At 46.8% G+C, this 57,671-nt stretch carries 49 protein-coding genes, 5 tRNA genes and 2 pseudogenes; 16 read left to right on the forward strand and 40 right to left on the reverse strand.

Translation table 11 applies throughout. The features are described 5' to 3' along the window. Positions 1-441 (forward strand): IS3 family transposase (locus HH682_RS10305; RefSeq protein WP_214237477.1); only part of this gene is annotated, 441 nt, incomplete at its 5' end. A 9-nt stretch (positions 442-450) separates the two neighbouring features. Here HH682_RS10305 and HH682_RS10310 read toward each other — a convergent pair. Beyond that, positions 451-690, reverse strand: a pseudogene (locus tag HH682_RS10310) (recombinase family protein); the annotation flags it as partial. A 146-nt stretch (positions 691-836) separates the two neighbouring features. Here HH682_RS10310 and HH682_RS10315 point away from each other — a divergent pair. Beyond that, a complete protein-coding gene (locus HH682_RS10315; RefSeq protein WP_214237478.1) occupies positions 837-1,007 on the forward strand; it encodes a hypothetical protein in 171 nt (56 codons plus the stop codon). Positions 1,008-1,158: 151 nt separating this feature from the next. Here the strand turns inward: HH682_RS10315 and HH682_RS10320 are convergent. The 16 genes from HH682_RS10320 to trxA form a co-directional block, all read right to left on the reverse strand. Continuing rightward, positions 1,159-1,235, reverse strand: a tRNA-Pro gene (locus HH682_RS10320). Between the two features lie 28 nt (positions 1,236-1,263). Next, positions 1,264-1,350, reverse strand: a tRNA-Leu gene (locus HH682_RS10325). Between the two features lie 15 nt (positions 1,351-1,365). After that, positions 1,366-1,441 (reverse strand) — tRNA-His (locus HH682_RS10330). Between the two features lie 83 nt (positions 1,442-1,524). Beyond that, a tRNA-Arg gene (locus HH682_RS10335) sits at positions 1,525-1,601 on the reverse strand. 132 nt (positions 1,602-1,733) lie between these two features. Then, positions 1,734-2,483 carry a lipopolysaccharide N-acetylmannosaminouronosyltransferase gene (gene wecG, locus HH682_RS10340; protein ID WP_420826204.1) on the reverse strand — a complete coding sequence of 250 codons (750 nt, stop codon included), beginning with the start codon at positions 2,481-2,483 and terminating at the stop codon, positions 1,734-1,736. After that, on the reverse strand, positions 2,470-3,849 hold the full coding sequence (wzyE, locus tag HH682_RS10345; protein WP_214237480.1) for an ECA oligosaccharide polymerase: 1,380 nt from the start codon (positions 3,847-3,849) through the stop codon (positions 2,470-2,472). The genes wecG and wzyE overlap by 14 nt, the downstream gene beginning before the upstream one ends. After that, entirely contained in the window at positions 3,849-4,925 is a 1,077-nt protein-coding gene (gene wecF / locus HH682_RS10350) for a TDP-N-acetylfucosamine:lipid II N-acetylfucosaminyltransferase (protein WP_214237481.1), read from the reverse strand. The genes wzyE and wecF overlap by 1 nt, the downstream gene beginning before the upstream one ends. After that, positions 4,925-6,172: a lipid III flippase WzxE gene (wzxE, locus tag HH682_RS10355; RefSeq protein WP_214237482.1), complete on the reverse strand. Its 1,248-nt coding sequence runs from the start codon at positions 6,170-6,172 to the stop codon at positions 4,925-4,927. The genes wecF and wzxE overlap by 1 nt, the downstream gene beginning before the upstream one ends. Next, positions 6,172-7,302, reverse strand: coding sequence for a dTDP-4-amino-4,6-dideoxygalactose transaminase (gene rffA / locus HH682_RS10360; RefSeq protein WP_214237483.1), 1,131 nt, complete (start codon positions 7,300-7,302; stop codon positions 6,172-6,174). Before rffA ends, wzxE begins: the two co-directional genes overlap by 1 nt. Then, the gene (gene rffC, locus HH682_RS10365) at positions 7,289-7,984 is read right to left on the reverse strand and encodes a dTDP-4-amino-4,6-dideoxy-D-galactose acyltransferase (RefSeq protein WP_214237484.1); all 696 of its coding nucleotides are present in this window, start codon (positions 7,982-7,984) and stop codon (positions 7,289-7,291) included. The genes rffA and rffC overlap by 14 nt, the downstream gene beginning before the upstream one ends. A 1-nt stretch (position 7,985) precedes the next feature. Then, the gene (gene wecC / locus HH682_RS10370) at positions 7,986-9,248 is read right to left on the reverse strand and encodes a UDP-N-acetyl-D-mannosamine dehydrogenase (RefSeq protein ID WP_214237485.1); all 1,263 of its coding nucleotides are present in this window, start codon (positions 9,246-9,248) and stop codon (positions 7,986-7,988) included. Continuing rightward, positions 9,238-10,374 carry a non-hydrolyzing UDP-N-acetylglucosamine 2-epimerase gene (gene wecB, locus HH682_RS10375; RefSeq protein ID WP_214237486.1) on the reverse strand — a complete coding sequence of 379 codons (1,137 nt, stop codon included), beginning with the start codon at positions 10,372-10,374 and terminating at the stop codon, positions 9,238-9,240. Before wecB ends, wecC begins: the two co-directional genes overlap by 11 nt. A 6-nt stretch (positions 10,375-10,380) precedes the next feature. Beyond that, positions 10,381-11,325 carry a Wzz/FepE/Etk N-terminal domain-containing protein gene (locus HH682_RS10380; protein WP_214237487.1) on the reverse strand — a complete coding sequence of 315 codons (945 nt, stop codon included), beginning with the start codon at positions 11,323-11,325 and terminating at the stop codon, positions 10,381-10,383. 3 nt (positions 11,326-11,328) lie between these two features. Further along, positions 11,329-12,420: a UDP-N-acetylglucosamine--undecaprenyl-phosphate N-acetylglucosaminephosphotransferase gene (gene wecA / locus HH682_RS10385; RefSeq protein ID WP_214237558.1), complete on the reverse strand. Its 1,092-nt coding sequence runs from the start codon at positions 12,418-12,420 to the stop codon at positions 11,329-11,331. A 164-nt stretch (positions 12,421-12,584) separates the two neighbouring features. Continuing rightward, positions 12,585-13,844, reverse strand: coding sequence for a transcription termination factor Rho (gene rho / locus HH682_RS10390; protein WP_214237488.1), 1,260 nt, complete (start codon positions 13,842-13,844; stop codon positions 12,585-12,587). 329 nt (positions 13,845-14,173) lie between these two features. Beyond that, entirely contained in the window at positions 14,174-14,506 is a 333-nt protein-coding gene (gene trxA / locus HH682_RS10395; RefSeq protein WP_214237489.1) for a thioredoxin TrxA, read from the reverse strand. Between the two features lie 116 nt (positions 14,507-14,622). Between trxA and rhlB the strand changes: the two genes are divergently transcribed. Both rhlB and gppA read left to right on the forward strand, forming a co-directional pair. After that, positions 14,623-15,918 (forward strand): ATP-dependent RNA helicase RhlB, encoded by a 1,296-nt coding sequence (gene rhlB, locus HH682_RS10400; protein WP_214237490.1) that lies wholly within the window; start codon positions 14,623-14,625, stop codon positions 15,916-15,918. Positions 15,919-15,923: 5 nt separating this feature from the next. Next, a complete protein-coding gene (gene gppA / locus HH682_RS10405; RefSeq protein ID WP_214237491.1) occupies positions 15,924-17,411 on the forward strand; it encodes a guanosine-5'-triphosphate,3'-diphosphate diphosphatase in 1,488 nt (495 codons plus the stop codon). Here gppA and rep read toward each other — a convergent pair. Then, a complete protein-coding gene (gene rep, locus HH682_RS10410) occupies positions 17,405-19,429 on the reverse strand; it encodes a DNA helicase Rep (RefSeq protein WP_214237492.1) in 2,025 nt (674 codons plus the stop codon). The two genes, gppA and rep, sit on opposite strands and share 7 nt — an antisense overlap. Positions 19,430-19,510: 81 nt before the next feature. Here rep and ppiC point away from each other — a divergent pair, with 81 nt between their 5' ends. Continuing rightward, complete coding sequence (gene ppiC / locus HH682_RS10415) at positions 19,511-19,792, forward strand: peptidylprolyl isomerase PpiC (RefSeq protein ID WP_214237493.1); 282 nt, start codon at positions 19,511-19,513, stop codon at positions 19,790-19,792. On the opposite strand, the gene HH682_RS10420 is transcribed toward ppiC, so the two are convergent. From HH682_RS10420 to eptB, 4 genes are all read right to left on the reverse strand, one after another. Beyond that, positions 19,789-21,258 carry a M16 family metallopeptidase gene (locus tag HH682_RS10420; RefSeq protein ID WP_214237494.1) on the reverse strand — a complete coding sequence of 490 codons (1,470 nt, stop codon included), beginning with the start codon at positions 21,256-21,258 and terminating at the stop codon, positions 19,789-19,791. The two genes, ppiC and HH682_RS10420, sit on opposite strands and share 4 nt — an antisense overlap. A 215-nt stretch (positions 21,259-21,473) precedes the next feature. Then, on the reverse strand, positions 21,474-23,450 hold the full coding sequence (locus HH682_RS10425) for an EAL domain-containing protein (RefSeq protein ID WP_214237495.1): 1,977 nt from the start codon (positions 23,448-23,450) through the stop codon (positions 21,474-21,476). A gap of 465 nt (positions 23,451-23,915) precedes the next feature. Then, a tRNA-Pro gene (locus tag HH682_RS10430) sits at positions 23,916-23,992 on the reverse strand. An 87-nt stretch (positions 23,993-24,079) separates the two neighbouring features. Next, positions 24,080-25,789 carry a kdo(2)-lipid A phosphoethanolamine 7''-transferase gene (gene eptB, locus HH682_RS10435; protein WP_214237496.1) on the reverse strand — a complete coding sequence of 570 codons (1,710 nt, stop codon included), beginning with the start codon at positions 25,787-25,789 and terminating at the stop codon, positions 24,080-24,082. Positions 25,790-26,109: 320 nt separating this feature from the next. On the opposite strand from eptB, the gene HH682_RS10440 reads away from it, so the two are divergent. Together HH682_RS10440 and HH682_RS10445 are read left to right on the forward strand one after the other, a co-directional pair. Further along, positions 26,110-26,814, forward strand: coding sequence for a DUF3053 domain-containing protein (locus HH682_RS10440; RefSeq protein ID WP_214237497.1), 705 nt, complete (start codon positions 26,110-26,112; stop codon positions 26,812-26,814). 92 nt (positions 26,815-26,906) lie between these two features. After that, positions 26,907-27,269: a YibL family ribosome-associated protein gene (locus HH682_RS10445; protein ID WP_214237498.1), complete on the forward strand. Its 363-nt coding sequence runs from the start codon at positions 26,907-26,909 to the stop codon at positions 27,267-27,269. 45 nt (positions 27,270-27,314) lie between these two features. Here the strand turns inward: HH682_RS10445 and HH682_RS10450 are convergent, their stop codons facing one another. From HH682_RS10450 to HH682_RS10485, 8 genes and pseudogenes are all read right to left on the reverse strand, one after another. Continuing rightward, on the reverse strand, positions 27,315-28,256 hold the full coding sequence (locus HH682_RS10450) for a VirK/YbjX family protein (protein ID WP_214237499.1): 942 nt from the start codon (positions 28,254-28,256) through the stop codon (positions 27,315-27,317). 147 nt (positions 28,257-28,403) lie between these two features. Then, on the reverse strand, positions 28,404-29,021 hold the full coding sequence (sodA, locus tag HH682_RS10455; RefSeq protein WP_214237500.1) for a superoxide dismutase [Mn]: 618 nt from the start codon (positions 29,019-29,021) through the stop codon (positions 28,404-28,406). A 250-nt stretch (positions 29,022-29,271) separates the two neighbouring features. Continuing rightward, positions 29,272-30,060 (reverse strand): formate dehydrogenase accessory sulfurtransferase FdhD, encoded by a 789-nt coding sequence (gene fdhD / locus HH682_RS10460; RefSeq protein WP_214237501.1) that lies wholly within the window; start codon positions 30,058-30,060, stop codon positions 29,272-29,274. A gap of 66 nt (positions 30,061-30,126) precedes the next feature. Continuing rightward, a complete protein-coding gene (gene glyS, locus HH682_RS10465) occupies positions 30,127-32,196 on the reverse strand; it encodes a glycine--tRNA ligase subunit beta (RefSeq protein ID WP_214237502.1) in 2,070 nt (689 codons plus the stop codon). A gap of 9 nt (positions 32,197-32,205) precedes the next feature. After that, positions 32,206-33,117, reverse strand: coding sequence for a glycine--tRNA ligase subunit alpha (glyQ, locus tag HH682_RS10470; protein WP_214237503.1), 912 nt, complete (start codon positions 33,115-33,117; stop codon positions 32,206-32,208). Positions 33,118-33,245: 128 nt separating this feature from the next. Next, positions 33,246-33,626: a VOC family protein gene (locus HH682_RS10475; RefSeq protein ID WP_214237504.1), complete on the reverse strand. Its 381-nt coding sequence runs from the start codon at positions 33,624-33,626 to the stop codon at positions 33,246-33,248. Between the two features lie 50 nt (positions 33,627-33,676). Continuing rightward, complete coding sequence (fumA, locus tag HH682_RS10480; RefSeq protein WP_214237505.1) at positions 33,677-35,329, reverse strand: class I fumarate hydratase FumA; 1,653 nt, start codon at positions 35,327-35,329, stop codon at positions 33,677-33,679. A gap of 228 nt (positions 35,330-35,557) precedes the next feature. Continuing rightward, positions 35,558-35,701: pseudogene (locus HH682_RS10485) on the reverse strand (winged helix-turn-helix domain-containing protein); the annotation flags it as partial. A gap of 125 nt (positions 35,702-35,826) precedes the next feature. Here HH682_RS10485 and mmuP point away from each other — a divergent pair. Together mmuP and mmuM are read left to right on the forward strand one after the other, a co-directional pair. Beyond that, complete coding sequence (gene mmuP / locus HH682_RS10490) at positions 35,827-37,230, forward strand: S-methylmethionine permease (protein WP_214237560.1); 1,404 nt, start codon at positions 35,827-35,829, stop codon at positions 37,228-37,230. Then, positions 37,217-38,167, forward strand: coding sequence for a homocysteine S-methyltransferase (gene mmuM, locus HH682_RS10495; RefSeq protein WP_214237506.1), 951 nt, complete (start codon positions 37,217-37,219; stop codon positions 38,165-38,167). The genes mmuP and mmuM overlap by 14 nt, the downstream gene beginning before the upstream one ends. Here mmuM and oxlT read toward each other — a convergent pair. Beyond that, a complete protein-coding gene (oxlT, locus tag HH682_RS10500; RefSeq protein WP_214237507.1) occupies positions 38,157-39,413 on the reverse strand; it encodes an oxalate/formate MFS antiporter in 1,257 nt (418 codons plus the stop codon). The genes mmuM and oxlT overlap by 11 nt on opposite strands. 150 nt (positions 39,414-39,563) lie before the next feature. Here oxlT and HH682_RS10505 point away from each other — a divergent pair, with 150 nt between their 5' ends. Then, entirely contained in the window at positions 39,564-40,565 is a 1,002-nt protein-coding gene (locus tag HH682_RS10505) for a LacI family DNA-binding transcriptional regulator (RefSeq protein WP_214237508.1), read from the forward strand. A 252-nt stretch (positions 40,566-40,817) separates the two neighbouring features. After that, positions 40,818-42,131, forward strand: a complete 1,314-nt coding sequence (locus HH682_RS10510) for an MFS transporter (protein WP_214237509.1) — start codon at positions 40,818-40,820, stop codon at positions 42,129-42,131. 65 nt (positions 42,132-42,196) lie between these two features. Here HH682_RS10510 and HH682_RS10515 read toward each other — a convergent pair whose 3' ends face one another. The 4 genes from HH682_RS10515 to HH682_RS10530 form a co-directional block, all read right to left on the reverse strand. Beyond that, positions 42,197-43,027, reverse strand: a complete 831-nt coding sequence (locus HH682_RS10515; protein WP_214237510.1) for a fumarylacetoacetate hydrolase family protein — start codon at positions 43,025-43,027, stop codon at positions 42,197-42,199. Between the two features lie 178 nt (positions 43,028-43,205). Then, positions 43,206-43,379 carry a hypothetical protein gene (locus HH682_RS10520; RefSeq protein WP_214237511.1) on the reverse strand — a complete coding sequence of 58 codons (174 nt, stop codon included), beginning with the start codon at positions 43,377-43,379 and terminating at the stop codon, positions 43,206-43,208. Positions 43,380-43,419: 40 nt separating this feature from the next. Next, entirely contained in the window at positions 43,420-44,595 is a 1,176-nt protein-coding gene (locus HH682_RS10525) for a TDT family transporter (RefSeq protein ID WP_214237512.1), read from the reverse strand. A gap of 143 nt (positions 44,596-44,738) precedes the next feature. Next, positions 44,739-45,626, reverse strand: a complete 888-nt coding sequence (locus tag HH682_RS10530) for a LysR family transcriptional regulator (protein WP_214237513.1) — start codon at positions 45,624-45,626, stop codon at positions 44,739-44,741. 130 nt (positions 45,627-45,756) lie between these two features. On the opposite strand from HH682_RS10530, the gene lldD reads away from it, so the two are divergent. Then, on the forward strand, positions 45,757-46,896 hold the full coding sequence (lldD, locus tag HH682_RS10535; RefSeq protein WP_214237561.1) for an FMN-dependent L-lactate dehydrogenase LldD: 1,140 nt from the start codon (positions 45,757-45,759) through the stop codon (positions 46,894-46,896). Positions 46,897-47,055: 159 nt separating this feature from the next. Here lldD and HH682_RS10540 read toward each other — a convergent pair whose 3' ends face one another. Then, a complete protein-coding gene (locus HH682_RS10540; protein WP_214237514.1) occupies positions 47,056-48,261 on the reverse strand; it encodes a BaiN/RdsA family NAD(P)/FAD-dependent oxidoreductase in 1,206 nt (401 codons plus the stop codon). Between the two features lie 228 nt (positions 48,262-48,489). On the opposite strand from HH682_RS10540, the gene pitA reads away from it, so the two are divergent. Beyond that, complete coding sequence (pitA, locus tag HH682_RS10545; protein WP_214237515.1) at positions 48,490-49,977, forward strand: inorganic phosphate transporter PitA; 1,488 nt, start codon at positions 48,490-48,492, stop codon at positions 49,975-49,977. Positions 49,978-50,186: 209 nt separating this feature from the next. Further along, positions 50,187-50,618, forward strand: a complete 432-nt coding sequence (uspA, locus tag HH682_RS10550; RefSeq protein ID WP_214237516.1) for a universal stress protein UspA — start codon at positions 50,187-50,189, stop codon at positions 50,616-50,618. A 52-nt stretch (positions 50,619-50,670) separates the two neighbouring features. Here the strand turns inward: uspA and rsmJ are convergent, their stop codons facing one another. Then, on the reverse strand, positions 50,671-51,432 hold the full coding sequence (gene rsmJ, locus HH682_RS10555) for a 16S rRNA (guanine(1516)-N(2))-methyltransferase RsmJ (RefSeq protein ID WP_214237517.1): 762 nt from the start codon (positions 51,430-51,432) through the stop codon (positions 50,671-50,673). A gap of 3 nt (positions 51,433-51,435) precedes the next feature. Next, entirely contained in the window at positions 51,436-53,478 is a 2,043-nt protein-coding gene (gene prlC, locus HH682_RS10560) for an oligopeptidase A (RefSeq protein WP_214237518.1), read from the reverse strand. 195 nt (positions 53,479-53,673) lie between these two features. On the opposite strand from prlC, the gene HH682_RS10565 reads away from it, so the two are divergent. After that, positions 53,674-54,516, forward strand: a complete 843-nt coding sequence (locus HH682_RS10565) for a 23S rRNA (adenine(2030)-N(6))-methyltransferase RlmJ (RefSeq protein ID WP_214237519.1) — start codon at positions 53,674-53,676, stop codon at positions 54,514-54,516. A gap of 65 nt (positions 54,517-54,581) precedes the next feature. Here HH682_RS10565 and rnz read toward each other — a convergent pair whose 3' ends face one another. Continuing rightward, on the reverse strand, positions 54,582-55,493 hold the full coding sequence (gene rnz, locus HH682_RS10570) for a ribonuclease Z (RefSeq protein ID WP_214237520.1): 912 nt from the start codon (positions 55,491-55,493) through the stop codon (positions 54,582-54,584). A 141-nt stretch (positions 55,494-55,634) separates the two neighbouring features. Here rnz and gorA point away from each other — a divergent pair, with 141 nt between their 5' ends. Further along, positions 55,635-56,990, forward strand: coding sequence for a glutathione-disulfide reductase (gene gorA, locus HH682_RS10575; protein WP_214237521.1), 1,356 nt, complete (start codon positions 55,635-55,637; stop codon positions 56,988-56,990). 230 nt (positions 56,991-57,220) lie between these two features. Here gorA and HH682_RS10580 read toward each other — a convergent pair whose 3' ends face one another. Beyond that, positions 57,221-57,406: a hypothetical protein gene (locus HH682_RS10580; RefSeq protein WP_214237522.1), complete on the reverse strand. Its 186-nt coding sequence runs from the start codon at positions 57,404-57,406 to the stop codon at positions 57,221-57,223. Positions 57,407-57,671 lie beyond the last annotated feature (265 nt).

Here is a 57,671-nt window from a genome sequence, read left to right on the forward strand (position 1 = left end):
ATGGATCTTTTTGCCCGTAGGGTTATCGGCTGGAGTTTGTCAGCGAATGCCGATACAGCACTAATAAGCAGCGCTCTGCGGATGGCCTACGAGATGCGTGGTCAACCACGTGGTGTTATGTTCCATAGCGACCAAGGAAGCCAGTACACAGGTCTGAAATATCAACAACTTCTCTGGTGCTACAGAATAAAACAAAGCGTGAGTCGGCGGGGAAACTGCTGGGATAACAGTCCCATGGAACGCTTCTTCCGTAGTCTGAAAACAGAATGGGTGCCGACGGAGAGTTATGTAGGTAAGAAAGAGGCCCGGCAAAAAATTAATGATTATATAGTGAATTACTACAACAGTATCAGACCTCACCATTATAACGGTGGCCTGACGCCGGAAGAGTCAGAGAAGAGATATCATTTTTACTGTAAAACCGTGGCCAATATTACTTGACCACTACACTCTGGCGTCCGGAACTGAGCGTGCCAGTCTGTCCAGTTTTGGAACAACCAGGGGATCTCCCTCTCGTACTGCTGCCAGCGTATGGTCCAGACCGGGCCTCTGACGGTTTTAACCGGTGAGACCTTTGTCGGTGTAAATCCGGTTCAGGGAAACGCCCAGGCTGACGAGGGCTCCCTGCTGTGCAGCCAGATCCTGTCGGTCAGTAGAGCAGCGTGCATAGCCAATGCGTATTTCAGTCATAAATGTACGTTTAAGGGACCATCAAAGGTATTAAAACCGTACCATTTATATGAGACAACGTTATCCATGATTTAGCGTGGATGCATAGAACTTTTTTAGTGTTCGCTCAGCGATCTGTAGTGGTCAAGTAATATTGACCACTACAAATGTCCCCCGTAGCCTGGCAGCATATTTTTCTTAATGGCCATTACGCCTTTATCAGTGAAGGGAAAGAACTCGATCTGGACGCCATGATTGAGGGACTGACGTTGTCTATGGGAAGCCCGCAAAATTTTGGCGGCTTCCCGCTTACAACCCCCAACAGGGGGCTTGTGTAGGTGCCGCGGGTGAAATAGAGATAAAAACACTTGGCGGGAAGATCTTTGTTGGCGGGCGCTCAACCACCGTTATCAGTGGAGAAATCACACTCCCGACAGCTTAAGTACGACAAAAACAAAAAACCCCGCCGAAGCGGGGTTTCTTTAAATTTGGTCGGCGAGAGAGGATTCGAACCTCCGACCCACTGGTCCCAAACCAGTTGCGCTACCAAGCTGCGCTACTCGCCGAAATACTGCGGTACTACTTTTTTTTATCTGGTGCGAGGGGGGGGACTTGAACCCCCACGTCCGTTAAGACACTAACACCTGAAGCTAGCGCGTCTACCAATTCCGCCACCGTCGCTCATCAGATAAAAATTGGGGTGGCTAATGGGACTCGAACCCACGACAACTGGAATCACAATCCAGGGCTCTACCAACTGAGCTATAGCCACCACCCCTAACTTCTTACTACCACTGATGTTAACACATCAGCCTAACGCGGTAAAACACCACCGCAGCTCGACACCTAAAAAACTGGTGCGCCCGACAGGATTCGAACCTGAGACCTCTGCCTCCGGAGGGCAGCGCTCTATCCAGCTGAGCTACGGGCGCTTAGCGCCGTTGCGGATGCGGATATTACGGTAGTGTTGCCTAGCTGTCTAGTGGTTTTTTGAATTAAATTATCGTTTGATTACGCTTTGTTCAGTTTGAGTGAAGTTTCAGCACTTTGGTCTCTTTCTGTCCTCAAAGCTCCCCACGCCAGTGGTAACCTTGGTACTTTAACAACTTTAACTGGCGCTTTAATCGTGAAGGTTGCCTAATCAGTCTATACAGCCACTCTAGCCCCAATTTCTGCCAAAGTAGTGGTGCACGCTTCACTTTACCGATAAAGACATCATAGGTACCTCCTACCCCCATATACAGCGCATCAGGGTATACCTCATAACAACGCTGGATAAAAAGCTCCTGTCGCGGAGATCCCATCGCCACAGTAATGACTTTTGCTTGGCTGGCTTTAATGCGTTGGATAACGTGATCGACCTCGGCCTCAGTAAAATAACCCTGTTGTTGACCCACAATCGGTACCTGCCATTGTTGCTGAAGCTTCTCTGTGGTCTGCGCCAATACGTCCGGCTGGCTCCCTACCAAATAAACGGGTATGGATAGTGCGCCAGCACGTTGCATCAACGACTGCCATAAATCAGCCCCCGCTATACGCGTAACCTGGCTCTTGGGATACTTTTTACGTATAGAACGTACGATACTGATCCCATCTGGGTAATTAATGCCCCCGCTGGTCAAAATCTGATGCAATTGTTCATTCTGTTCAGCGGTTAATATCTTTTCGGCATTCAGTGCAATCAGACGCCCAGTATGCACTTGCAGACTTGGGAGTAAGAAATCGGTGAAGGCTTGCATTGAAGGAAAGCCATATACCGGGATCTGACGAATAATAAAACTTGGCAACGTTATCGGACGGTTACTCACAGATATCCTTTTGTTTTGAGTAAAAGGGACTCACGGAAGGCACTGACGTAACCCCTAGCCGTTGTTTGACGAGCCCTACGCGTTGTAGAAACCAAAATATGAGTTTAGTCACCATCAGACACAGCAGAAAAATAATCGCGAAAAAAACCACGCGCGAACCGAAGGCATCGAGTCCTTCACGGGCTAAAACGATCATATTAAACACCGCACCAAAACAAAAACTATTGATCAGCGCTGCGGTATAGCGATTCGGCTCTTGGCGAGCACGGTAGTAGAGACTATCAAAACCTTTAATTATCAAGCCAACTAACAGTGCCCCAGGCACTAAAGCGCCAACGCCTCCCATCACCAGTAACGAACCGATTAAGGTCGGCGATATTGCTAGACCTGAGTGGTTATCCAAAATCTGCCAAGTAAAATAATTGGCGCTATTTAAAATAGCTGATGGCCGGTCTGGCCATAACCAGCTTGGGATAAAAACGTAAAAGTCTCGCCACATCGGTGCTGGGCCTTGAAAATCGAGCTGCGAGTAGTGACTAAAGATCAGCCCTAGATTTTCCCAAGGAGAAAAAGTGTCGCGAGTCAGATAAAGGAAGGTGTACCAAGCCTCGGGGCCTGTAACATTAAGGTTATAGCGCCGCAAAGCTAACCAAAACATCCCCACTATCGACATAGCACCTGCGCCAAGTAACATCGATAGCGTTATCCATCCACGACTAATACCAATAAATAAAAACAGCGCAAAAGCGATGATAATATTGGCACGGGTTCCGCCCACTACCATATAAGTGATCAGACCAAAGACCACGGTGACAAAAAGAAATAAGCACCATTGCCGTAAAGTGGGTTTAAGGAAATAAATCACTAACATGCCCGGTATAAAAAAGTAAAAAAAGCGTTTTAACGCGACGCCAGACACTTGGCTGGAAAAAATCTGACTATAGGAGGTGAGTCGAAAAAGTAGTAGTCCGTTATGCGCAAAAAAGATCCCTAAACTCACCAGCGCTACCAGTACTAACAACCCTGAGAAAATACGCGTCTCTAAGCGGGTCATAGTAAAAAAACCTGTTACCGGAGCCACTGGCTTGCGCGTCAACCGTATTTTATAGGTCACATAGTAGATGGCATAAAACCCTGTTGCAGATAATAAGGCTTGCAATAAATAGAGGGGATCAACCACCGATTCCTGAAAACCAAAGACTAATATTGAGGTAAGAGGAAAGCCAAAATAGAAGGTCAGGACGAAGAGCAAAGAAAAAAACAGATGAAAATTAAAACGCTCGCGACGGAACTCTTTCACCATTACCGTTAAGATAAAGTAAAGAGAAAGCACATATACCAAGGCTAAGCCTGTGAACTGCCCACCCGTCATTATAACTCCATCCCTTCTAATCTCTGTAAAATATCCCGCCACCCCTGTAAATAGGCGGGTGAGAAAAACTCAATAGTCGCTTTATCGTGATGCGTTAATTGTTGGCGCGCACGCTGAATAATCTCTCTATCAATCGGGTCCTCATCAAATAACACCGGTAATTGCTGTGCAGCCAGATCACGCCAAAATGGGTTTTTACGACTTATCACGAAGGGAATATTTTTATCAATTAATAAACTGAGCGTACCAATCCCTTGCTGTCGCGCAAAAATGAAGTATCCCAAATGACAGCGTGCAACAACTGCTAAATACTCATCAAAATTTAACTTTTCCGTTAAAATCTCAACTTGCCCTGAGGGGAAGAGTTGTGAGGCATGTGTATTAACCCTCGCAATATAATCGTGATTATTATCAGGGTAGCCCATAGGGATAACCACCTTAACCTGCTGGCCAAAGCGCTGCGCTATCTGCGTTAATGCCTGACAATGTCTATTGGTCGGATCACCCGAGTTACCCAATAAAATCGTTAATGGCAGAGTCGAGCATTCCTCAGCACTGTTTTGCGGCGTTGTCGCCATTTTTGTCGGGAAATAGAGCTTATGCCCCGGTATCTGAGGGTATTTTTGCTGATAAACACTGAGATCGCCCAAGGTGGCATAGACGGCTGCGATCCGACCTTGTGCTCTGCGTCTTAAGGTATAAAAAAGCCTAAATTTCAGCGATCGCGACGCTTCATATAAATCTGCTCCCCAGATATGCCAATGCAATTGATGCTTTTTTATCTTACCACTGAGCAAAGCTAACCATAAATAGGGATTGAATTGGCCATGACAAAAGAATAGCGTTTGCCGATTTTTTGCTAATTGAGTGACCACATGGGCTAATTGCTTTTTCGACGCAACACACTCAATTGACAGGTTCGGAAATTGCTCAGTGAGTGCGATATCCTGAGTCACCACAATAAACTTCCTCGCTGGTGAACAAGGAACCTCAGTGGTTAAGACATGATTAAAAAAGGCTAACAACGTCTTGTTGTGGTGAGGGATATCCGCCCCTAGTACATGAATAATGGCCATTATTTTCGATACCAATAAAAAAATGCTGCAATAACTAACAGTAAATAACAGCTGTAAGTGGCACAATACGCTTGCACTGCACCCAACACACCATGCTCAGCAATGAGCCAATGACTGGTGGCCAATAATAAACAAAATTGTGTTACTTCTGTCAGGAGGTAAGCACGTAAACTTCCCCGTGCAATCACTAAATAGCCAAATACATAAGCGGCCACTTTGCAGACATCGCCAGAAAGTTGCCAGGCAAATAGATCTCGCATAGCCGTAAATTTACTGGAAAAGAGTATAGCGATAACCTGATCGCGTAATAACCAAACCCCTAGACTTAATATGATAAGTGCTGGGATAACACGCAATAATGTCTGTCGAATCTCTGCGGCAATTTCCCTCTTATCCTGCAAACGACTCAACGCTGGGAGTAACCACACACTAAAGGTTGCAGTAATAAACTGTAAATACGCATCGGAAACACTCGCAACGCCTTGCCATAACCCCACCGCTTGCCAATCATTATGGGTCGCCAGCTGATGGCGCATTACTACCCATGCAAGGGGCAATGTCACGGCTGTGATCCCTGTCATTAGCGTATACTTCAGTAAACGGCGCGCCATCACGGTATTCCAGCCTAGGCGTAGAGGCCCAAGTCGGTCTTGAGTTGACCGTTGATAGAAATATGCAGCAGGAAGTAACGCAATGGCTGGCACCACAGCCAAACCCACCAAGGCTCCGGCATAGCCGCCCAGAGACCAACAAACCAAGTAACCCGGTATAGCAAGAAGACAACCAACAATAATAATCATGGCATTGCTTCGTGCGTCCTTAATCCCCTTTAATTTTGCCTGTAAGAGATTTGCCCAACCAATACCACACTGCAAAAAAGCCAGATAACGGATGACCTGTGCATAGTCATGGTGACCAAATAACCCTCGGCTAATAGGCTCGGCGAACAGTAAAAAAAGCAGCGCAATCAGCATGCCCGCCCCCAATACTAGGGTCGAGGCGGTGGCCGAAAGCAGGCGTAACTGATGGGAGGAGTCTTGGTATTCCGCCACATAACGCGTTACACCGTTAAAAATACCGGCTCCAGCCATCACACTGAGTACGGTGATCAATTGCCGATAATTACTCGCAAGCCCGATACCTTCCGGCCCATAAGTGACCGCCAGTAACTTGATAATAACTAGCCCGATAAGAATCTTGGTTAGGGTTGAACTTGCGGTCCAGAGTGAGGCTCGAGCAAATGACATTAGGAGAAGAAGCTCAACAGTGAACCTATGACAATTTTTTGCTGGTTATTCGTCAAATTGTAATACATCGGTAACCGAACCAAACGTTCACTCTCCGCGGTGGTATAACGATCATCTCCGCTGAACTCACCAAATTGTAAGCCTGCTGGTGAACTGTGCAGAGGTATATAGTGAAAGACACTGAGGATCTCTGCTTCTTTTAACCAAGTAATCAGGCGATCGCGATCATCTTGATCACGTAATTTAAGATAAAACATATGGGCATTATGCTGGCAGTCCGCCGGTAGCGTAGGCAATGTAATCCGCCCCTGATCGGCTAAGGGCCGTAACGCATCATAATAATTCTGCCATAATTCCAAGCGACGCTGATTAATGACCTCTGCATTTTCTAATTGCGCCCAAAGATACGCCGCTTGTAAGTCAGACATGAGATAACTGGATCCCAAATCACGCCAAGTATATTTGTCGACTTGCCCACGGAAAAATTGGCTACGATTAGTCCCTTTCTCACGAATAATCTCAGCCCGATCAATTAATGCAGGATCGTTAATTAATGTCGCCCCGCCTTCGCCCCCTGCCGTGTAGTTTTTCGTTTCATGGAAACTAAAACAACCGATATGACCAATCGATCCCAGCGCTCGACCCTTCCAACAACTCATCACCCCTTGCGCGGCATCCTCAATCACGTACAGCTTATATTTATCCGCCAACGCCATGATTTTGTCCATATCACAGGAGACCCCTGCATAATGAACCGGCACAATGGCCCGCGTTTTCTCGGTAATTGCTGCTTCAATTAATGTTTCATCGATGTTCATGGTGTCAGGCCGAATATCGACGAAAATAATTTTCGCACCCCGTAAGACGAAGGCGTTGGCGGTAGAAACAAAGGTATAGCTCGGCATGATTACTTCATCACCGGGCTGAATATTGATCAGTAAGGCCGCCATTTCCAGAGACGCTGTGCACGAGGGGGTCAATAAGACTTTAGGCACATGGTAACGCTGTTCAAACCATTGCTGTACTCGGCGCGTAAAACCACCGTCGCCACATAATTTGCCGCTCTCCATGGCTGAATGCATGTACTCGGCTTCACTTCCTGTTACCGGAGGAGCATTAAACGGAATCATCTCTTTTCCTATAGAGCCAATAACTCGTAGACGTTAAACGCGCACCCTGACGCAAATAGAGACGCATCGCAGACAGGTTACTCAATTGGGTAGTGATATGCAGTTCAGTCAGACCTTTACTCCGAGCCCAATCTGCAGCAGCAAGCAACAGTTGATGACCTATTCCTGCCCCTCGGTGGGTACTCGCCACCCCTAATAATCCAATACGGGCAACACCTTCAGATTGGCGTAAACTGACAAATCCAGTGACAGTAGCCTGCTCATCAAGGCTGATTAAACATTGGTCATCGAAGGTTCCTTGCACCGCATTGTCAATCCATTGGGCATAAAACTGTTGCGTTAAGTGATGATCAAACCAAGGGGTCCGAAATCGACTTTCTGTAAATAGGTTGGCGGCCAGATGGCGTAATGCTTCGATATGAGTGGGTCGAGCGATACGAATACCCGATTGGCGCGACGTGTCAGCGATGGCGACAACCAGTTCAGCTTCCCCTTCAACTAACGCAAAGCCTTGGGCAGTCAGTTTATCTAATGACTGATAGTCTGTACTGGAAACCTTGGCCTGAACCAAATCCCAGTCAGCACATTCCTCTACGCTGAGGCGATCAAGTTGAGCCAGGTCGACTTTACCCACGCGCTGAGAGAAAAAAGTACTTTCCCATGCTAAAACGTTAATTGCCATTTCAGTTGCCCCAAGCACCACGGGTATCAATCACAAAGTCAGCCGTTAATTGTGACCTGCTTAACGCTTTGAATACCTTGTGGTCCGTGAGGAGAACGAGGATATCTGCGCGCTCAAACGCTTCATCAATACCGACCAAAGAGGCTTTATCTATAAATTTGTTAGGTAACTGATGAATATGCGGTTCCACCAATAAGGTTTCTCCCTGATGCCAGTCACAAATTAACTCGGCAACTTGCATCGCTGGGCTTTCGCGTAAATCATCAATATCCGGTTTGAAGGCCAAACCAAAACAGGCAATTCGAATATCAACCGCTTTCTTACCATTGGCCATTAAGCAGTCAGCTACCGCTTTTTTGACCTGATCAAGTACCCAGAATGGCTTACTATCGTTCACTTCACGTGCAGTGCGGATTAACCGAGCCAGCTCGGGTGACTGCGAAACAATAAACCACGGGTCGACAGCGATACAGTGTCCGCCTACCCCTGGACCGGGTTGTAAGATATTCACTCGTGGATGATGATTCGCTAATCGAATCAGCTCCCAAACATCGATATCGAGCGAGTGGCAGAGTAAAGAGAGCTCATTAGCAAACGCAATATTCACATCACGAAAACTGTTCTCAGTGAGCTTACACATTTCCGCCGTGCGCGCATTGGTCGTCACACATTGACCTTGCAAAAATAACTGATAGAGCTGGCTAGCCTGTACCGAACATTCTGGCGTAATACCCCCTACCACACGATCATTACTGACTAATTCGGCCATTACTTTTCCGGGAAGCACACGCTCAGGGCAGTAGGCAATGGCAATATTCGGCTGGTCGCTGTGTCCAGGGACGTGGAGTTCCGGTCGAAGCTCGGCAATCCATGCTGCGACTTGTTCAGTTGCGCCAACGGGTGAGGTGGATTCTAAGATGACCAAGTCCCCCGCTTTTAACTGTGAAGCGATCGCTAAGGTTGCATTCTTCACATAGCTGAGGTCTGGCTGATGATCCGCTTCAAACGGAGTCGGTACCGTAATCAGAAAAGCCTCTGCTGGTTCTGGTGTTACCGTCGCCCTTAAACGTCCTTCAGCGACATTTCTCGCCACCACGGCGGCCAATTCTGGTTCAACAATATGGATTTCACCACGATTGATGGTGTCTACGGCCACTGGATTGATATCAACACCTATGACTTGGCACCCCGCATCGGCAAGAATCGCGGCGGTGGGTAATCCTATATATCCAAGACCAAAAATGGAGACTGTTTTAGTGTGCATGCTCAACCCATGAGTGTTTAATAAATTCGACAATTTTTTGACAACTTTGACCGGTACCGTAAGGGTTCTTGACTTGACTCATCGCTTGCCACGCCTTCTCATCATCAAGCAACCGTGCCGCTTCCTCAACAATGGTTTCGCTATCTGTTCCCACTAACCGAACACTTCCTGCTTCAACGGCTTCTGGACGCTCGGTTGTTTCACGCATCACTAATACCGGTTTACCGAGTGAGGGCGCTTCTTCTTGAATACCACCAGAATCTGTCAGCACTAAATAAGCGCGATTCATCAACCAAACAAAAGGCAAATACTCTTTTGGCTGAATAAGATGGATGTTTTTTACGCCTTGTAATAGGCGTTCAACCGGCTCGCGAACATTCGGATTCATATGGACAGGATAAACAATATCGACCTGCGGGTAGCGTTTTGCTAAAGCAACGAGCGCCTGACAAATACGTTCAAAGCCGCCGCCGAAACTTTCCCGCCGATGTCCCGTGACGAGGATCATACGACGTCCTTGCATTAAATAAGGAAACTCCGCCGCGAGACGCTGTTCTAACGCTTTATCTCCGACAATTTTGTCGCGTACCCACAGTAGCGCATCAATTACCGTATTGCCGGTAACAGTGATAGCGCTTTCATTAATGTTCTCAGCTAAAAGATTACGTTTTGCATGCTGGGTCGGCGCGAAATGCCAGTGAGCAAGGTGAGTCGTCACTTTACGATTCCCTTCTTCAGGCCAAGGCGAAAAGAGGTTCCCCGTGCGCAGGCCAGCCTCAATATGACCCACTTTTATCTGATGATAATAGGCCGCCAAGCTCACCGCTAAGGTCGTGGTGGTATCGCCATGAACGAGAACTAAGTCGGGTTTATAATGTTGGAAAACATCAGCCATTCCCACGAGGATCCGGCTAGTGATATCACTAAGCGATTGCCCTGGCTGCATAATATTCAAATCAAAATCAGGGACAAGTTGAAATACATGCAGTACTTGGTCAAGCATTTCACGATGTTGTGCGGTAACACAGAGTCGAGACTCGATTTCCGTGGTGTTTTGCAACGCTTGCACCAAAGGCGCCATTTTAATTGCTTCAGGTCGAGTACCAAAGACTGTTAATACCTTCACGCTTTCCTATTCCTTTTTCTTTTCACGCTGGGTGAGGGCAATACCAGCACCAATAATGGCTCCCACTAGCCCCCACATCACCATCAGTAAAGGTAAACGAGGACTTTGGCGGCTAATAGGCGGCTCTGGTGACTGCAAATACGTCCAGCTGGTGAAAGGCTTGAGGGAGGTTGGGCCGCTTTGGAGCGCCGTTAATCGGGCTTGATCATGCAGCAGGCTATCCGAGGCTACTGGCCCCGTTTGCTCGATAATATTAATGGCAGCTTTCGTTTGATTATCACCAGATTGGGTAGCATCGTTTTTCAGTTGTTTCACCTGTTGGTCATAAGCCGCTTGTGCCACTGATTTTTCGAAAGCAATCTGCTGTTCAATCTTCGCAATTTCAGACTGCCAAGCAGCTGATAACTGCTGTTGGACTTGATTCATAACCTGCTGGTCTGTGAAAGCAAGATATTGTTTAAGGAGTTGACTGCTGGTCGCAGCATGCTCGGAGGTGAGCATTAGCGTATCGACGGTACCATGCAACTTATCTCCCGGTGCAAATTGAATACTTGCAACTCTTCGATCAAGCAGAGTTGGCGTCAAGGAGTCAGTATTGCCTTGTTGTAGCCAAAAACGACGGCGATTATCGACGGAGGCAACCTGCTGTAAAAAAGTTTGGTAAACCGCCTCCAACACACTATCTATATCGCCCATATCGCTGGTGGTCGCCGGATCAGAATCGGTACTGAATTGATTTAATTTCGATAATTCTTGGTAGTAGCGCGTGATTTTTGTTAAATCTGGGCGACTGAATTGCGCCACTGAAACCCATTTTTGCGAGGCAAACATCGTGTAAGCCCATGCAAGGATGATGCCCAATAACAGGCCCAAGCCGATCCATTTCTTACCGCGCCAAAGACGCCGCACACAGTTTTCCACATCGAGCTCGTTATCAATAGAAGAATGCATGATTTAATCCTGTGTTTGTCCATCACGTGCTTTACGGCGTAATTGCCATGCGCGTTTATTACGCCGAATACGTCGTGCCACACGCCACGCGTGCTTCAAACAGTACCCATAAACGAAGAAGGCCATGAGGAACAATAACATCATGAACCATTCTGGAATAAAGCTGAAAAACTCGCCCAACATTCCAATACCCGCTAAAATAGCAGCGGCTAAGGTAATTAATACAAAAGCTTGGCGGGATGTGAAGCCAGCACGCATAATCAAGTGATGGATATGCTGACGATCAGCGGTAAAGGGGCTTTGCCCCTTACGTAAGCGACGATACATAATGGCAACCATATCCATTAGCGGAATGGCTATAAGCCATAGCGCTGTCACTGGGCGTAGGGGATGATATTCACCTTGGCTAGCATCCAATAATACCCAGATTACCGTAAAGCCAATCATCGTACTGCCTGCATCGCCCATAAAAACTTTATAGCGTCGCCCGAGCATGCCTAAGTTGAGTAATATATAGGGAATAATTGCTGCGATGACGGCGAAGCACCAAAAGGCCAGACTGGGCTGACCTTGGTTGTAAAGAATTAATCCCAGCGCGCCAAACGTGACACAGGAGAGCCCACCCAACAATCCATCAATGCCATCGACCATATTGAAGGCATTAATTGCAGCCCATACCGCAAAGAGCGTGATCACATAACCAAATGGGCCAACACGAAGCTCGATGGGACCGATAATAAATCCCAAAGAATGCAGATAGAGATTGGCGACAGACATCATGACTATCGCAATAGTAGCTTGTACTGCAGCCCTAATTTTGACGCTTATATCAAATTTATCATCAATGACCCCAACTAATACCAATACCCCCGCGCAGCAGAGATATAACATATCATGCGGTTGATAATAATTGGTGATCAGGAAAGCAAAGCAGACCCCCGCAAACACGGAAATCCCCCCCACTAATGGTACTGTTCCCTGATGGCGTTTTCGAAAATTAGGCTTATCCACCAATCCAATTTTTTTAGCAACTTTACGTGCCAGAAAAAGAAAGATAAGCGAAAAGAGAAATATCAGTCCTAATTCAACACTCATATTGAGCATATTCACATTCAAGCTCTCTATCGTAACACTCGCGGAGTAAATCCATTTCAGATTGTTAATGCTATATGCATTAAAAAAAAAACGCCACGTAAACACGTGACGTTTCCTAACTTTACAATAAATCTGATCTTAACGCGCGGTTAAGCTTCTCAGAATTATGAACGTTTCATCATATCGAAGAACTCATCGTTGGTTTTGGTCATCGCCAACTTATTGATGAGGAATTCCATCGCATCAATTTCGCCCATAGGGTGAATGATTTTACGTAAAATCCACATCTTTTGAAGTTCTTCGGAAGAAGTAAGCAGCTCTTCTTTACGCGTACCGGAGCGATTATAGTCGATCGCAGGGAAAACACGCTTCTCAGCAATTTTACGAGAGAGATGTAATTCCATGTTGCCAGTACCTTTAAACTCTTCGTAGATGACTTCATCCATTTTCGAGCCAGTATCGACTAGGGCGGTAGCAATAATCGTCAAGCTGCCCCCTTCTTCAACATTACGAGCGGCACCAAAGAAGCGCTTAGGACGGTGTAACGCATTGGCATCAACACCACCTGTTAGTACTTTACCTGATGCCGGCACAACGGTGTTATAAGCACGAGCCAAACGAGTGATTGAATCGAGCAGGATGATGACATCTTTTTTGTGCTCGACCAGACGCTTAGCTTTTTCAATCACCATTTCGGCAACCTGAACGTGGCGAGAGGCTGGCTCATCAAAGGTAGAAGCAATAACTTCACCTTTGACCAGACGTTGCATTTCGGTCACTTCTTCTGGGCGCTCGTCAATAAGCAGAACCATTAAGACACAGTCAGGGTGATTGTATGCGATGCTTTGCGCGATATTTTGTAACAGCATCGTTTTACCTGCTTTTGGCGGTGCAACGATCAGTCCACGCTGACCACGTCCAATTGGCGAAGCTAGGTCTAATACTCGCGCCGTTAAATCTTCGGTCGAACCATTTCCCCGCTCCATGCGTAAACGACTGTTAGCATGTAAAGGCGTAAGGTTTTCAAAAAGGATTTTATTACGGGCGTTCTCAGGTTTATCAAAGTTAACTTCGTTGACTTTCAACAATGCAAAATAGCGCTCACCTTCTTTTGGTGGACGAATTTTACCGGCGATGGTATCACCTGTTCTTAAGTTGAAACGTCGAATTTGGCTTGGAGAAACGTAGATATCATCGGGACCGGCGAGGTAGGAACTGTCTCCAGAGCGGAGGAAACCAAATCCATCCTGCAGTATCTCCAGCACACCATCACCGAAGATGTCTTCGCCACTTTTTGCATGCTGTTTCAAGATTGCGAAAATAATATCTTGTTTGCGCATGCGCGCGAGGTTTTCTAACCCCATATTTTCACCCAGTGAAATTAATTCAGACACTGGAGTATTTTTTAATTCGGTAAGATTCATAGTGATGGGTTCTTGACTTGGGGTACTTCTTGAAATGTTAGTCATGAGTGGTCAGAAACGTCCCACGCCTGTTATAGATAATATCGTTTAGGTATCAGCCCTAGTCATTCATAGGAAGAAATGAGGCTGCGTAATTTATTAATTAAAGTGGAGATTCCACTGATGTTACCAAACCTGTCTATACACCGGGGGTGGACAACAAGTTCGATTAGAAATCTAGATTCTGACTACAGGTAAGATCGTAATGCAGTGATAGTAACTTAGCATGCCACTCAAGAGACGTCCAGTGATAGCGCAAAAATAAACCATCACTGGCATCTCGAAGAGCCTTAACCGAGGTTAGCGTTTAAAAACTCTTTTAGTTGGCCCTTAGACAGTGCGCCAACTTTAGTGGCAACCACTTCACCGGCTTTAAAAAGCAGTAAAGTTGGGATTCCACGGATACCGTATTTCGGGGCAGTTTCTGGGTTATCGTCAATATTGAGTTTGGCGATAGTCAGTTTGCCTTCGTATTCTTCCGCGATTTCATCAAGAATCGGAGCAATCATTTTACAAGGGCCACACCACTCTGCCCAGAAATCGACCAGGGTAACGCCTTCAGCTTTAAGTACATCAGTATCAAAGCTACTGTCGGTTAGGTGAACAATTTTTTCGCTGCTCATAGTTGGCTCCACAAATTTATGCCTGGTGAATCGGCTTCTGTTAAATCAATATAGTTAACTTTATTTCAATTTATACGCTTTCGTAAAGCGCCAATAAGCTGATATTCTACCACACTATGAGCAAAACACACTTAACAGAAAAGAAGTTTTCCGACTTCGCCCTGCACCCTACGGTGATTAATGCCCTTGATACCAAAGGCTTTACGCAATGTACGCCCATTCAGGCTTTAACATTGCCTTATGCTCTTGCTGGGCATGACATCGCAGGTCAGGCGCAAACCGGTACCGGAAAAACGATGGCGTTCCTTACGTCAACGTTTCATTATCTCTTATCTCGACCTGCTGCCGAAGGGCGTCAAGTCAACCAACCTCGCGCCTTGATCATGGCCCCTACGCGTGAATTAGCAGTACAAATTCATGCCGATGCAGAGCCATTAGCGCAGGAAACAGGCTTAAAAATCGGTCTCGCTTATGGTGGCGACGGCTACGACAAACAACTGAAAGTTCTTGCCCAAGGTGTTGATGTTCTTATCGGTACCACGGGTCGTATCATTGATTATGTGAAACAAAATCACGTCGACTTAGGTGCCTTACAAGTATTAGTGCTTGATGAAGCGGACCGGATGTTTGACCTAGGCTTTATCAAAGATATTCGTTGGCTAATCCGTAAAATGCCGCCAGCGACTCAGCGTTTAAGCATGTTATTCTCTGCTACATTGTCATACCGTGTTCGTGAACTGGCATTTGAACACATGAACAATGCGGAATATGTAGAAGTCGAACCTGAACAAAAAACCGGGCATCGCATCAAAGAAGAGCTGTTCTATCCTTCTAATGAAGAAAAGATGCGCTTGTTGCAGACGTTGATTGAAGAAGAGTGGCCTGACCGTGCGGTAATTTTTGCTAACACTAAATACCGCTGTGAAGATATTTGGGGTCATCTGGTCGCCGATGGTCATCGCGTTGGATTACTAACCGGTGATGTACCACAGAAAAAGCGCCTGCGTATCTTGGAAGACTTTACTCAAGGTAATATCGACATCCTCGTCGCAACTGATGTAGCGGCACGAGGCTTACATATTCCAGAAGTCACCCACGTCTTTAACTACGATCTGCCTGATGACCGTGAAGATTACGTGCACCGTATTGGCCGTACAGGCCGTGCCGGCGCTAGTGGGCACTCTATCAGCTTGGCCTGCGAAGAGTTCTCTCTGAATCTGCCGGGTATCGAAGAGTACATTGGTCACAATATCCCTGTGAGTAAGTACAACAGCGATGCACTCTTGACCGACTTACCGCCACCAAAACGTTTCTCACGTCCTCGTTCGCAAAATAACCAACGTCGTGGAAATAATAATAATCGTCGTGGTAATCAACCACGTAACAACAACCGTAACAAACGTACAGGTTAATCACCATGCGAAGCGCATCATCACTCCATGCTGCCATTGATTTGGGTTCAAACAGTTTCCACCTGTTGGTGGTGCGCGAGATTTCAGGGTCACTGCAGACGGTGGCCAAAATAAAACGTAAGGTACGTTTGGCCGCAGGGTTAAATGCGGACAATCAGCTCTCTGAAGAGGCAATGCAGCGTGGCCTCAACTGCTTAGCTCTATTTGCTGAGCAGCTAGAACATATCCCCTTGTCGCAAATTCGTGCCGTGGCAACCGCTACGCTACGTATTGCGACCAATGCCGATGCCTTCCTTTCCCGTGCTCACGATATATTAGGTTTACCTATCAAAGTGATTTCAGGTGAGGAAGAGGCTACGTTGATTTACCAAGGGGTGGCACAAACCACTAGTGGCTCAGATCAGCGTTTGGTTGTGGATATTGGCGGGGGAAGTACAGAATTAGTGACGGGCACAGGTACAAAAGCAACTGCCCTATTCAGCCTATCCATGGGCTGTGTCACTTGGCTTGAACGCTATTTCACCGATCGTTACCTGACTCGTGATAATTTTGAACGGGCTGAAGTCGCCGCACGTGCTGAAATTAGTAAGGTGAAAAAAACATTACTCGCTAAAGGATGGCAGATTTGTGTTGGTGCCTCGGGCACAGTACAAGCCTTGCAAGAGATTATGGTTGCTCAGGGGATGGATGAGCAAATCACTCTCGCTAAACTTGAACAACTAAAACAACGTGCGATTCAGTGTGGCAAGCTTGAAGAGCTCGAAATTGAGGGGTTAACCCTTGAACGCGCACTGGTTTTTCCTAGCGGATTATCTATCCTTTTAGCGATCTTTCACGAGCTCTCCATCACACGCATGAGTCTGGCGGGCGGTGCATTACGGGAAGGTCTACTCTACGGAATGATCACGCTTCCTGTTGATAAAGATATCCGCAAAAGGACGTTGGAAATCACTCAGCAGCGTTTTGCCGTGGACTTAGAGCAAGCGGATAGAGTCAAAGAAACCTGTGCTGCACTCGTTCAACAAATCAATGAAAGTTGGGGATTAAGTGAATATTGCCAACAGTTACTGTTTAGCACTGCAGCGTTACACGAGCTAGGATTAGCGATTAATTATCGCCATGGCGTAGAAAATAGCGCCTATTTGATTAGACAGTTAGAGCTTCCCGGGTTCACTCCTGCCCAGAAGCAGCTGGTCGCGGCTATTGTCATGAACCAGAAAGGCAATATAGACCTACCCAGCCTAAGCCAACAGAGTGCATTACCGTTGCAACAAGCAGAGCAGCTCTGCCGACTTTTCCGTCTAGCGGTCATTCTCTGTAGTACACGTTCGTCAGGTGAATTCGCTTCCTTTCACCTATCGGCAAAAGGAAACCACTTGGCGTTACAAATTGATAAGCAATGGGCAACTCGTCACCCTTATCGTTTAGAATTACTCCAACAGGAAGAACATCTACAGAGTTATGTCCACTGGGGATTCACGCTCACTTACTGATTGGATTTGGCACGATTTAACATATCTCTGAGTCCTGCGACGCGACTCTGGCTATTGATCATTCGCTGCTCAGTGCTGATCGCTTTTTTCTGGTCTTCGTATTGCAAATCATCTTGCGGAAGTTCCAATAAAAAACGACTCGGTTCAGGGCGATTGATCTCACCATACTGCCGACGTTCTCGGCATAAAGTAAAAGTAAGCTCTTTCTGTGCGCGCGTTATTCCGACATAAGCTAACCGACGCTCCTCCTCGATATTATTCTCGTCAATGCTACTTTGGTGTGGAAGTAGCCCCTCTTCCATCCCGACTAAGTAGACATAAGGAAACTCCAGTCCCTTAGAGGCGTGTAATGTCATTAACTGAACTTGGTCAAGCTCTTCATCACTTTCCCCTCGTTCCATCATATCGCGTAATGTGAAGCGAGTGACAACCTGAATTAAGGTCATCGGTTCATCTAATTCCGAACCTGAAAGCATTTCAGTCATCCACTGAAACAGGGTATTAACGTTTTTCATCCGCATTTCTGCAGCCTTGGTACTGGCTGAACTTTCGTATAGCCAACTCTCGTAATCGATACCACGAATTAAATCTCGTACCGCAGTAATAGGTTCGCGTTCACTCAAGGTGATCAGTGAGGAGAACCACTCCGTAAAAGCTTGTAAGCTGTTAAGTCCTCGTCCTGACAGCGTCTCGGCTAAACCGAGGTCAAAGCTGGCACGAAATAGGCTCTTACTCCGCAGATTCGCCCATTCACCCAGTTTTTGTAGCGTTGCCGAACCTATCTCACGGCGTGGGGTATTCACAATACGTAAAAAGGCACTATCGTCGTCGACGTTGGTCATCAACCGTAAATAGGACAAGATATCTTTAATTTCGGGGCGCGAGAAAAAGGAGTTCCCGCCCGATATTCGATAGGGAATACGGTTTTGTATCAATAGCTTTTCAAATACACGCGATTGATGATTGCCGCGATATAAGATCGCGTAATCCCGATAGGCTGTTTTATGAATAAAGTGGTGCGCAATCAATTCTCCCGCAACACGCTCTGCTTCATGATCTTCATTGTTAGTGTGGATCACTTTCAACGCATCCCCTTCGCCGAGCTGAGAAAATAATTTCTTTTCAAAAACGTGAGGGTTATTCGCGATTAAAATATTCGCTGCACGGAGAATACGTTGAGAAGAACGATAATTTTGCTCAAGTTTGATCACTTCCAATTGTGGAAAATCTTCTTTCAATAAAACAAGGTTCTGTGGCCTGGCTCCCCGCCATGAATAAATAGATTGATCGTCATCACCAACCACCGTAAAACGTGCCCGTGCACCCACTAATAACTTCACTAATTGATATTGACTGGTATTCGTATCCTGATACTCATCGACTAGCAGGTAGCGAATACGCTGTTGCCAGCGTTCACGAACTTCAGCATTATCCCGTAATAACAGCGTCGGTTTTAGGATCAGGTCGTCAAAATCGAGGACATTACAGGCACGTAGATGTTGCTCATACAGGTGGTAGCATGTTGCGAAGACCTGATCACGCTCGGATCTTGCTACCGCAGTCGCTCGCCCTGGGTCAATCAGGTCGTTTTTCCAATTTGAAATAGTCGACGTTAACTGCTGTAACAGATCTTTATCTTCTTGCAACCAAGGCTGAGTCAGCTCTTTTAATAAGGCGAGTTGGTCTTGATCATCAAATAACGAGAAGTTGGCCTTCATCCCTAACGCATTGACTTCGCGTTTAATGATCGCTAATCCCAAGGTATGGAAGGTAGAGATTTGCAGACCACGTGCCTCTTTACGACCTAAGGTCTGTGCAACGCGCTCTTTCATTTCTCGCGCCGCTTTATTGGTAAAGGTGACGGCAGCAATATGCCGTGCTTGGTAACCACTCTGTCTGATCAGCCAAGCGATTTTATTCGTGATCACACGTGTTTTTCCGGAGCCTGCACCTGCTAAGACTAAACAGGGGCCGGTTACGGCTTCTACCGCGTGCTGCTGGCTGGGATTAAGACGCATAAAAAAATCGCTCAGTGAACTGTGGAGAAAGTGGTATATAAGGCAGCAAGTATACACTTACGACGCTTAGGAAAAAATATTATGGCGAAAACCGCAGCCGCGTTGCACATCTTAGTGAAACAGAAGGCACAAGCCGAAAAATTATTAGTCGACTTAAAACAAGGCGCTCATTTTCAAACGCTGGCGAAAAAGTATTCGACCTGTCCTTCCGGTAAACAGGGTGGCGATCTTGGCGAGTTTCGGCGAGGACAGATGGTTCCGGCCTTTGATAAGGCGGCTTTTACCTGTCCGTTGTTAACACCGTACGGACCGATAAAAACTGCCTTTGGCTACCATATTATCAAGGTATTATGGCGTAATTAATGACTCGCAGACGAGGTGGTAGTGGCCATATCGCCAACGCTTTCCTTACCCTCGGCAATCAAATCATTATATTCGGCTTGTAGTTGCTCAACGGTAGGTCCTGGTGTCGTCTCCGGGTGCAGTAACACTAAACTTGCCGGTTGAGATAGCTGCTGATGCAATTCGTGGTTTACCGCCTCAAGGGTCAAATTAGCCAAAAATTCTTGGCGCAGCTTCTGATACTGCTCAGGAGCGATATCGACCATTCCATTTTGCTGAGAACGCAACCGTTGCATCATTAAAACGTCTGTAGGAGTACGTGCATAGGTGGCAAATAACCCCCCTAGTTCAGTCGTTTTTTTGGTAAGCAATTGGTCAAATTCACTTTGTGTTAATCCTTGATCACGTAATCGAGCGATCTCGTGTCCGACAGTTGCAAGCTGTTGAGTTAATGCATCGCCTTCGGCATCAATTTTCAAGCCACATTGCGCGCGAGAAAATAGAACTTGGCATTGTAAATCCACGGGGAGCCCTGCCTGTTTCGACTCCGTACCCGCTTGTAGGTGCCAATATAGGGCTTCACGGGTTAAATCTGATAACCAATAATGCTCAAGAGTTTGTGAGTCTTGAATAGGCAACCACATCGCATCCCAATTCATCACCAAGCGCGGTGTATGAAGAGTATTATCCACCAAATGAGTAGGTTGCGCTGAAAGGGGCGACAGCACCGGGACAGGGGTCGGTAGTTTACGTTTACCTTTCAGTACACTGAAGGTTTTAGTAATCTGCTCGATGATCGCTCGGTTTTCAACGTTGCCGACAACATAAAGTGTCATCGCATCTGGTGTGTACCACTGATCATAGTACTGAGCTAGGGGCTGCGTATTGGTTATCGCGCTAGGTTGTTCACTCGGATCATGGCTCAATAGCGCTGAATTCTGCAAACGGTAACGCCATAACGGGTCCTGCGTGTTATCCGGCCAAGTTGCCGTCGGGTCAGTGGCGTTCAATGCTGTCGCAACGGTAGATGGCGTGACTTGCATCGTACCCGCCGTTGCCGCCAACCACTCGAGTGCTGACTTGATCAGTTCAGGTCGATTGATTGGTAGGCTTAAATTGTACTGCGTGTAATGATAAGAAGTAATGACTGGGGGTAAAACACCGGACTTCGACATATCGGCATGCCAAAGCGTGCGTTGCTGTTCAGGCGTCAAAGCAAGGTTATGTACCATCGCTAGGCGAGCGATAAGATGGCTAAAGCCTTTTTGTGAAGAGCTTTCACTCAACGAACCTGTATTAACGACGAGCCGTAATTCAACACGATCTGAAGGACGCTGAGGGGTAGTCAGCACTTGCCAACCAAAACCATTACTCAACTGACCTTGTTGCCAAGCCGGATCAGGATATAAAGGTTCTGCTTTGACCGTTAGGCTGAATACTGAAAATAGCACTCCGCCAACCCAAAGCAGTGATTTAATGCCCGGCATGAAGACCTCTGAGATTAGTAGTAAAAATAGGAATAGTTAAACCTTAAGACCACATGAAACGCCAAATATTCAACGGCGAATAAAAAATGTTGTGTGTCTTTCGCCATTATCCTATTCTCAGCCACAAGGGCAAGTCTCTGGCTTCTCAATAAACATTTTTTAACGAAAAAACCTCAAAAGCGGGTAAAAAAACGCCTATTCCATTGTACGACGCTTTAGGATAGCCAACGCTCAGTAAACTCTGCTTCAGGAAGTGCTGGTGAGTAGAGGTATCCTTGGGCAATACGAATGCCACGCTCAAGCAGCCAATCGCGTTGTACTTCTGTTTCAACCCCCTCTGCGACCACGTCAACATGGATAATGTCTGATATCGCCGCAATCACCCGTACCATTTTATCGTCAACCGGAAGTTCAGAGACAAAGCTACGATCCAGTTTAATCCTGCGAACCGGCAATGAACGGAACTGATGGAGATAATGGAGATTAGAGTAACCCATCCCAAAATCGTCGAGCACCATCGATACGCCCGCTTGCTCAATAGGACGCAGTACCTTCATCACCCAAGCGGTGTTGGTAATTTGTGCTGTTTCCGTAAGCTCAAGGACTAAGGTTCCTGGCTGTATGCGGTATTCAGTGAGAAGCTGTTTTAAAAATTCCACCGTTGAACTATCGCGTAATTGTGCAGCAGAAAGATTAACACTCAGGGGTAGGTCTATCCCCTTTGCTTGCCAACTGGCGAGCATACGACAGGCTTCTTGAAAGACCCAGCGCCCGATTTCCGGCATGACCCCAATTTCTTCGGCTGTCGTAATAAAGTTTTCTGGCAGCGAATAGCGCCCATCATCGCGACAAACACGCAGTAATGCTTCGGCACCACTGATTTTCCCAGTCTTCATATCGATTTGTGGTTGAAGGAAAAGCGCATAGTGCTTCTGCTGTATCCCTTTCAAGATCTCTCTAATCTGCACTAAGCGCCGATGTGACCTTTCCGTCATTTCTTGATCAAAAAAGAGTGCTTGATTGGCGCCTTTCGTCACTGCACTTTGCATTGCGGCGACCCCGGACTCAAGTAATGACTCCGCGCTCATCTCATCAGGAGTGGTGTAGGCAATACCGATGTGCGCTTGTGCCTGTAAATACAGATTCTCTACATGAAAAGGTTCAATAAGCGCTTCAATATAGGCTTCGGCGTGGCCGATTAAGGCTAAAGGCGCTGGGGCATATTTAAAAAAGAGAATGAACTGATTATCCGCTAATTGCCCAACCAAAATATCGTCGTTGACCAGTTGGCGGATTTTTTTTGCGAACAGTCGTTTTACTTCACGTTGGTTTTCAGAACCGAGAAGACTGTCTAATGGCGCAACCCTAACGGCCATTAATGCCACATGGCTAGATTGCGAGCCCATATGTTGCTCCATTATGCCCAACAGCAACGCTTGGGTCGGCAGTTTCGTCAGCACATCATGGGTGGTCGCCTGCTCAAGCTGCTCATAGATAGTCCCGCTCATTCGCTGTCGATGATTAATTCCCCTTACTAACACGCCAATTTCATCACCGCGATGCCCCGCTGGCAGGGGGACTTCTACTTCAGACCCACAATACGGCAGGCTTTGTAGAGAACGAGCCACATGACGTAACGGATAGACCACTAAACGGTTAATAAACCAACTGATTGATATTGAGAGCACTAACGCTAACAGCAGATAAGTGACAACCATTGTTCCGATCGTTGAACGGATAAACTGATAGACACGCGTCGAGTCAGCTTCTAACACCAACGATGCCAGGGGCTTAGGCATTCCTGTATGTTCTGGCGAATAAAGCGGTAATGAAATAATCACCGGGAGATTAAAGAGACGAGTGATCACGGCTGGAACGGTATCGTAATCGGTAAAATCGACTTGTAGCGCCTGAAATCCATCAGGCAGTGTAATTTCTGCCTTACCCAAGACACCAGCCGGTTTTAGGGAGTTTAATAAGCGCTGTGCGTCTTCAATATTTCCACGCAGTACTGCATCCGACAGGGGTTGACGAATGGTATGTGCAATATTTTCCATTTGTTGTGCATATTCAATACGACGCTGCCCAACAAAATGGAATAACTGAATAATGGTAAAAATACAGACAACCACAATGACAACAGAGGAAACTGTTGCCATTTGTTTGATTGTCAGTGAGCGATGCACGCGCAATAGATAGCCATCCTTCTCAAATTACAAAAAATTTTTCGATATTGAGTATATCCCAGCCTTTTACCTTAATTGTCAGCAATTATCCATCAATCTAGTTATTTTGATTAAGTTTTTTTGAATTTTAAAATTCAAGCTTACGGGTCCTTTTACACCTGTGTCGTCTTTCTAGCAGAATATAAACTTTAGGGTGCATTGACTCCGGCGTGCTTAAACAAAGCCCTACTACTCAGATAAATGAGGAATTTTTTCATTCAAGTACTGTGGGCAGGCTATCAGAGCCGCGTAACACGAACTCATGGAATACTATCTGGACTAGGATTTATTCTGCCATCATCGATAAATATCTATATCAATACTGCGTTTATTTTAGGTAGGAAGGATATCGATGTGAAGTGCCGCTATTTGCGCCAAGCTAAGCATTTCGCGCAAAAAAAACCTGAACATAGTGTTCAGGTTTCTTAAATTTGGTCGGCGAGAGAGGATTCGAACCTCCGACCCACTGGTCCCAAACCAGTTGCGCTACCAAGCTGCGCTACTCGCCGATGGGGGCGCATATTACTGCGCTCCCCGCCTAGCGTCAACCGCTTTTTAACGATCTCGGTTGCGAGTGCCTAAAAACACAGCAGGGTCTAATGTTGCGCCGTGGCAGCCTTAATCGCCGCTTCAGCCGTTGCCCGGTCACACCAGTTATTTTTTGCGTTGATACCGCCGTTATCTGAACGATATCCTAAGCAGCCCATTAATGAATCAAAAATCTCAGTATGTTTATGCATCACACCTGCTCTTGCTTGCTGTTGTAATAGGCTAAAACGCTGTTTGTTATCGCTATCCTCCAGGTAAGGAGTAGAGGCCCAGACAATCATCGGCACGCGGAATTGCTCAGGAGGGGCCATTTCACGCGGTGTTCCATGGAAATGCATGTTGTCACTGATCGATTCACCATGATCAGCCACATAAAATACAATCGCCTTCTTATCACGCAGCTGATCATAAATTGCCTCCAAAGTATGGTCGACATATCTCACAGAGTTATCATAAGCGTTTATCAATTGTTCTTTGGAACAGAAATTGTTACTGCCAATACACTCTGGCGTGTACTTAGCAAAACTTCTTGGATAACGCTGCGAATACAAGTAGTGTGAACCCTTGGTATGTAAAATTATCAGATGCTTTCCTTTTGGAAAATTACTCAATGATTGCGCGACCTTAGGAACCAACAACATATCATCAACCGTTTTCCCTCGATTTTCAGGTTCGGAACCGATCTGTTCGCGAAATTCGATATTGTTTGCATCGGTCTTACTATAAAACCATACCTCTCCCTGCATCGCATAAAGCTCTGAGGTAAACCCGAGTTCACGTAATACTGAGAACACGTTCTCTTCTTTAAGGGTACGACCCGGATCATTTGCGGCACCGCCTTCACGCACAAACATACAACGTAACGATAATTTCGTCGCCGTATCACAGGACTGCCCTCTGAAAGCCGCTAAATTACTCTCTTTTGCTAAATTTGGGGTAGTATCACGACCATAACCAAAGATCCCCATATGATCCCAGCGCGTTGTTTCGCCAATCACAAAAACAACATAGGTATCGTCGAGACTTTTTGGTGCCGTATAGTGAAAACGTGCTGCAGGATCGATGAGGTCTTCAGAAAAGACATCTTCATTTAAGCGTGACCAAGCGAAAATACCTAATGAAGATAACCAGTTAGCGGGCAAATAGGTATGTGCGACGGTTCCGCCATAACTTGGCAAATCGCGGTTTGTTTGATGTTCTTGTACTTTATAGGCTTTATCAAGGGTACGAATTGGCAGCCACGCTAGAGCCAACGCTAAGCATAAGATTCCCCAGCTCACTGCCGCTGACTTAACCTGTCGCGATTGCACCACTAAACTCGCACGGCACTCGTTTATCCAGATCAAAAAGAGCGGCGGTACACCTAAGACGATTAGCCATAGATAAAACCATATTCCCACCACTTCGGTGGTTAAGTCCGTATCTGTGGTCGTGAGTACCGAAGCGATAATCCCATAGCCAATAATGATATTGTACATAAACATGTAATAAGCACTGGCAACGGAGACCAGCACTATTACGGAAGAGAGAATTTTGGCACACCATCTCCCCCCCAAAGACGTTAAGCGTAAAACTAAAAAAGTAGCAAAAAAAGTCGCCAGCACTTCGGCTATAACCGAACTCCAAGTCAGTAACGTCGGTTGTTGAAACGCCACTTTTATATGTCGGTAAAGTATTACACTGTTTAAAAACCACCCCACGTACATCGCGAGAAAGAGAGATACTTGAGCTTGACTCAACGTACGAACTTTTATCATTACACCCAACTTGTAAAAAATATGTCCTCTATCAGGACAAGACTGAGAGTATTAGAATAAAAATGAGTTCGAAAAAAAAGAAAAAAGCACAAAAAAATAAGAAAAAAAGCCCATTTTAAAATTATGCACAGGTCATTTTTCACATCCTGACCAAAATATCAGGTTCTCCGCCAGACTGAACTCTGGCTACTGACCATTAATTTTTAGCGTAATTTTCATATTGCCCCGTTGGCGTTAGGCGCTGTTTGCTCTATTCTACTGATCACGCGCTTGAGATATCTCATAGGCTGCAAACCGGTTTAATTCAGGAGTTGTAATCAATGGCATCAGGACTTTCACAAATGATGAAAAAAGTAGGTGGGTTAATTGCGTTACTGATGGTGATGTGTCAACTCACTGCGTGTGGCGATAAAGATGCGAACCAACGTAAGGCATTTGGTGACTTCTTGCAAAATACGGTAATGCGTAGCGGAACTCAATTACCTGCACTGAGCGAGAACCAAAAGAAATCGTTCGGTAACTACGTGGGCGACTACGCAATTCTCTATGGTTTTTCACAACAGCTTACCCGCGCGCTGAACGATGGTATCCGTCCTGTGACTGATCAACTTTCAGCTATTCACACCCCACAGGATTATTTAGCCCAACGTGATGCATTACGTCAGGCAGGTGGTGCACTCAATGTAGTCTCTCAACAAGTACAAAATGCACGCAATTTAGCGGATAGCAGCAAAAGTTCTTTAAAACTGCCGGAAGATCTACAGAAAGTGTACGAAGAGGCTTACAAGAAGACGGTTACTACCCCAGCAGATAACTTGCAGCCTATTTTACCTGAACTGCAAGCGTTAGCGCAGGCGGTACTGGACACTGCTGACTTTTTACAAGCACAAGATTCTCATCTCAGCTTCAATAATAATGCTGTCCAATTCCCAACGCAGGATCAAGTAAATCAATACAACACTTTAGTCGGTAATATTAGCAGCCATGTTAATTCTCTGACCCAAGCAAAAGGTTTACTGCAGTAATAAAGCTTTCGCCGTAGGTGGATTCTGCTCCACCTACGCTGCTCCTGCCTCATTTTTCGTGTATCCTATCTCAACGCAGAAAGGAGCCCATTATGAAAGACACCATCAAGGCTGAAATTAAACGTCTCAGCGACCAACTCGATAGCATTAACCACAAATCACAACCGCTGTTAGAAAGCGGTAATGTGGAGAAGTTAGGCGAGTTAATGAAAGAAAAATTAACGATTGAAGAAGAACTTCAACGTTTACGTGAAGCTCATACCGCAAGTTTGAGTAAAGAAGCGCAGAAACTACAGAAACTCGGTTTTCAGCGAGCAATCACTAAGAAAGAGCAAGCGGACATGGGAGCATTAAAGAAGCGTGTTCGTGGTATTATCGTTGTTCACCCAATGACTGCACTGGGCCGTGAAATGGGCTTAGAAGCCGTTACAGGCTTTGCACGCGAGAAGTTTTAAGTCATTACGCGAGGAGAAGGTCGATAACCGACTTCTCCTCATTATTTATTGTGCGCCTTTTTGATCTATTTGCTGCTGTAAATCGTCCAATAATTGATAACGTCGACGGTACTCTGCACGCTTCTTACTGGCAATATCCTCAATACTTTTTCTTGGCTGAGTCAACGGTAATAAGAAAAGTTTAGTAGACTGCTCTTCCCCACCCAAGGTCGTCCAAAATTCGTTATAACGCGCATGAATCAGCTCGCGCTTACTAAAGCGGTAACGTAACTCTTTGACGAAGATATGAGAATCATCTCCCACTGCACAGATCTGCGTAAGATTACAGGCCTTGGCAATCAACATTATCGCTTCAATTAACAAACGCTTTGGAAAAATGCCTTCACAGGCTTTCGTCGCATCACGAATAATATTCTGGTCAAGATGGCGACCTGGTCCTTGTAGACCGGCAATGATAATACTCGGTTTTCGTTGGTAATCGGCTAAGGAGAAACTGAGACTGGTAATGGCTTCTTCGCGGAAGTGAAACATAAGCGTCAGTTCACCCTCACGGTCAAATATTGCCGGCACGCAATAAATATTGATTGGTTCATCATTTTTCCCAAGCCAGCTCAATAGGGGCGTTTCACACCGTTGACCTGATAAAAATGCTGTCAGTTCGCTCTGGCCAAGTTGCTCAATACGCTGATAATGCGAAATAATCTTTTCAGCACGTTGCGAAGCTTTCAAACCACCAATCAAATAGGGCCGATGAATTTTTGCCGGCAAAATGCCGTGGGTTTCCAAAATCAGCGGTAAATTTTTCAATCGCGCCAACGAGGAAAAATAACGGTAACTCACGAAAGGCGAGCAAGCGCTACGAAAAATGAACTTATTATAAAAGCGCCCACGTTTCCAAGCCCGATGTGGCTTGTATTTACGCAACAGCAAATCAACTAATAATTGCTTATGAGTAAGGGGCTTATTCGAAGAGATCGAAGTAGACATAGGTCTCTCTAGGGCTAAATGATGTGTGTTGAGTCGATTTTATGTCTAATTGAATAAACTTGTACTAAATAAAATGCGATAAATACTAAAAATAGAAAGCCTCATACAGATCTCTCAATCTGCATGAGGCTAAACTGTGTACGACACTTATTTTGCGTTAGCAAAACGTGCTGCAGCTTCGTCCCAGTTCACAACGTTCCAGAATGCCTTGATGTAGTCAGGACGTTTGTTTTGATATTTCAAATAGTAAGCATGTTCCCATACATCTAGCCCGATAATTGGATAGCCAGATGCGCCAGAGATTTCTTCACCCATTAATGGGCTATCTTGGTTAGCCGTTGAGACGACGGCTAATTTGTCACCTTTTTTAACCAGCCACGCCCAACCTGAACCGAAGCGAGTTGCCGCCGCTTTTTCGAATTCCTCTTGGAATTTTTCAACACTACCGAAGTCTTTTTCGATAGCTGCTTTTAATTCACCTTGCAGAGTGGTACCTGTTTTCAAGCCTTTCCAGAAGAAGCTATGGTTGGCATGACCCCCTGCGTTGTTACGTAAAAACACTTTCTTATCAGCAGGAACTTGATCTAATTGAGTGATCAGCTCTTCAACAGGCAGATCAGCAAATGGCGTCCCCTCAAGGGCAGCATTAGCATTGTTTACATAAGTCTGGTGATGTTTAGTATGATGAATTTCCATCGTTTCTTTATCGAAATGTGGTTCTAACGCATCATAAGCATACGGTAGGGATGGCAGTGAATAACTCATGTTCAACCTCTCCAATTAAGTGTTTATCATACAGCGTCAATAAAGTGATACTGTTCAGACTGTTCTCTCATTATAGTTAAATAATTGATCTGGAAAAGAAGAAACAATGCCTTATTAAAGGTAAGGTTTTTATGATTCATCACATACTTCCATTATATTGGCCGACAATTGAACCATTTCACCGCAAATTGTCACCTCATACCTCTATAATCCTGTTTTTTGACTAAGCTTATCGCCGATAATACCTAAACTAACTGATTACTCTCTGAGCATGAGTATAAATGACCGCACGCGTTCCGCGACTAAAACCCACTAACGTTAAGCCGTACTCTTGAGCGATATCTACCGCACGTTGGGTCGCTGCTGACGCCGCACAGAGGATTTCAACCCCACAGCTGATGGCCTTTTGTACCATTTCATAACTTGCTCGACTGGAGATCAGTACACACCCCTCTTCTCCCCAGTCGGCGTTGGCTCGTGCCCCAAGTAATTTATCCAACGCAACGTGCCGACCAATATCTTCATACCCTGCACAGACATTTCCGTGGCAACCAACCCATGCCGCAATATGCGTGCACGCTGTCTGCTGGCCAATAGGTTGCAAATGTTTTAATTGTTCGAATGCCGAACTGAGGTGGGATAAGGAAAACCGTTGTGTAAAAGGTAAGGGCTGCCGAGGATGAGCTAACATCGCTAGCTGTTCTGTACCACAAAGACCACAGCCGGTCCGCCCTGCTAGCGACCGCCGTCGCTGTTTTAATGCCATAAAACAGCGGCTTGCTAACTCAATGTGCACCTCTACCCCGAGCGGATGAGGTGAGAGAGTGATTCCATAAATCTGTTCAGGACGCTCAATGATCCCCTCCGACAGTGAAAACCCTATCGCAAAAGCCTCCAAGTTGTGGGGTGTACACATCATGACGACATGGGAGATGCCATTGTACATTAAGGCGACCGCCACCTCTTCTGCGAGGTAATCCTCTTGATGTCTTGTTCCCTTTGGTGACCACTCAACGATGGGAAAGGTTTTCGCTGTCATGATTTTACCCTATTAAAAAAAAAGCCCGAAGACTCTCTCCGGGCTTTATCACTGTACGCCTAATGGCTATTGAAGCAGTGAAATATCGGCGACTTGTAAGAACAACTCACGTAATTTTACTAGCAGCGTGAGACGATTGACACGCACTGCCTGATCTTCCGCATTCACCATCACTTGTACAAAGAAGTTATCCACCGCTTCGCGTAATTGTGCTAACTCGATCAGTGCTTCTTGATAACGGCCCTGCTCGAAATAAGGCTGTAATTTACTGTTCAAGGCGCTGACATAGGTGGCTAATTTGATTTCAGCATTCTCTTTCAATAAAGAGGCTTGCACTGCAGTATCCACCTTAACATCTGATTTAGCGAGGATATTGGAGACTCGCTTATTCGCTGCAGCCAAGCTTTCCGCTTCAGGCAACGTACGGAAGTGAGACACTGCTTTCATCCGCGCATTAAAATCAGCAGGACGGGTTGGACGACGCGCTAATACGGCTTGAATAGTATCAACGCTATGACCCTCTTCAAGATACCAGCTTCTAAAGCGTCCTAACATGAAATCAATGACATCCACGGTTACCGCAGTATTAGTCAATTTATCGCCGTATAATCTTACTGCCTCTTCCGTCAGTGACTGAAGATCTAAGGCAAGATCCTTCTCGACAATAATCCGTAATACGCCTAAGGCCGCACGACGTAGGGCAAACGGATCTTTATCCCCTTTAGGATGTTGACCAATACCGAAGATACCGGCCAAGGTATCCATTTTGTCCGCGATAGCTAAAGCGCAAGCCACCAAACTCGAAGGCAGTGCATCCCCGGCAAAGCGCGGCTGATACTGTTCATTTAAGGCTACTGCCACATCTTCAGCTTCACCATCGTGACGTGCATAGTGCATGCCCATGATGCCTTGCGTATCCGTGAATTCGCACACCATGTTGGTCATCAAATCACATTTGGAGAGTAATCCCGCACGCGTTGCGTGATTAACATCGGCCCCAATTTGACCCGCAATCCATCCTGCTAGCGTCTGTATACGGTCAGTTTTATCCCGCAACGTCCCGAGTTGTTTTTGGAACAGAACCGTTTCGAGACGCGGAAGTTGATCTTCCAAGCGTAGCTTACGATCAGCATTAAAGAAAAACTCGGCATCGGCTAAGCGTGGACGCACGACCTTCTCGTTGCCAGAGATAATTTGTTGTGGATCGCTAGACTCAATATTGGTCACAAAAATAAAGTGCGACAAGAGATCACCCTGTTCGGAATAAACAGGGAAGTACTTCTGGTCGCCTTTCATCGTATAAACTAAGGCTTCTTTCGGAACTGCTAAGAATTTTTGCTCAAATTGCGCCGTCAGCACAATTGGCCACTCAACGAGCGAGGTCACTTCTTCCAATAAGCTGTCACTCAGATCCGCGATACCGCCTACCTGTTGTGCAGCCGCTTTAGCGTCAGTTTCGATCTTCGCTTTACGCGCGTCGTAATCTGCCATCACCTTACCGCGCTCGGCAAGGATCGCTGGGTACTCATCGGCGTGAGCAATATCGAAAGCACTCTCACCCATAAAGCGATGTCCACGAAGAGTACGCCCAGACGTAATCCCTAAAATGGTCGCCGGTAAGACGTCTGCACCCAAGAGTAAGGTCAATGTATGAACTGGACGAACAAATTGCTCGCTGCTGGCTCCCCAACGCATCAGTTTAGGGACTGGCAGTTTAGCTAAGACTTTTGCAACCATATCCGGTAATAGCGCTGCAGCAGATTCACCCGGCACTTGCGCGCGGTAAACCAACCACTCGCCTTTATCGGTCGCTAAACGCTCGGCTTGATCAACGGTGATCCCGTTACCGCGAGCCCAACCCTCTGCAGCCTTGGTCGGTTTACCTTCGCTGTCGTAGGCCGCACTGATCGCGGGGCCACGCTTCTCAACGATGCGGTCTTCTTGTTTTTCACTTAACTTAAGCACTTTTACGGCTAAACGACGCGGTGTCGCATACCACTCTACGGCTTGGTGCGAGAGTCCTGCTTGGTCAATCTCTTGCGTTAATTGATCTGCAAAGGCTTGCGCTAATTGGCGCAACGCTTTAGGTGGTAACTCTTCAGTTCCAATTTCCACCAGAAAAGTATTTTCGCTCATCCCCGTCCCTTATTTCGTTTTATTACACATTGGGAAGCCTAAGGCTTCACGAGAAGCGTAGTATGCTTCTGCAACCGCTTTTGTCAGGGTACGGATACGCAGAATATAGCGTTGACGCTCTGTTACCGAAATCGCCTTACGGGCATCTAACAAGTTAAAGCAGTGTGCCGCTTTCAAGATCCGTTCATACGCAGGGAGAGGTAACGGCGTCTCTAAAGCCAGAAGTTGTTGGGCCTCTTTTTCGTGTTGCTCAAAGCAGCTGAATAGGAAGTCAACATCGGCATATTCGAAGTTATAGGTCGATTGCTCCACCTCGTTTTGATGGAAGACGTCCCCATAGGTGGTTTTACCCAGTGGGCCATCACTCCAAACGAGATCGTAAACACTGTCAACACCTTGGATATACATCGCCAGTCGTTCTAAACCATAGGTAATTTCACCGGTTACAGGCTTACACTCAAGTCCACCCACTTGTTGGAAATAGGTAAACTGTGTGACCTCCATTCCGTTTAACCAGATTTCCCACCCTAAGCCCCAAGCGCCAAGTGTCGGGTTTTCCCAGTTATCTTCAACAAAACGAATATCATGCACCGTGGGGTCGAGACCTAATGCCGTTAACGATCCAAGGTAAAGTTCTTGGATGTTGTCCGGTGAAGGTTTGATGGCCACTTGAAATTGGTAATAGTGTTGCAAGCGGTTAGGGTTTTCACCATAGCGACCGTCAGTTGGGCGACGAGAAGGTTGCACATAGGCCGACGCCATAGGTTCTGGCCCTAACGCGCGCAGACAAGTCATTGGATGAGAGGTGCCAGCGCCTACTTCCATATCCAAAGGCTGGATAATAGTACAGCCCTGGTTCGCCCAGTAATCCTGCAGAGTCAGGATCAGTCCTTGAAAGGTTTTGGTATCAAACTTTTGCATTATGAGTTCCGCACGCGATACGCTAAAAAAAGTGGAGGCTAGTATACCCTCTGACTGTAAGATATGCAGCCGCAAATCCTTAGCAAATACGGTCGAAACTCAACAATAAGCCAACTTAGGGGCAGTTATTACGCCTTGCTGTATAAGCCGCAAAGCTTATTGCCAAAAGGATCGCGTAAATAGGCGAGATAGAGTTCACGCTCTCCCACTGTTCTGATGCCTGGAGGCGATTCAATTGCACTGCCACCCGCTTCTACACCTGCTCGATGCCACTGGTTCACCGCCTCTTCACTGGGAAGAGCCCAACCGATCGTCCCACCGTTAGCACCGCTCGCAGCCTCGCCATTGATCGGACGCGTAACCAAGAACATTTGCTGTCCTTTAATATAGTAGAGGCGACCTTTATCATCGATGCCTTGCGCGTCAGCACCAATCACCGTGAATAACGCATCATAAAATTTTTGCGATACGGCGATATCATCAGAACCTAGCATAACGTGACTGAACATTTTATCCTCTCTCTGCAAAATGGAGGCGTGTCGAAACACGCCTTTTGATGTTAACCCTTGATGGCACATCCCTGACATTTACTGTTTTGAATATTTTGGAAGAAATCATTGCCTTTATCGTCAACCAAAATGAAGGCTGGAAAATCTGTCACCTCTATCTTCCAGATCGCTTCCATGCCTAATTCAGGATAGGCGACACACTCCAATTTGGTAATACTTTGTTGGGCAAGCACTGCGGCAGGTCCGCCGATACTGCCTAAATAGAACCCACCGTGTTGATGGCACGCATCCGTCACTTGTTGGCTACGGTTTCCCTTCGCTAACATAATCATACTGCCGCCATTGGCTTGGAGCTGATCAACATACGAGTCCATGCGACCGGCAGTCGTTGGCCCTAATGAGCCGGATGCATAGCCTTCAGGGGTTTTCGCCGGCCCCGCATAATAGATCGGATGGTCTTTCACGTATTGCGGTAGCGGTTCACCGTTATCCATCAACTCTTTTAATTTTGCATGCGCAATATCACGTGCCACGATGATGGTTCCAGATAATGATAACCGCGTGGAAACCGGATATTGCGCGAGCTGTGCCAAGATGTCGCTCATGGGACGATTCAGATCGATACTGACCACATCCCCTTCACCTTGTTGACGCATCGCTTCAGGAATAAAACGACCAGAATTCGCTTCCAGCTTTTCAATCCAAATCCCTTTACGGTTAATTTTCGCTTTAATATTTCGGTCAGCGGAACAGGAGACGCCCATACCGATAGGGCAGGAAGCCCCGTGTCGTGGCAAACGAATGACACGGATATCGTGAGCAAAATATTTACCGCCAAACTGCGCACCAATCCCTAAATTCTGCGCCGCTTCTAACAGTTCCTGCTCTAATTGATGATCACGGAAGGCTTGCCCGTGCTCATTACCGGTGGCCGGTAAATTGTCGTAATAATGGGCAGAAGCGAGTTTAACGGTTTTTAGTGTGGCTTCAGCAGACGTTCCGCCAATAACAAAGGCGATATGGTAAGGCGGGCAGGCTGAGGTTCCCAAACTACGCATCTTCTCAACCAAGTAATCTTTGAGTTTTCCCGGCGATAACAACGCTTTCGTTTCTTGAAAAAGATAAGTTTTATTGGCAGAGCCGCCCCCTTTCGCCATGCAGAGAAATTTATACTCGTCTCCGTCTACACTGTATAAATCAATCTGTGCCGGAAGGTTGGTTCCCGTATTGACCTCTTTGTACATATCTAGCGGCGCATTCTGCGAGTAACGTAGGTTATCTTCGGTATAAGTGTTGTAGACACCTTGTGCGAGCGCGGCCTCATCGCCCCCACCTGTCCATACCGCCTGTCCTTTTTTCCCGACGATTATCGCGGTACCGGTATCTTGGCAGGTTGGCAGGATCCCACGGGCAGCAATTTCAGAGTTTCGCAGAAATTGTAGTGCCACATAACGATCGTTTTCGCTCGCATCGGGGTCGTCGAGGATCGCGGCGACTTGTCGTTGGTGCGAGGCCCGTAATAAAAATGAAGCATCATGAAAGGCGTGTTGGGCAAGTAGCGTAAGCGCGGCAGGATCAACCTTCAGTACCGATTGCCCTTCAAATTCAGCGACAGAAACATGGTCAGTGCTCAGTAAGTAATATTCAGTTTTATCTTCAGACAGGGGAAAGGGCTCTTGGAAAAAAAACGGTTTATTCGACATTCTTCAGCTCACTTGACTTATTATCAGGACACCCAATACCGCTCCTTATCAGTGGAGCGTTAGGGCAAACTTACCGGGAAACATTCGTGGGGTGATTATTAACATATTCATTACAAATGTCATCCCCGCTCTCGACTCACTTAAGCACACTCCTCGATAACGGATAGTGATCTTCGTCGATAAAAATAGCGATTAGTCCTAGGTAAGACTACGAAGACTCGCCTGTAATTATTCTACAAAGCGATAACCGACACCATTTTCAGTAATGATGTGTTGAGGACGTCGCGGATCCGGCTCCAGCTTTTTACGTAAATGACCAATATATACCCGTAGATATTGGCTGTCCTCCGCATTTGGGCCCCACAGCGAGGAACTAAAAAAAATATAAAATTTTGCCGGTTTTTTTATTTCACCCTAGGCTGAGTTTTGCATTCTAAAAAAATTCAACGTATAAAGTGTTGATAGCTATTTAGATGTCTAAACGTTTAGAAGGTCATATGCAACCAGAAGCAGAACAGAGTGGAACATTAAAACGCTCAATGAAAGCCCGTCATTTAGTGATGCTTTCACTGGGTGGCGTTATCGGAACTGGATTATTTTTCAACACGGGCTATATCATCTCCACCACTGGTGCAGCGGGAACGCTACTCGCCTACCTGATCGGGGCTTTAGTGGTATGGTTAGTGATGCAAAGCTTAGGAGAACTCTCCGTCGCGATGCCAGAAACTGGCGCATTTCATGTCTATGCAACTCGTTATTTAGGGCCTGCCACTGGCTATACTGTTGCTTGGCTCTATTGGCTGACATGGACAGTCGCGCTAGGATCAAGCTTTACCGCCGCTGGATTTTGTATGCAGTATTGGTTCCCTCATGTCCCTATTTGGCAGTGGTGTCTGCTTTTTTGCATTATCATTTTCGGATTAAATATTATTTCGGCCCGCTTTTTCGCAGAGGGCGAATTTTGGTTTTCACTTGTTAAAGTCATCACTATTTTAGTGTTTATTATCTTAGGTGCTGCCGCCACATTCGGAATATTACCGATGCATGATGGAACCCCTGCGCCTTTTTTACATAACATCACCGCTCAAGGCTGGTTCCCACACGGCACATTACCCATTTTGATGACCATGGTGGCAGTAAATTTTGCTTTTTCAGGTACCGAGCTGATTGGTATTGCCGCGGGAGAAACAGAAAACCCAGAAAAGGTCATCCCGGTTGCCATCCGTACCACTATTGCCCGCTTAATTATCTTTTTCTTAGGGACCGTATTTGTGTTGGCGGCACTTATTCCGATGCAACAGGCCGGGGTCGAGAAGAGTCCTTTCGTACTGGTGTTTGAGAAAATAGGGATTCCTTATGCAGCTGATATCTTTAATTTCGTTATTCTGACAGCAATTCTTTCTGCAGCGAACTCTGGGCTTTATGCCTCGGGACGGATGCTATGGTCGCTGGCAAACCAACGCACACTGCCTCGTGTGTTTGCACAGGTTAACCGACGGGGAATACCGGTTTTCGCAATCAGTATTAGCATGCTCGGCGGGATCTTAGCGCTGTTCACCAGTATCATCGCTCCTGATACTGTCTTTGTTGCGCTTTCTGCAATCTCTGGATTCGCGGTAGTTGCCGTGTGGCTAAGTATTTGTGCTTCCCACTACAGTTTCCGTCGTCGTTATTTGGCCTCAGGACAAAAAGTTGAGGCGCTGGCTTACCGTGCCCCTTGGTTCCCGATCTTGCCTATTTTGGGCTTTATTTTATGCCTTATCGCCTGTATTGGCTTAGCGTTTGACCCCAGCCAAAGAATAGCGTTATGGTGCGGGATTCCCTTTATTGCGTGTTGTTATGCGGCCTACTATTTAACTTCTGCAAAAAAATCTAAGGACGTGAAGCATGCCTCTCACTAATCCACTCAATGCGCTACTTGAACAGTCCCCCTTTATCGTACTTGATGGTGCCCTCGCGACCGAACTTGAAACGAGAGGCTGCCAGATCACCGACAGTCTCTGGTCAGCCAATGCCTTGATTAATCAACCCGACATTATTCGTCAAGTTCACCTCGATTATTTTAGGGCCGGTGCGCAGTGTGCTATTACCGCCAGTTACCAGGCTTCCTTAGCAGGGTTTGCACAACGAGGGCTGAGCGCCGAGCGCGCTGAAGCGTTAATCGCGCGTAGCGTGACGCTGGCTGTAGAAGCTCGAACGGAATTTCTTTTAGAATCCCCGGCGTCACTACGCCCACTGGTTGCCGGTTCGGTTGGGCCTTACGGAGCTTACTTAGCCGACGGTTCAGAATATCGTGGTGATTATACGTTGAGCAACAAGGCCTTTATCGATTTTCACCGCCCACGGATTACGCAGCTACTGGCCGCAGGTGCTGATTTATTGGCGTGCGAGACACTACCCTCTTTTGCTGAAATCCAAGCGTTAGGTGAGTTGCTCCTTGAATTCCCAGAGGCGACAGCATGGTTCAGTTTCACGCTAAAGGATGCGTACCACCTGAGTGATGGCACGCCGTTAGCAACTGTTGTCAATTTCTTGGCTACTCAGCCACAAGTCGTGGCTATCGGCATTAATTGTATTGCCTTAGCAGACACCACCTCGGCATTGAACCATCTGCAGGCCTTAACCGCTTTACCTTTGGTTGTCTATCCTAACTCTGGTGAGACCTACGATGCGAAGAGTAAAACATGGCATCATGGGGGAGCTCACTGCCAACAATTAAGTGATTATCTGTCCGATTGGGTAGCCGCGGGCGCCAAACTTATCGGCGGTTGCTGCCGAACATCACCCAAAGATATTCAAGCATTAGCCACGCAACAGCATGCGCTCTCTAACGAGTGATAAAGCGTTGACGCCATGGTTTTAAGATCGTGATCGCCAATAATGCGGTCACAATATCGAGGCCGATAGCCAAACTAAATACAGGAACCCATCCGTGGCTGACTTGATAGAGTAACGCTGCGAGCGGGCCACCCAGTATTGAACCCACCCCTTGTGACATATACAACCAGCCATAATTACTGGTCGCATGTTGGCTGCCAAAGGTATCGGTTAACGTAGCAGGAAAAAGAGAGAAAATTTCACCCCACCCTAAAAAAACGACACCTGAAAGTAAAATAAATAACAGCGGATCATGCCGGAATGCTAGCCATAGCGTCATCGCCCCAGCTTCGAGTATGAAGGCTACAAACATCGTATTTTCGCGGCCAATCCGGTCAGATACCCAACCAAATAATGGGCGTGTTAGACCATTGGTTAAGCGATCTAAACTCATGGCCAAAGGTAACGCAGCCATTCCCCAAATCAAGATTTGTCCCACGCCGACATCTGACGCAAAATTCGCCAGCTGTGAGGTCACCATCAGTCCCGAGGTGGACATACAGGCCATCATAAAAAATAGTAGCCAGAAGAGTGGCTGCTTGAGCATCTGTGAGGGTGTGTAGTGACGTTGAGCTGAAGAGTGGTAACTCACAACAGGGCTGGCGCTGGGAGCATCACGTAATCCCCGGCTGGCCAGCCCACCGAACGCCGCAAACCCCACTCCAAATAAGACCAATGTTGTGGTTAACCCGTAATGATTAAGCGAAAAAGAAATGGGTAAGGTCGTCATGATGGCCCCCATACCGTAACCTGCAGCGACCATGCCCGCCGCAAAGCCGCGTTGCTCGGGAAACCAGCGTACCACTTGCCCGACTATCCCGATATACACAATACCGGTGCCGATACCGCCAACAACCCCATAAAACACATATAACATCCAAAGTGAGTGGCTATAAGCTGCCCCAACCCAACTCGCGCCGGTACATAGCGTTCCGAAGCCAATTAACCGCCGTGCACCAAAGCGATCAATCAGCTTGCCCTGCAATGGTGATAAGAAAGTTTGAAAGATAATCAGTAAGGAAAAGGTCACTTGCAAAATAGGTAAGTGAACATCAAGACGCTCGAGGAGTGGCTTGGTTAACAGCGCCCAGACATACTGCGGACTGGAAATCGATGCCATGCAGAGCAGCCCTAGTGCCATCTGTTGCCATTTCTGTGCGGAGCGGATCTGTATCGGGTTAATACTTACTTCGGTTTGTACGCTCATCGGCTTTTCTCCCTAGTGTCTAGACGATAACCGAAGCAAAGGCTGTGCCACTCTCAATAGATAAAAATAACTTAACGGTCTAGGGCCTAGAGATATCTTTTTTATATCGCTCACGGCATAATGAGGGCCCACTCTCTCAATACGTAATTTATGAGAAAACAACGTATTACCTTAAATGATATCGCTGTGTTAGCGGGTGTGACCAAAATGACGGTTAGCCGTTTTCTACGTACCCCCGAGAAAGTGAAAGCCGATACGGCCAAACGGATTGCCAGTGTTATTGAAGAGGTGGGTTTTAAACCCGATACTGATAACCCTCAGATCACTAGCCAATCGATCCCACGGATTGGCGTACTTATCCCCTCGTTTAATAATCAAATATTTAGCGAACTACTGGCCGGAATTGAGGCAGTGACTGAAGCTTATGGTTATCAAACGCTGGTCGTCACCTACGACTACTCTCTTCAAAAAGAAGAAGAGCAAATTGCGGCGTTGCTCGCCTTTAATATTAAGGCGTTAATTCTCACGGATACCGCCCACAGCCTAAGAGCAGAAAAATATCTCCAGGCGGCAAAAATCCCGGTGGCAGAAGTGATGGGGATGGCAGCACATCCTGATCGAATTAACGTCGGCTTTGATAATCTTCGCGCCGGCTATGAAGCGACCCAAGCCTTGATTAAGGCGGGACGCCAGCATATCGCCTACTTCGGTTCAATGGCTGATTTACGCGATCAACAACGGTTTCAGGGCTATTGCAACGCGCTTGACGCCACGGGGTTATCCACCATACACGTTAGCCCTAAGAAACTATCCTCCATCGAAACGGGCGCGATGATGATGCAAGAGGCGCTACACAGCGTTCCCGATCTTGATGCCATCTTCTGTACCAACGATGATTTAGCCATAGGTGTCTTACGCGCTTGCCAAGCCGCCGGTATCGATATTCCAGAGCGTATTGCTATTGTTGGCTTTCATGGTTTGGAGATAGGGCAGATTACTACCCCCCGTCTTACCAGTATCACAACCCCGCGCTACGAAGTCGGTAAGCAGGCAACCGAGTTATTGCTGCAGCGCATTCAAGGACTCAATACCGCTAGCCAAGTGATTCTTGAGACTCATTTTCTTGTGGGAGACACTTTTTCGCTTACCTGATTGCTATGTAAAACCCCAGTCGGATCACGTTATCCGTAACATCATTTCTTAACACCATTCAGCGTGATACAACTCGCAAAAACATTTGTAAAAACATTGTTTCATAGTCGTCACAAAATATCCGTCCTTTTGCCGAAAATAATGACTATGCTTATAAACTTAGACTGCAAAAGAAGACGATAATGGATAATTTTTCATGGAAGATAAGCGAAGATTTATTTCAGGAATCTATTTTCTGAAGGGAGGAGTACTATGAGTCATAACGTTCCAAGGACCCGTTGGTATCGGATAATTGTGCCCATTCTGATTGCTTGTATCATCTCATTTATGGATCGGGTAAACATCAGTTTTGCCTTACCGGGGGGGATGGATCAAGAGTTAGGGATCACCAGCCAAATGGCTGGGGTGGTGAGCGGAATTTTTTTTATTGGCTACCTCTTCCTACAAATTCCAGGTGGGCGTATTGCCGTCCACGGTAGTGGTAAGAAATTTATTGCAGCCTCGTTAACCGCTTGGGCAGTTATCTCTATCGCTACTGGCTTTGTCACGCACGAATATCAACTCCTCTTTTTACGTTTCTTACTCGGTATTGCCGAGGGTGGGATGCTGCCAGTAGTGTTAACTATGGTCAGCAACTGGTTTCCCGAAAAAGAGCTTGGTCGTGCTAATGCTGTGGTTATGATGTTTGCCCCGTTAGGCGGTATTTTTACCGCTCCGGTCTCCGGTGCAATCATTTCTGCCTTAGATTGGCGCTGGCTGTTCTTTATTGAAGGGATTCTATCCGCTATCGTTATGCTGCTATGGTGGGCGCTGATAAGTGATCGTCCGGAAGAAGCGCATTGGTTACCTGATTCTGAACGTGAATACTTACTAACCCAATTAAAAGCAGAATGTGAAGCACGTGAAGCAAAAGTCGAAGTCAGTAAGGCGCCATTAAGAGATGTTTTTAAGAACCGTGGTTTAGTCATCCTAATTTTTCTGAACTTCTTTTACCAAACTGGCGACTATGGTTACACCCTATGGCTACCTGCCATTCTTAAGAATCTGACGGGTGGCAACATGGCCGATGTCGGCGGCTTGGCGATTCTTCCCTTTGTCGCAATGGCAGCGGGTATCTATGTGATTTCGCTATTTAGTGACCGGTCAGGAAAGCGTCGCTTATGGGTCTGCGTGTCACTGCTCTGCTTTGCTGCCTCATTGGTCGCCTCGGTCGTATTGCGTCATCATGTGGTCGCCGCTTACATCGCCTTGGTCGTGTGTGGATTCTTCCTGAAAGCCGCCACCAGTCCATTTTGGAGTATTCCAGGACGAATCGCCTCGGCAGAGGCCGCGGGTGCTGCACGGGGTGTAATTAATGGCTTAGGTAATTTAGGGGGGTTCTGTGGCCCCTACTTAGTGGGCGTAATGATTAACTTCTACGGGCATAATGTCGCCATCTATGCGCTATCAGTTTCACTCCTTATTGCGGCAATCTTATCGATAACGCTACCTAAACAGTGTGATATACAGCCTGACGAAGAGGCGGTCACCCCTTCGGGAAAGGGGATCGCCGCGTCTAATCGTTAAGTGTTTTGCGGTAAGGGTTGCTTACCGCAGTTCAACCGATAGCGACTCCCTGCTATCGGTTCTTTTTAACGAATAATGTGTGATAAGCGGCCAATCTGACTAATTTCCACAGCAACATCATCACCGGGGAACATAAACAGTTGTGGGGTCCGAGATTTACCGACCCCTCCTGGCGACCCGGTAATAATGACATCACCGGGTGACAGTGGTGTGAAGTGCGTAACGTAGGCAATAATTGCCGCGACACTGTGCACCATATTCTGAGTGGAATCTTTTTGAACTTGTACGCCGTTTAAAAACGTTTTTAATTCAAGCTGCTGAGGGTCAGGGATCTCATCATGAGTCGTCATCCATGGACCAAAGCCACCGGTTGATGGCCAATTTTTCCCGGCAGTAAACCAGGTAAACTGCATGTCACGCACCGTGGCATCCATAAAGCAGCTATATCCCGCAACATAATCTAGTGCTTCGGCTTCGGTCACTTGGTGAGCCGGCTTGCCGATCACTACCGCAAGCTCGCCTTCGTAGTCAAACTGCTCGCTACTGACTGGCTTTTGGATGGGCTGGAGATGCGCGGTGAGGCTGTCAGCAAAACGAATAAATAACGTTGGCGCGGGGTTAGTTTCACCAAACTCAATACGCTTTTCTGAATAGTTCATCCCTACACACAAAATTTTATTTGGGGTCTTAATCACCGGTAGAAAACTGATCTCATGAAACGCATAATCGGCTGAACGCGTAGAAAATGGCTGCAAGGCTACAAGGCCATCATTTTCCAGTAGGTGTTTCAAATCGCGATAGTCGAGCAGTTTTCCTGCATCAATCACACCTTGTTCACAGACCAGGCCAAAGGTTTCATGGCCACTACTATTAATAATAAAGCTACATACCTGCATAAAATTCGGCTTTCGTTGATGTCTATTAGAAAATCGTCATATCCCTGCAAGCGAACTCTCTGAGTGGTTGAGCATTGCGGTGGTGACGCCGTGAACGGCTGATTCTATCAGCCCGACGATCACGCAGCTAATCTTTTCACCACACTTTTACCAAGAATCACCTCTTTTTTGACGCGACTTAACGAATTTCAAGACGTTCTGCCGTGTGAGGTGCCGGATAATAACGCGTAAGTTGTGCACAATCTTGCTCACTGCTCTCAAGTGGTAAGGCAAGCGCATTATCTTCGACATGATCGATATTGCCGGAATCGGGTATCGCTAAGATCTTACCTTGCCCTTTCTTCACTTCCATTAGACCTCAACCATTTTTTGAAGAACACATCAGTCATTCTTTACAGTAACCTTTCTTCACGATCTTCATTAAGCACCTTACTTTGCTGTAAACAGGGTGCGAAAAATAGCTTTCCACTCCATGCACCTCGTACTGTTTGAGCCATGACCAGCGTCCATATTCCGCTTAACAAAATAAGAAGCACTATCGCAAGGGTTGAGAAAAATGAGAGGGTGGTCAGCTGTGCAAGTTTGAAGGTTGCTAAGGTAAATACGCCTAAGGGGAAGGTATAGCCCCACCAACCTAAATTAAAGGGAATTCCTTGTCTTGAATAGTGGCAGGTGATACTGAGCGCTAAAAGTAACCACCACGCACCAAACCCCCATAATAAGATCCCCATTGCCCAACCAAATCCTGACACAACATGGCTGAAAGACCCAAAGATCGGATTGCTCGCGAGTAGCATGCTCTGCTGGCTCAATAAAAACATCCCCAATGATCCCGTCCCTATCGGCCCTAACGCTAGCCATGTGGTAGCAGATAAGGCAACAGGAGGAAGCTTATGCAGGGCCATGCGCAGAAGTAAAATGGCGAGCATGGATAAGGCGACCGGCACAGAAAATGCCCATAAAATCATACTAATAATAACCATCGCCTGTTGCTGTGTGGAGTCGATCAAATGTGGCGCAACAATCCAGCCACTGGCGGCGGCCACTTCTGCCGCGACTATCGGCAATAACCATAAGCCTGTCATCGAGGAGAGTTGATGGGATTGTCGCGTAAACATAAAGAAAGGGAGTCCAATGCCACACCCTATGGCGAGGAATGCATCGATTTTCCATAGTTGATGGGCAATGTCGACCGCCACGCTCCCAAAGAGAGGTACACCGAAGCTAATAAAGCCGTTGATAATCGTCGCCAACCCCATCGGCAACGTCCCGAGAAACATCGACATTTGGGGATGCTGGAAAATCTTAGAAGCTTCCTGCGGATAGAGGATCCAGCGGCCACTATAAAGCGAAGTAAACAATGTAAAGAGACCAATATTTATCGCCCAGAGAGTACGCGCTAGAGCGAACAGAGTTCCTCCCGGCGTAGCAACTTGCGCCAGAACTAAGGCAAGCACACCGGTTCCCATGGTTACCGCAAACCAATTGGGCGTAAAAAAACGCACGACCTCGGTGAGCGAGGCCAAGGAATGAAAAGGTTTATTCATTTTTTTTATTGTTAGCGACATAAGCTCCTCCTGTGGTGAGGAACTATAAACGACCCTATTAAATTTAAAAAACGGGTAAATATTGTAGTACCTACCGGATAAAGTGGTAGGAAAGATTATGCTCCTAGTTAATAACGGGCTCTTTTTGAAAAAAGGATGAATCTCTATTCCTTTGAAAGTGCCAGCGTTTTTGCCAACTCCAACCAAGCTATTGCTGCGGGGGGTAGTTGCGTTCCAGCACGCCAAGCTAATGCTATACGCCAGTCAGTATGTGGCTCGTTAAGAGGCACTAATGAAATACCTGGATGTTTATGCTTATTCGCAAGCATTCGCGGTAAAAATGCGACGCCCAATCCTGCTGTCACGAGGTCGACGATAAAATCAATTTGTCCACTCCGAGCCGTTATCCGAGGACTGATCTTTCTCCGTTCACAAGCCGCCAATATCAGTTGGTTTAGCGTAAAGCCCTCCTCAAACAAAATAAATGGCTCTGCTTGTAAATCCCTAAAATCAAGCAGGTGACATTGTGATAACGGGTGGTCCGCCTGTAAGACGACGACAAGTGGTTCATTACGCACATCTTGGTATGCCACGGCATCGTCTTTCGACACCAACAATGCGGCGATGTCTATCGCTCCGGCCTCTAAGAACTCACGTAATCTATTACCGCCATGTTCTATCAGCTCTATATCCACTTGCGGGTAGCGACTTCTATACTCTGTAAACATCTTGGCAAATAAATCGCCACATCCGACTGGCGGTAAGCCAATTCGAAGTGTACCGCCCTTGAGATCCCGTAACGCCTCAATTTCTGCGAGAAGGTGGTTTTTCTCCGTAAGTATGACGAGTGCGCGTCGATAGGTGATTTCCCCCGCGGCCGTTAACTCCGTTTTATGGCCAATACGGTATAGAAGAGGAACACCCAGTTCAACTTCAAGTGCTTTTACTGCTTTACTTACCGATGATTGAGTCAATGAAACAACTTCGGCGGCTTGGGTAAAACCGCCTTGACGGACAACTTCGACAAATGCTCGCAACGTTCTAAGGTTCATCACTATTCTACTTTTGACTTATTTTGAGTTGAAAAAGTTGTTTTTATCATGACTAAAAATACCTTACTTTACCTTATACGCAAGTCGCCCCTTGATTGGCTGAATATCTACAAACATAGGAACGATGACTATGATTATTTCCTCGGCATCAGATTACCGGGAAGCGGCGAGACGAAAGCTACCCCGATTCTTATTCGATTATATCGATGGCGGAGCCTATACAGAACATACCCTGCGCTCGAACTGCTCAGACCTCGCCACGATTAGCTTACGTCAACGCATCCTGCGTAATGTTGAACATCTCAGCCTTAAGACAACGCTCTTTGGGCAGCAGCACGAACTCCCTATTATTTTAAGCCCTGTCGGGTTAACGGGCATGTATGCTCGCCGTGGAGAGGTCCAAGCGGCAAACGCCGCAGCAGCGAAAGGGATCCCTTTTTGTTTATCAACCGTCTCGGTATGCTCGATTGAGGAGGTCGCCTCCCAAAGCTCACAACCGCTCTGGTTTCAACTGTACGTGCTGAAAGATCGTGGATTTATGCGCAACGCGCTAGAACGGGCGCAAGCCGTGGGGATTACTACGCTTGTTTTCACCGTCGATATGCCAACACCGGGCGCTCGCTATCGTGATGCTCACTCGGGAATGTCAGGCCCCTTTGCAGCATCGCGACGGATCTTGCAAGCCTGTACGCGACCTGACTGGGCATTGAACGTTGGCCTACTGGGTCGCCCACATGATTTGGGTAATATCTCAAAATACTTAGGTAAAGCCACTACATTGGAAGATTACGTTGGATGGCTGGGGCATAATTTCGATCCATCGATCAGTTGGAAAGACCTAGAGTGGATTCGAGAGTTCTGGAAAGGCCCCATGATTATTAAAGGAATACTTGATCCAGAAGATGCTAAAGACGCAGTCAATTTCGGGGCTGATGGGATAGTCGTCTCAAACCATGGCGGTCGCCAACTGGACGGTGTCTTATCCACTGCGAAAGCATTACCTACCATTGCCGACAAAATTGGCGATGATCTGACCGTACTGGTCGATTCAGGCATTCGTTCCGGACTGGACGTGGTGCGTATGCTGGCATTAGGCGCCAAAGCTTGCCTAATAGGACGCTCAACGGCCTATGCACTGGCAGCGGATGGTCAACGTGGCGTTGAAAATTTATTGGAAATATTCTCCAAGGAGATGCGTGTTGCAATGACCCTCACCGGCGTCACGTCAATTAACCAAATCGATCGCAGCGCCTTGGTGTTACCCGAGTAAGTGACTCATATCATGAGTACAGTGAAGATAACTAACAGGTACCTTAGCTGACAAGCCTGTGCTAACTGATTGTTATCTTCTATACCCTGACAACGTCTATCGCTGAGTGAGGGCGAAAAACTGCGTCAGATAAGTTTTTACCACAGGTTCTGGCTGATTTTATCGACCTGCAGCATTACCTAACGCCTGTGCGCAAGCCCACGCCGAGCTCCACGCCCATTGGAAGTTATATCCCCCCAACCAGCCCGTGACATCCACCACTTCACCAATAAAGTAAAGGCCGGGTACATCGCGAGCCTCAAAGGTTTGAGACGAGAGATGTTGCGTGTCGACTCCGCCTAAGGTGACCTCCGCGGTACGATAGCCTTCTGTGCCATTTGGATAAATATCCCAACCCGTAAGGTGTTCGACGAGCTGTTGCTGTTGGCGCGAATTGAGCTGCTTAAGCGTCACTTCAGGTACGAGAGAGAGTTCGACTAAACTATCCACCAGACGTTTAGGTAAGATACGGGCTAAGCTGTTTTTTAATGAGAGATTCGGATGCTCGCTGCGCTGTGCTTCAATAAAGTGATTAACGTCAGTATCAGGAACAAGATTGATAGTGACCGCTTGCCCCGGGCGCCAATAACTGGAAATTTGCAGTACCGCAGGGCCAGAAAGCCCGCGATGGGTGAATAGCATCGATTCTTTAAAGCGCGTTCCGTCAGCGGCATCAACCGTAATGGGAACGGCGACGCCAGAAATCTGTTGTAGCGTATCGAGTATCGGCTTATGTAAGGTAAAAGGCACTAACGCTGCACTGACCGGTTTTACCGATAAGCCAAATTGTTCAGCAACCTTATAACCAAAAGGTGTTGCGCCTAGGCCCGGCATCGAAAGCCCCCCTGAAGCAACGACAAGTTTGCGAGTACTTACATTTACACCATTAAGCTTTAATAGGTATTCACCCGACTCACTTCTCTGCAGGTCGAGAATTTCACTGCGTAGACGTATCGTGACCTTGCCTAACTCGCACTCAGCCATCAACAGATCCACAATCTGCTGAGCCGAATCATCGCAAAATAATTGGCCTAAAGTTTTTTCATGCCAATTGATATTGTATTTGCCTACAAGATCAATGAAATCCCACTGTGTGTAGCGAGCAAGTGCTGACTTACAAAAATGAGGATTAGCAGAGATATAGGCTGCGGGCTCAATGTATAAGTTAGTAAAGTTGCAGCGTCCGCCACCGGACATCAATATTTTTCGTCCGACTTTCTTGCCGTTATCCACCACCAGAACTTTCAGCCCTTGTTGGCCCGCTTGCGCGGCACAGAATAACCCTGCAGCCCCTGCACCAATCACCACTACATCAAATTTTTCCACACAACCCCCTCTAAAAGGCCAGATTGTAGTGACCTGACAGGCTGCTGGCTAGTTAGAAAAAAAAAAGTTAAACAATAATTAAATAACTTACTCTTTTTTATAAGAAAATTGATGTGTCTATTAGGGTAAATGGAAGGGTAAGGTAAAAAATTGTGATATTTTACTTTCCTGCAAGGACCTAACTCGCCGATAATGCCTCGGGTATGTCCCTTAAAATGGCGTAACATTATGTTTCATCTGTTTACCGGTCTTGATTTAAGTACCAGTCTATTCTTAGTTCTGGCACTTCTGTTTGTTCTGTTTTACGAAGCAATCAACGGCTTCCATGACACGGCGAATGCGGTTGCTACCGTTATTTATACCCGTGCTATGCGTGCACAACTCGCCGTAATGATGGCTGGTTTATTCAATTTCCTTGGCGTATTACTCGGCGGGTTAAGTGTTGCCTATGCAATAGTGCATATACTGCCTACCGATCTTCTGCTGAATGTTGGCTCTTCTCATGGGCTGGCAATGATATTCTCGATATTGCTCGCGGCAATTATTTGGAATTTAGGGACTTGGTATTTTGGTTTGCCTGCATCAAGCTCGCATACGTTAATCGGTGCCATTATTGGTATTGCTGTGACGAATGCCTTGGTCACAGGGGGCTCGTTAGTCGAAGCGCTTAACCTACCGAAAGTAATCAATATTTTCCTCTCATTGGTTCTATCGCCGATTGTCGGGATGGTGATTGCTGGCTTCCTTATCTTCTTACTTCGTAAGTATTGGAGTGGGACTAAGAAACGTCGTCGTAATCATATGACACCTGCTGAACGTGAGAAAAAAGATGGTAAAAAGAAACCGCCTTTTTGGACACGTATCGCGTTAATCGTTTCAGCGATTGGCGTGAGCTACTCGCATGGTGCGAACGATGGTCAGAAAGGTATTGGTCTTGTCATGCTTGTACTGATCGGCGTTGCGCCGGCCGGATTTGTGGTGAATATGAATGCCTCAGGGTATGACATCACGAGAACCCGCGATGCCGTCAATCACCTTGAGCAATATTATCAACAACATAATCCGCAAGTATCAACACTGATTGCGCCACCTGCTGCCGATAAGGTAGCGATTGATCGAAACGAACCTTTCCACTGTAGCAGTGAGAATGGGTTGGCCACCGTCAACCATGCGCAAGATTTGCTGAATAACCTGTCAAGCTATGATCAATTGAGTGTAGAAAACCGCTCTCAAGTTCGTCGCTTGTTGTTATGCATGTCGGATACCGCCGATAAGATTGCTAAGTTACCGGAGACCTCTTCCGACGATAAGCGTTTCCTAGGTAATCTGAAAAGTGACCTTAACGGAACAATAGAGTATGCACCGATTTGGATTATCTTAGCGGTGGCTCTCGCATTATCCTTAGGAACTATGGTCGGTTGGCGTCGTGTTGCCACCACTATTGGCGAAAAAATTGGTAAAAATGGAATGACTTACGCACAAGGTATGTCAGCCCAGATTACTGCTGCCGTGTCGATAGGCTTAGCGAGTTATACCGGGATGCCCGTTTCCACAACGCATATTCTTTCGTCTTCGGTCGCAGGAACCATGATTGTTGATGGCGGCGGCGTACAGTCGAAAACCATTCGCAGTATCGCGTTGGCTTGGGTTTTGACCTTACCGGTCTCCATCCTACTCTCGGGTGCGCTGTACTGGATAGCCTTGCAACTGCTCTAAGCATACTAAGACACAGGTCATTGATCTGTGTCTTACTTTTCCCTCAGATTCACCGCTCACCTTGCCAAGTCAGACTATACTTCTCTTAAGTTTATTCCATCGTTTCACCATGACAGTCCCTGCGCTTAACGCTATGATTGGGACTTCACAGAAACATCAATAAGAGCGAACCGCTGTGTCGTGACTATTGCGCCAATAAGGAGTTTATCATGTCATATCATCATGTTTTGGTGGCCGTCGATCTCTCACCAGAAAGCGAAGAATTAGTCCAGAAAGCGGTTTCTTTAGCGAAACCTTACAATGCCAAAGTCTCACTTATTCATGTGGATGTTAATTACTCCGATCTCTACACCGGGCTGATAGACGTTAACTTAGGCGATATGCAAAAACGTATCTCACAAGAGACTTCGCAAGCGTTGACTACTTTAGCCAACCAAGCAGGCTACCCTTTTAGTGAGATTCTGAGTGGAACAGGCGAATTAGCTCAGGTGTTGATCGACGCTATCAATAAGTACAATATAGACTTAGTTATTTGTGGCCATCATCAAGATTTCTGGAGCAAATTGATGTCTTCAGCGCGACAACTGATTAACAATGTTCACGTAGATATGTTGATTGTGCCGTTTCGTGACGAAGAATAGCCAATGAACGTCTCCCGGCCGTGCCTGTACCGGCACTGATCGGGAGCGCTTTTTAAGGTGTTTCTGGATTAAGAGAGGGATAAATATCAAAGCGATGGCTTTTAGTCACCACAGCTGAACTTGTCTCTACTCCGTCCAGTGCGGGCGCATAGTCGGGGCGCTTTACCACAATTCGCCGTTTAGCTAAGACTCTGGCTGGAGCGAGTAATGCATCCGCATCCTCATCTGGCCCAACCAGCGATTGAAATATTCTCATCTCTTTTTTGACCAATGCACTTTTCTGACGATGGGGATACATCGGGTCGAGGTAGACGACATCAGGACGCGGAGTCAAAGTGTTAAGCTGTTGCACACTCGGGCCATAAATGAGGGTTAACCGCTGCCGTAACCACTCACCGATTTCAGGGTCTTGATACCCCCGCCGTAAACCATCCTCCAGCAGTGCCGCCACAACTGGGTGTCTTTCTATCATTCGCACTCGGCATCCAAGTGATGCCAACACAAAGGCATCTCTTCCTAGACCCGCGGTCGCGTCGACAACATCAGGAAGATAACCTCCCTTAATACCAACGGCTTTCGCTACCGCCTCACCGCGGCCTCCGCCAAATTTACGGCGGTGTGCCATTGCACCGGAGACAAAGTCGACGAAAACGCCACCGAGCTTAGGCTCATCACGTTTACGCAGTTCTAATTGCTCATCGGTTAACACGAGAGCCAATGGCGCATTCTCATCGTGGACTAAATGCCAGCGTTCGGCGATCTCAGTTAAGGCACCCGATTGGGTGCCTGTTTCGTCAAGTAAGTAAATATTCACTTACTAGCCTTCGATACCGTATTGCTTGAGCATTGCATCGATTTGAGGCTCACGCCCACGGAAACGCTTAAACAGTGCCATTGGCGCTTCAGAGCCACCACGACTTAACACATTATCTAAGAATGACTGTCCAGTTTCGCGGTTAAAGATCCCTTCTTCTTCAAAGCGCGACCAAGCATCTGCTGCTAAAACATCTGCCCATAGGTAGCTGTAATAGCCCGCTGCATAGCCTCCGGCAAAAATATGGCTGAAAGCATGTGGGAAGCGTCCCCACGTCGGTGAAGGCATCACAGCCACTTTTTTCTTCACGTCTTGCAGAATGTCCAGTACGCGCGCCCCTTTCTCCGGCTGATATTCAGCATGCAGACGGAAGTCGAAAAGCCCGAATTCAAGCTGGCGTAAAATAAACATCGCTGCATTGTAATTTTTTGCTGCCAGCATTTTTTCCAGTAAAGCTTGAGGGAGCGGCTCGCCCGTTTCATAGTGGCCGGAGATAAAGGCTAACGCCTCAGGCTCCCAGCACCAGTTTTCCATAAATTGGCTAGGCAGTTCGACGGCATCCCAAGGAACCCCGTTGATACCGGAGACACCTGCGGTATCGATTTGCGTCAGCATATGGTGAAGCCCGTGACCAAACTCATGGAACAGGGTAACCACTTCATCATGAGTAAAGAGTGCTGGCTTATCGCCTATTGGACGGTTGAAGTTACATGTGAGGTAAGCAACCGGTTTTTGTAACGAGCCATCCGCTTTCTTCATGCGTCCGACACAGTCGTCCATCCAAGCGCCACCACGTTTGTGTTCACGCGCGTAAAGATCTAGATAGAAGCTCCCCACTAGCTGGTTGTCACCATCGAAGAGGTCAAAGAAACGTACCTCAGGGTGCCACACATCAACATCGTGCCGCTCTGCTGCACGCAGCCCATATACTCGGCGGATGACTTCGAATAAACCACTTAGCGCACGTTGCTCAGGGAAATAAGGACGTAACTGCTCGTCGCTAATCGTGTAGAGATGCTGTTTTTGTTTTTCGGCATACCACGTGACGTCCCAAGGTTGCAAATCGCTAACCCCGTAGTGTTGCTGAGCAAATTCACGTAATTGAGCGAGCTCTCGCTGACCTTGCGGCTGAGCACGATCAGCAAGGTCGTTTAAGAAACCAATCACTTGATCCGTTGACTCTGCCATTTTGGTGGCTAACGACTTCTCTGCGAAGGAACTAAAACCTAGTAACTGCGCGATTTCATGACGCAGTGCCAACTCTTCTTCGATTAATGGGCCATTATCCCATTTCCCGGCATTTGGCCCTTGGTCTGATGCCCGGGTACTGTAGGCACGATACATCTCTTCGCGTAATGCTTGGTTATCACAATAGGTCATTACTGGTAGATAGCTTGGAATATCTAGGGTCAGTAACCACCCTTGCTGCTGTTTCGCCTCGGCTTGTGCTTTCGCGGCGGCAAGAGCGCTTTCTGGCATACCGGCCAGCTCACTTTCATCAGTGATCAGCTTACTCCAACCCATGGTCGCATCTAGAACGTTATTACTGTAAGCAGCGCCAATCTCTGACAGGCGCGCAGAGATTTCCCCATAGCGTTTTTGTTTATCGCTCGGTAATCCAATTCCGGAGAGTTCAAAGTCACGCAGTGCGTTGTCCACCGCTTTTTGTTCAGCTAACGCTAATGCTGCAAACTCAGCGCTATCCTTTAAGCTACGGTACGCCTGGTAAAGACCGGCATGCTGCCCTACCCAGGTTCCATACTCAGATAAAAGAGGTAATACCCCTTCATAAGCTTCACGCAGCTCAGGACTATTTTTTACAGAATTAAGATGGCTGACAGGGGAAAAAATTCGTCCCAAGCGATCATCCGCTTCTGCCAAGGGCTGACAAAGATTGTGCCACGTATAGGGGCCGGGTTGGGCGACCACTCGTTCAACCGTTGCACGGCACTCGTCTAGCGCCGCCGTAACCGCTGGCACAACATGCTCGGGTTTTATCGCAGAGAAAGGTGGCAAGCTGAAAGGGGTGAGTAGTGGGTTTGTCATAGCACCATCCTATAAAAGTTTGAGTTAAACGCTGGGCGTATTCATAAGATATGGGGACGAATAGAAAAATATCAATCATCCCCTGCTTATCTTGCGTAATGCTACTGCCACAGTGTGCAATTTGTTATACTCACTCTTCATAGACAGCTGCGCCTGTCTCGTTTTTTATACGTGTTTTGTTATAAAGGAAATCACATGCTGAGCTATCGCCACAGCTTCCACGCGGGTAACCATGCCGACGTTTTAAAGCACACCGTGCAAAGCCTTATTATCTCGGCGTTAAAGGAGAAGGATAAGCCCTTTCTCTATCTGGATACTCATGCAGGAGCAGGCCGTTATCTTCTTAACAGCGAACACGCTGAGCGGACAGGCGAGTATGTGGAAGGTATTGCACGTATCTGGCAGCAAAGTCATACGCCTGCCGAACTCGCGCCCTATCTTCAAGCGGTACGTGATTTAAATCCTTCTGGTCAACTTAAGTACTATCCTGGATCACCGTTGATTGCTCGCCATTTATTACGTGAGCAAGACCAGTTACAACTGACGGAGTTGCACCCTAGCGACTATCCGCTACTACGAGGTGAGTTCCAAAAAGATCTTCGTGCAATCGTTGCGCGGGGCGACGGTTATCAGCAACTGAAAGCGAAGCTGCCTCCACCCTCTCGTCGCGGTCTGATCCTTATCGATCCCCCTTACGAGATCAAAACTGATTATCAGGCTGTAGTGCAGGGGATCGCCGAGGGTTATAAACGCTTCTCAACCGGTGTGTATGCACTGTGGTATCCGGTGGTATTACGCCAGCAAATCAAACGCATGATCGCCGATCTTAAAGACACCGGTATCCGCCGTATTCTGCAAATCGAACTCGCCGTCAAGCCAGATAGTGACCAACGAGGGATGACTGCCTCAGGCATGATTGTTATCAATCCACCTTGGAAGTTAGAACAACAAATGAAATCAGTTCTCCCTTGGTTGCATGAACAATTAGTTCCACAAGGTATAGGCCATACTCTAGTGGAGTGGATTGTTCCTGAGTAATGGATTCTGAGCGCTATTACGCTTAGCGCTCATTAAAATCCTTACGTGCAGGCTACCGCGCAACGCTAGAGATTTACGATCATAAAGTCGTAGGCTAAATCGGTATTTGTAAATTCCGCTCGGCATTCTGCCAAGAGTCGTGGCATGTCCTGTTGACGATAACGTGAACTGAAATGCGTAGCGATCAACTTCCCCACTTTTGCTTGATGAGCAATGGATGCCGCTTGTGCCGTCGTGGAGTGACCCCGACCATTCGCCTTTTCCGCCATCGCGGCTTCTAAGGTGGCTTCATGCACAAGAATGTCTGCATGTTCAGCCAACAATATGGCGTTATCACAGGGTGCGGTATCGCCGAGAATGGTCACAACCTTCCCTTTTTTGCTCGGTCCAAGGTAGCGTTCAGCGATGATCTCACGCCCATCCGGCAAGCGAATATTTTTCCCTTTTTTTAACTGCTGTAACCATGCGCCAGCCGGGATATTGTCCGCCTTTAATAACAGCTCATCTATTTTTCCTGGTCGATCTCGTTGCTCAATTCGGTAGCCAAAACAGAGGATAACATGATTCAAAGGTTGGGCGATTACACGGAATTCATTATTTTCTTCAATGATTCCTGGCTCCACTTCGATAATCTCAAGCGGAAAATCCACCCACGACCCACTGATACTGAGCGCCGTGTCGATAAAAGTCTTTAGCCCTTTTGGACCATAAATAGTAAGAGGCGTAACAATGCTGCTCATCGAACGGCTGGTCAATATACCGGGGAGACCAAAGATGTAATCACCATGAAGATGCGTAATAAAAATTTTTTCTAAACGCCCCGGTTTTAACTCGGTTCGCATAAACTGATGCTGCGTCGCCTCACCGCAATCGAATAGCCATGTCTCCCCCTTTGGAGAGAAGGTGAGTGCTATACTAGTAACATTACGTTGTAAACTGGGTGCGCCCGCACAGGTACCAAGAAAAGTTAAATACATCGCTGCATCCCATTAGATTTTATTTCATGATCTAAGCCTATCACAGCTATAGAAGCAAACTTTGCATAGTTTTTCTGCCACAGGTTACACTGTACTTAGACATTTATTCATTTATCGACCTCAACTAAGATGGAAGGAACGATGACAAAACATTATGATTATCTCGCTATTGGTGGCGGGAGTGGTGGTATTGCCTCAATCAATCGAGCAGCCATGCACGGTAAGAAATGCGCGTTAGTTGAAGCAAAAGCGTTAGGCGGAACCTGTGTTAACGTAGGCTGTGTGCCTAAAAAAGTGATGTGGCATGCTGCTCAGATTGCAGAAGCTATCCACATGTACGGCCCGGATTACGGTTTTGATACCACAGTGAATAAATTTGATTGGAACACCCTAATCAAAAATCGCTCTGCCTACATCGATCGTATTCATCACTCCTACGACAATGTGTTGGGAAAAAATAATGTCGACGTTATCCGAGGTTTTGCGACCTTTGTCGATGCCCACACGGTAGAAGTCAATGGTGAAACCTATACTGCTGACCATATTTTAATTGCGACCGGCGGTCATCCGATCCTTCCTGCCATCCCGGGTGCTGAATACGGCATTGATTCCGATGGCTTTTTCGAGTTGGATGAACTCCCGTCTCGTGTTGCAGTGATCGGTGCAGGCTATATCGCAGTAGAAGTGGCGGGTGTTTTAAATTCACTGGGCGCGGAAACCGATCTTTTCTTGCGTAAAGACAAACCCTTGCGGGGGTTCGATCCCCTACTTTCCGACACCCTCGTTGAGGTGATGGAAAAAGAGGGACCTCACCTGCACAAACAGTGTGAAGCTGAGCGTATCGAGAAAAACAGTGATGGTAGTTTAACCATTCATTTCACCAATGGTACAAAACACAACACTGATTGCTTAATTTGGGCAATTGGCCGTGCGCCTTCAACCGATCGCATTAATCTTTCCGTTACGGGTGTCGCGCTTAACGATAAAGGCTATATCAACGTCGATAAGTTCCAAAATACCTCTGTTCCAGGCATTTATGCTGTTGGAGATAATACGGGCGCCATTGAACTGACTCCAGTAGCTGTGGCAGCGGGTCGCCGCCTCTCTGAGCGTTTGTTTAATAATAAGCCTGATGAGCATTTAGACTACTCAAATATCGCGACCGTCGTGTTTAGCCACCCGCCGATTGGTACTGTCGGGCTAAGCGAACCGGAAGCACGCGAAAAATTCGGTGACGAACAGGTGAAGGTTTACACCTCTTCATTTACGGCGATGTACACTGCGGTGACACAATATCGCCAACCTTGCCGCATGAAGTTAGTCTGTGTCGGTAAAGAAGAGAAAATCGTCGGTATCCACGGTATCGGTTACGGTATGGATGAGATGCTGCAAGGCTTTGCCGTGGCATTGAAGATGGGCGCAACTAAGCGTGACTTCGATAATACCGTGGCGATTCACCCGACCTCTGCAGAAGAGTTTGTGACGATGCGGGGTTAGTGTAGGAAAACCATCACACACATGTTTAAACCTAGAAAATAATCAACCACTGTCCATTATGTTTATATGGGCAGTGAAATTTCTCAGGATAATATATGACATACCTTGTGCCCACCAACGATGTTTTCAAAAAGACTGAGCAATAAAAATTAGATGATTTAACATTTCATTGCCAGCAGCTAATGACAATATTGGTTATCTGCCAATACTCTTTGTAGTGGATCAGTCACTCAGGACACCGAAATAGCCTGTTTCCGTTCGAGATGGCAAGGATCACGCAGCTCTTCGCCCGCATGATAATAGAACATGCTGTGTGCTAGCTTTGCTGCATGAAGTAGCCATTTCAGAGGGTGGTCATTCCTTAATTCATCGACTATTTGGGCTTTCTTTTTTGCCCAGATGTTTACTGCTGACAAATTAAGGCCTTTAACTTTTTTAGATAGGCATTTTCTGCTCTTAACTGTTCCACTTCTTCTCTCTCATCTGGCGTAAGTCCAGATGTTTGATTCTGAGGCTTACGACGAACTGGCAGTTTGGGCATATTTTTTCTTTCTGGCTTTTGATAATTAAGACCTTATAGGCCATGTTCATCATAGCGTCGAATCTAGGTAGAAACAGTATTTATTGATTTGATAGTGAACACAGCGGTTTGTCGTGTAGATAAAAAACTGCACGAACAAG

This window comes from Rosenbergiella gaditana (assembly GCF_018494065.1).
GTDB classification, from domain to species: domain Bacteria; phylum Pseudomonadota; class Gammaproteobacteria; order Enterobacterales; family Enterobacteriaceae; genus Rosenbergiella; species Rosenbergiella gaditana.

Bases quoted from the DNA above. Each gene is read 5' to 3' on its own strand.
- HH682_RS10315 (WP_214237478.1), top strand. From the start codon at position 837: ATGTCCCCCGTAGCCTGGCAGCATATTTTTCTTAATGGCCATTACGCC.
- wzyE (WP_214237480.1), bottom strand. From the start codon at position 3,849: ATGACGGGTGGGCAGTTCACAGGCTTAGCCTTGGTATATGTGCTTTCT.
- wecF (WP_214237481.1), bottom strand. From the start codon at position 4,925: ATGGCCATTATTCATGTACTAGGGGCGGATATCCCTCACCACAACAAG.
- wzxE (WP_214237482.1), bottom strand. From the start codon at position 6,172: ATGTCATTTGCTCGAGCCTCACTCTGGACCGCAAGTTCAACCCTAACC.
- rffA (WP_214237483.1), bottom strand. From the start codon at position 7,302: ATGATTCCGTTTAATGCTCCTCCGGTAACAGGAAGTGAAGCCGAGTAC.
- rffC (WP_214237484.1), bottom strand. From the start codon at position 7,984: ATGGCAATTAACGTTTTAGCATGGGAAAGTACTTTTTTCTCTCAGCGC.
- wecC (WP_214237485.1), bottom strand. From the start codon at position 9,248: ATGCACACTAAAACAGTCTCCATTTTTGGTCTTGGATATATAGGATTA.
- HH682_RS10380 (WP_214237487.1), bottom strand. From the start codon at position 11,325: ATGCATTCTTCTATTGATAACGAGCTCGATGTGGAAAACTGTGTGCGG.
- wecA (WP_214237558.1), bottom strand. From the start codon at position 12,420: ATGAGTGTTGAATTAGGACTGATATTTCTCTTTTCGCTTATCTTTCTT.
- rho (WP_214237488.1), bottom strand. From the start codon at position 13,844: ATGAATCTTACCGAATTAAAAAATACTCCAGTGTCTGAATTAATTTCA.
- trxA (WP_214237489.1), bottom strand. From the start codon at position 14,506: ATGAGCAGCGAAAAAATTGTTCACCTAACCGACAGTAGCTTTGATACT.
- rhlB (WP_214237490.1), top strand. From the start codon at position 14,623: ATGAGCAAAACACACTTAACAGAAAAGAAGTTTTCCGACTTCGCCCTG.
- gppA (WP_214237491.1), top strand. From the start codon at position 15,924: ATGCGAAGCGCATCATCACTCCATGCTGCCATTGATTTGGGTTCAAAC.
- rep (WP_214237492.1), bottom strand. From the start codon at position 19,429: ATGCGTCTTAATCCCAGCCAGCAGCACGCGGTAGAAGCCGTAACCGGC.
- ppiC (WP_214237493.1), top strand. From the start codon at position 19,511: ATGGCGAAAACCGCAGCCGCGTTGCACATCTTAGTGAAACAGAAGGCA.
- HH682_RS10420 (WP_214237494.1), bottom strand. From the start codon at position 21,258: ATGCCGGGCATTAAATCACTGCTTTGGGTTGGCGGAGTGCTATTTTCA.
- eptB (WP_214237496.1), bottom strand. From the start codon at position 25,789: ATGATAAAAGTTCGTACGTTGAGTCAAGCTCAAGTATCTCTCTTTCTC.
- HH682_RS10440 (WP_214237497.1), top strand. From the start codon at position 26,110: ATGGCATCAGGACTTTCACAAATGATGAAAAAAGTAGGTGGGTTAATT.
- HH682_RS10445 (WP_214237498.1), top strand. From the start codon at position 26,907: ATGAAAGACACCATCAAGGCTGAAATTAAACGTCTCAGCGACCAACTC.
- HH682_RS10450 (WP_214237499.1), bottom strand. From the start codon at position 28,256: ATGTCTACTTCGATCTCTTCGAATAAGCCCCTTACTCATAAGCAATTA.
- sodA (WP_214237500.1), bottom strand. From the start codon at position 29,021: ATGAGTTATTCACTGCCATCCCTACCGTATGCTTATGATGCGTTAGAA.
- fdhD (WP_214237501.1), bottom strand. From the start codon at position 30,060: ATGACAGCGAAAACCTTTCCCATCGTTGAGTGGTCACCAAAGGGAACA.
- glyS (WP_214237502.1), bottom strand. From the start codon at position 32,196: ATGAGCGAAAATACTTTTCTGGTGGAAATTGGAACTGAAGAGTTACCA.
- glyQ (WP_214237503.1), bottom strand. From the start codon at position 33,117: ATGCAAAAGTTTGATACCAAAACCTTTCAAGGACTGATCCTGACTCTG.
- HH682_RS10475 (WP_214237504.1), bottom strand. From the start codon at position 33,626: ATGTTCAGTCACGTTATGCTAGGTTCTGATGATATCGCCGTATCGCAA.
- fumA (WP_214237505.1), bottom strand. From the start codon at position 35,329: ATGTCGAATAAACCGTTTTTTTTCCAAGAGCCCTTTCCCCTGTCTGAA.
- mmuP (WP_214237560.1), top strand. From the start codon at position 35,827: ATGCAACCAGAAGCAGAACAGAGTGGAACATTAAAACGCTCAATGAAA.
- mmuM (WP_214237506.1), top strand. From the start codon at position 37,217: ATGCCTCTCACTAATCCACTCAATGCGCTACTTGAACAGTCCCCCTTT.
- oxlT (WP_214237507.1), bottom strand. From the start codon at position 39,413: ATGAGCGTACAAACCGAAGTAAGTATTAACCCGATACAGATCCGCTCC.
- HH682_RS10505 (WP_214237508.1), top strand. From the start codon at position 39,564: ATGAGAAAACAACGTATTACCTTAAATGATATCGCTGTGTTAGCGGGT.
- HH682_RS10510 (WP_214237509.1), top strand. From the start codon at position 40,818: ATGAGTCATAACGTTCCAAGGACCCGTTGGTATCGGATAATTGTGCCC.
- HH682_RS10515 (WP_214237510.1), bottom strand. From the start codon at position 43,027: ATGCAGGTATGTAGCTTTATTATTAATAGTAGTGGCCATGAAACCTTT.
- HH682_RS10520 (WP_214237511.1), bottom strand. From the start codon at position 43,379: ATGGAAGTGAAGAAAGGGCAAGGTAAGATCTTAGCGATACCCGATTCC.
- HH682_RS10525 (WP_214237512.1), bottom strand. From the start codon at position 44,595: ATGTCGCTAACAATAAAAAAAATGAATAAACCTTTTCATTCCTTGGCC.
- HH682_RS10530 (WP_214237513.1), bottom strand. From the start codon at position 45,626: ATGAACCTTAGAACGTTGCGAGCATTTGTCGAAGTTGTCCGTCAAGGC.
- lldD (WP_214237561.1), top strand. From the start codon at position 45,757: ATGATTATTTCCTCGGCATCAGATTACCGGGAAGCGGCGAGACGAAAG.
- pitA (WP_214237515.1), top strand. From the start codon at position 48,490: ATGTTTCATCTGTTTACCGGTCTTGATTTAAGTACCAGTCTATTCTTA.
- uspA (WP_214237516.1), top strand. From the start codon at position 50,187: ATGTCATATCATCATGTTTTGGTGGCCGTCGATCTCTCACCAGAAAGC.
- prlC (WP_214237518.1), bottom strand. From the start codon at position 53,478: ATGACAAACCCACTACTCACCCCTTTCAGCTTGCCACCTTTCTCTGCG.
- HH682_RS10565 (WP_214237519.1), top strand. From the start codon at position 53,674: ATGCTGAGCTATCGCCACAGCTTCCACGCGGGTAACCATGCCGACGTT.
- rnz (WP_214237520.1), bottom strand. From the start codon at position 55,493: ATGTATTTAACTTTTCTTGGTACCTGTGCGGGCGCACCCAGTTTACAA.
- gorA (WP_214237521.1), top strand. From the start codon at position 55,635: ATGACAAAACATTATGATTATCTCGCTATTGGTGGCGGGAGTGGTGGT.